This is a genomic window from Epilithonimonas zeae (genome assembly GCF_900141765.1).
Classification (GTDB): domain Bacteria; phylum Bacteroidota; class Bacteroidia; order Flavobacteriales; family Weeksellaceae; genus Epilithonimonas; species Epilithonimonas zeae.
In genome coordinates this window covers 230,376-288,046 of the sequence record NZ_FSRK01000003.1, presented here as the reverse complement: position 1 = coordinate 288,046, position 57,671 = coordinate 230,376, and the positions used below count along the sequence as shown (strand labels likewise).

At 35.3% G+C, this 57,671-nt stretch carries 57 protein-coding genes (2 of these 57 cut by a window edge); 30 read left to right on the top strand and 27 right to left on the bottom strand.

Annotated features, from left to right (window positions below):
* From BUR19_RS17570 to BUR19_RS17560, 3 genes are all read right to left on the bottom strand, one after another.
* Positions 1–53: the 5' end (the start) of a thioredoxin family protein gene (locus tag BUR19_RS17570; RefSeq protein ID WP_139297411.1), read on the bottom strand. It extends 427 nt beyond the left edge of the window; 53 of the gene's 480 nt are visible here — the first part of the coding sequence; the start codon lies at positions 51–53; the stop codon falls past the left edge of the window.
* A gap of 32 nt (positions 54–85) precedes the next feature.
* Positions 86–2,125 (bottom strand): TonB-dependent receptor plug domain-containing protein, encoded by a 2,040-nt coding sequence (locus BUR19_RS17565; protein WP_083600820.1) that lies wholly within the window; start codon positions 2,123–2,125, stop codon positions 86–88.
* A 142-nt stretch (positions 2,126–2,267) separates the two neighbouring features.
* Positions 2,268–2,951, bottom strand: a complete 684-nt coding sequence (locus BUR19_RS17560; RefSeq protein ID WP_083600819.1) for a Bax inhibitor-1/YccA family protein — start codon at positions 2,949–2,951, stop codon at positions 2,268–2,270.
* A 174-nt stretch (positions 2,952–3,125) separates the two neighbouring features.
* Here BUR19_RS17560 and BUR19_RS19015 point away from each other — a divergent pair, with 174 nt between their 5' ends.
* The 9 genes from BUR19_RS19015 to BUR19_RS17515 all read left to right on the top strand — a co-directional run bounded on the left by BUR19_RS19015 (position 3,126) and on the right by BUR19_RS17515 (position 11,594).
* Positions 3,126–3,263, top strand: a complete 138-nt coding sequence (locus BUR19_RS19015) for a hypothetical protein (protein ID WP_175565930.1) — start codon at positions 3,126–3,128, stop codon at positions 3,261–3,263.
* Positions 3,264–3,386: 123 nt separating this feature from the next.
* Positions 3,387–4,538 (top strand): homogentisate 1,2-dioxygenase, encoded by a 1,152-nt coding sequence (locus tag BUR19_RS17555; RefSeq protein WP_074237039.1) that lies wholly within the window; start codon positions 3,387–3,389, stop codon positions 4,536–4,538.
* Positions 4,539–5,071: 533 nt separating this feature from the next.
* On the top strand, positions 5,072–6,343 hold the full coding sequence (locus BUR19_RS17545) for an acetyl-CoA hydrolase/transferase family protein (protein ID WP_074236817.1): 1,272 nt from the start codon (positions 5,072–5,074) through the stop codon (positions 6,341–6,343).
* 71 nt (positions 6,344–6,414) lie between these two features.
* Positions 6,415–7,209, top strand: a complete 795-nt coding sequence (locus BUR19_RS17540; protein ID WP_074236816.1) for a hypothetical protein — start codon at positions 6,415–6,417, stop codon at positions 7,207–7,209.
* A 342-nt stretch (positions 7,210–7,551) separates the two neighbouring features.
* Positions 7,552–8,682, top strand: coding sequence for a 4-hydroxyphenylpyruvate dioxygenase (gene hppD / locus BUR19_RS17535; protein WP_074236815.1), 1,131 nt, complete (start codon positions 7,552–7,554; stop codon positions 8,680–8,682).
* An 83-nt stretch (positions 8,683–8,765) separates the two neighbouring features.
* Positions 8,766–10,013 carry a fumarylacetoacetase gene (gene fahA / locus BUR19_RS17530; RefSeq protein WP_074236814.1) on the top strand — a complete coding sequence of 416 codons (1,248 nt, stop codon included), beginning with the start codon at positions 8,766–8,768 and terminating at the stop codon, positions 10,011–10,013.
* 5 nt (positions 10,014–10,018) lie between these two features.
* Positions 10,019–10,471: a hypothetical protein gene (locus BUR19_RS17525; RefSeq protein ID WP_074236813.1), complete on the top strand. Its 453-nt coding sequence runs from the start codon at positions 10,019–10,021 to the stop codon at positions 10,469–10,471.
* A 6-nt stretch (positions 10,472–10,477) separates the two neighbouring features.
* On the top strand, positions 10,478–11,299 hold the full coding sequence (locus BUR19_RS17520) for a flavin reductase family protein (protein WP_074236812.1): 822 nt from the start codon (positions 10,478–10,480) through the stop codon (positions 11,297–11,299).
* Between the two features lie 49 nt (positions 11,300–11,348).
* Positions 11,349–11,594, top strand: coding sequence for a hypothetical protein (locus BUR19_RS17515; protein ID WP_074236811.1), 246 nt, complete (start codon positions 11,349–11,351; stop codon positions 11,592–11,594).
* Positions 11,595–11,600: 6 nt separating this feature from the next.
* Here BUR19_RS17515 and BUR19_RS17510 read toward each other — a convergent pair whose 3' ends face one another.
* From BUR19_RS17510 to truA, 5 genes are all read right to left on the bottom strand, one after another.
* Positions 11,601–11,894, bottom strand: a complete 294-nt coding sequence (locus BUR19_RS17510; protein WP_074236810.1) for a CPCC family cysteine-rich protein — start codon at positions 11,892–11,894, stop codon at positions 11,601–11,603.
* A gap of 15 nt (positions 11,895–11,909) precedes the next feature.
* Positions 11,910–13,658 (bottom strand): ABC transporter ATP-binding protein, encoded by a 1,749-nt coding sequence (locus BUR19_RS17505; RefSeq protein ID WP_074236809.1) that lies wholly within the window; start codon positions 13,656–13,658, stop codon positions 11,910–11,912.
* 121 nt (positions 13,659–13,779) lie between these two features.
* Positions 13,780–14,547, bottom strand: a complete 768-nt coding sequence (locus tag BUR19_RS17500; RefSeq protein WP_074236808.1) for an alpha/beta hydrolase — start codon at positions 14,545–14,547, stop codon at positions 13,780–13,782.
* Positions 14,548–14,890: 343 nt separating this feature from the next.
* A complete protein-coding gene (locus tag BUR19_RS17495; protein WP_074236807.1) occupies positions 14,891–15,478 on the bottom strand; it encodes a Crp/Fnr family transcriptional regulator in 588 nt (195 codons plus the stop codon).
* A 108-nt stretch (positions 15,479–15,586) separates the two neighbouring features.
* A complete protein-coding gene (gene truA / locus BUR19_RS17490) occupies positions 15,587–16,321 on the bottom strand; it encodes a tRNA pseudouridine(38-40) synthase TruA (protein ID WP_074236806.1) in 735 nt (244 codons plus the stop codon).
* Between the two features lie 209 nt (positions 16,322–16,530).
* Between truA and BUR19_RS17485 the strand changes: the two genes are divergently transcribed.
* From BUR19_RS17485 to BUR19_RS17450, 8 genes are all read left to right on the top strand, one after another.
* Entirely contained in the window at positions 16,531–16,833 is a 303-nt protein-coding gene (locus BUR19_RS17485; protein WP_074236805.1) for a hypothetical protein, read from the top strand.
* Positions 16,834–16,853: 20 nt separating this feature from the next.
* Entirely contained in the window at positions 16,854–17,348 is a 495-nt protein-coding gene (locus BUR19_RS17480) for a metallophosphoesterase family protein (protein WP_074237038.1), read from the top strand.
* Positions 17,349–17,355: 7 nt separating this feature from the next.
* Positions 17,356–17,850, top strand: coding sequence for a Smr/MutS family protein (locus tag BUR19_RS18870; RefSeq protein ID WP_074236804.1), 495 nt, complete (start codon positions 17,356–17,358; stop codon positions 17,848–17,850).
* 9 nt (positions 17,851–17,859) lie between these two features.
* The gene (locus BUR19_RS18865) at positions 17,860–18,699 is read left to right on the top strand and encodes an alpha/beta hydrolase (RefSeq protein WP_074236803.1); all 840 of its coding nucleotides are present in this window, start codon (positions 17,860–17,862) and stop codon (positions 18,697–18,699) included.
* Entirely contained in the window at positions 18,696–19,088 is a 393-nt protein-coding gene (locus BUR19_RS17465) for a DUF1398 domain-containing protein (protein WP_245799103.1), read from the top strand. Before BUR19_RS18865 ends, BUR19_RS17465 begins: the two co-directional genes overlap by 4 nt.
* A gap of 128 nt (positions 19,089–19,216) precedes the next feature.
* Positions 19,217–22,063: a SusC/RagA family TonB-linked outer membrane protein gene (locus tag BUR19_RS17460; RefSeq protein WP_074236801.1), complete on the top strand. Its 2,847-nt coding sequence runs from the start codon at positions 19,217–19,219 to the stop codon at positions 22,061–22,063.
* A complete protein-coding gene (locus BUR19_RS17455) occupies positions 22,064–23,485 on the top strand; it encodes a RagB/SusD family nutrient uptake outer membrane protein (RefSeq protein WP_317041457.1) in 1,422 nt (473 codons plus the stop codon). It abuts the gene before it with no gap.
* 77 nt (positions 23,486–23,562) lie between these two features.
* Positions 23,563–24,240, top strand: a complete 678-nt coding sequence (locus tag BUR19_RS17450) for a hypothetical protein (protein WP_074236800.1) — start codon at positions 23,563–23,565, stop codon at positions 24,238–24,240.
* Positions 24,241–24,266: 26 nt separating this feature from the next.
* On the opposite strand, the gene BUR19_RS17445 is transcribed toward BUR19_RS17450, so the two are convergent.
* Complete coding sequence (locus BUR19_RS17445; RefSeq protein ID WP_074236799.1) at positions 24,267–24,815, bottom strand: YqgE/AlgH family protein; 549 nt, start codon at positions 24,813–24,815, stop codon at positions 24,267–24,269.
* Between the two features lie 323 nt (positions 24,816–25,138).
* On the opposite strand from BUR19_RS17445, the gene pdxH reads away from it, so the two are divergent.
* Both pdxH and BUR19_RS17435 read left to right on the top strand, forming a co-directional pair.
* Positions 25,139–25,789, top strand: coding sequence for a pyridoxamine 5'-phosphate oxidase (gene pdxH, locus BUR19_RS17440; RefSeq protein WP_074237036.1), 651 nt, complete (start codon positions 25,139–25,141; stop codon positions 25,787–25,789).
* A 67-nt stretch (positions 25,790–25,856) separates the two neighbouring features.
* Complete coding sequence (locus tag BUR19_RS17435; RefSeq protein WP_083600818.1) at positions 25,857–26,390, top strand: N-acetylmuramoyl-L-alanine amidase family protein; 534 nt, start codon at positions 25,857–25,859, stop codon at positions 26,388–26,390.
* Between the two features lie 51 nt (positions 26,391–26,441).
* Here BUR19_RS17435 and hisIE read toward each other — a convergent pair whose 3' ends face one another.
* The 15 genes from hisIE to BUR19_RS17360 form a co-directional block, all read right to left on the bottom strand.
* A complete protein-coding gene (gene hisIE / locus BUR19_RS17430; RefSeq protein WP_074236797.1) occupies positions 26,442–27,029 on the bottom strand; it encodes a bifunctional phosphoribosyl-AMP cyclohydrolase/phosphoribosyl-ATP diphosphatase HisIE in 588 nt (195 codons plus the stop codon).
* Positions 27,026–27,778: an imidazole glycerol phosphate synthase subunit HisF gene (hisF, locus tag BUR19_RS17425; protein WP_074236796.1), complete on the bottom strand. Its 753-nt coding sequence runs from the start codon at positions 27,776–27,778 to the stop codon at positions 27,026–27,028. Before hisF ends, hisIE begins: the two co-directional genes overlap by 4 nt.
* Positions 27,778–28,494, bottom strand: coding sequence for a 1-(5-phosphoribosyl)-5-[(5-phosphoribosylamino)methylideneamino]imidazole-4-carboxamide isomerase (gene hisA, locus BUR19_RS17420; RefSeq protein ID WP_074236795.1), 717 nt, complete (start codon positions 28,492–28,494; stop codon positions 27,778–27,780). The genes hisF and hisA overlap by 1 nt, the downstream gene beginning before the upstream one ends.
* A gap of 162 nt (positions 28,495–28,656) precedes the next feature.
* Positions 28,657–29,238, bottom strand: a complete 582-nt coding sequence (gene hisH, locus BUR19_RS17415) for an imidazole glycerol phosphate synthase subunit HisH (RefSeq protein ID WP_074237035.1) — start codon at positions 29,236–29,238, stop codon at positions 28,657–28,659.
* A gap of 29 nt (positions 29,239–29,267) precedes the next feature.
* The gene (gene hisB, locus BUR19_RS17410) at positions 29,268–30,401 is read right to left on the bottom strand and encodes a bifunctional histidinol-phosphatase/imidazoleglycerol-phosphate dehydratase HisB (RefSeq protein WP_074236794.1); all 1,134 of its coding nucleotides are present in this window, start codon (positions 30,399–30,401) and stop codon (positions 29,268–29,270) included.
* Position 30,402: 1 nt separating this feature from the next.
* Positions 30,403–31,434, bottom strand: coding sequence for a histidinol-phosphate transaminase (gene hisC / locus BUR19_RS17405; RefSeq protein ID WP_074236793.1), 1,032 nt, complete (start codon positions 31,432–31,434; stop codon positions 30,403–30,405).
* Entirely contained in the window at positions 31,424–32,716 is a 1,293-nt protein-coding gene (gene hisD, locus BUR19_RS17400; protein WP_074237034.1) for a histidinol dehydrogenase, read from the bottom strand. Before hisD ends, hisC begins: the two co-directional genes overlap by 11 nt.
* On the bottom strand, positions 32,716–33,573 hold the full coding sequence (hisG, locus tag BUR19_RS17395) for an ATP phosphoribosyltransferase (RefSeq protein WP_083600827.1): 858 nt from the start codon (positions 33,571–33,573) through the stop codon (positions 32,716–32,718). Before hisG ends, hisD begins: the two co-directional genes overlap by 1 nt.
* Before the next feature lie 231 nt (positions 33,574–33,804).
* On the bottom strand, positions 33,805–34,611 hold the full coding sequence (locus BUR19_RS17390) for an aminotransferase class IV (RefSeq protein ID WP_074236790.1): 807 nt from the start codon (positions 34,609–34,611) through the stop codon (positions 33,805–33,807).
* 51 nt (positions 34,612–34,662) lie between these two features.
* Positions 34,663–35,049 carry an START-like domain-containing protein gene (locus BUR19_RS17385; protein ID WP_074236789.1) on the bottom strand — a complete coding sequence of 129 codons (387 nt, stop codon included), beginning with the start codon at positions 35,047–35,049 and terminating at the stop codon, positions 34,663–34,665.
* Between the two features lie 412 nt (positions 35,050–35,461).
* A complete protein-coding gene (locus BUR19_RS17380) occupies positions 35,462–36,640 on the bottom strand; it encodes an aspartate aminotransferase family protein (protein ID WP_074236787.1) in 1,179 nt (392 codons plus the stop codon).
* A 260-nt stretch (positions 36,641–36,900) separates the two neighbouring features.
* On the bottom strand, positions 36,901–38,646 hold the full coding sequence (locus BUR19_RS17375) for an OstA-like protein (RefSeq protein ID WP_074236785.1): 1,746 nt from the start codon (positions 38,644–38,646) through the stop codon (positions 36,901–36,903).
* Positions 38,646–39,125 (bottom strand): Fur family transcriptional regulator, encoded by a 480-nt coding sequence (locus tag BUR19_RS17370; RefSeq protein WP_034976696.1) that lies wholly within the window; start codon positions 39,123–39,125, stop codon positions 38,646–38,648. Before BUR19_RS17370 ends, BUR19_RS17375 begins: the two co-directional genes overlap by 1 nt.
* A 28-nt stretch (positions 39,126–39,153) precedes the next feature.
* Positions 39,154–41,133 (bottom strand): KUP/HAK/KT family potassium transporter, encoded by a 1,980-nt coding sequence (locus tag BUR19_RS17365; protein ID WP_074236783.1) that lies wholly within the window; start codon positions 41,131–41,133, stop codon positions 39,154–39,156.
* A gap of 136 nt (positions 41,134–41,269) precedes the next feature.
* Positions 41,270–41,596, bottom strand: coding sequence for a hypothetical protein (locus BUR19_RS17360; protein ID WP_074237033.1), 327 nt, complete (start codon positions 41,594–41,596; stop codon positions 41,270–41,272).
* 41 nt (positions 41,597–41,637) lie between these two features.
* Here BUR19_RS17360 and BUR19_RS19010 point away from each other — a divergent pair, with 41 nt between their 5' ends.
* Together BUR19_RS19010 and BUR19_RS17355 are read left to right on the top strand one after the other, a co-directional pair.
* The gene (locus BUR19_RS19010) at positions 41,638–41,811 is read left to right on the top strand and encodes a DUF5522 domain-containing protein (protein WP_165569350.1); all 174 of its coding nucleotides are present in this window, start codon (positions 41,638–41,640) and stop codon (positions 41,809–41,811) included.
* A gap of 7 nt (positions 41,812–41,818) precedes the next feature.
* Positions 41,819–42,352 carry a DUF4136 domain-containing protein gene (locus BUR19_RS17355; RefSeq protein ID WP_074236782.1) on the top strand — a complete coding sequence of 178 codons (534 nt, stop codon included), beginning with the start codon at positions 41,819–41,821 and terminating at the stop codon, positions 42,350–42,352.
* Between the two features lie 66 nt (positions 42,353–42,418).
* On the opposite strand, the gene BUR19_RS17350 is transcribed toward BUR19_RS17355, so the two are convergent.
* The 3 genes from BUR19_RS17350 to BUR19_RS17340 form a co-directional block, all read right to left on the bottom strand.
* Complete coding sequence (locus BUR19_RS17350; protein WP_074236780.1) at positions 42,419–43,258, bottom strand: restriction endonuclease; 840 nt, start codon at positions 43,256–43,258, stop codon at positions 42,419–42,421.
* Positions 43,259–43,443: 185 nt separating this feature from the next.
* The gene (locus tag BUR19_RS17345; protein WP_074236779.1) at positions 43,444–44,760 is read right to left on the bottom strand and encodes a sensor histidine kinase; all 1,317 of its coding nucleotides are present in this window, start codon (positions 44,758–44,760) and stop codon (positions 43,444–43,446) included.
* A gap of 38 nt (positions 44,761–44,798) precedes the next feature.
* Entirely contained in the window at positions 44,799–46,142 is a 1,344-nt protein-coding gene (locus BUR19_RS17340; protein ID WP_074236778.1) for a sigma-54-dependent transcriptional regulator, read from the bottom strand.
* 318 nt (positions 46,143–46,460) lie between these two features.
* Here BUR19_RS17340 and BUR19_RS17335 point away from each other — a divergent pair, with 318 nt between their 5' ends.
* The 9 genes from BUR19_RS17335 to BUR19_RS17295 form a co-directional block, all read left to right on the top strand.
* The gene (locus tag BUR19_RS17335) at positions 46,461–47,702 is read left to right on the top strand and encodes an efflux RND transporter periplasmic adaptor subunit (protein ID WP_074236776.1); all 1,242 of its coding nucleotides are present in this window, start codon (positions 46,461–46,463) and stop codon (positions 47,700–47,702) included.
* A gap of 19 nt (positions 47,703–47,721) precedes the next feature.
* Entirely contained in the window at positions 47,722–48,498 is a 777-nt protein-coding gene (locus BUR19_RS17330) for a GIN domain-containing protein (RefSeq protein ID WP_074236774.1), read from the top strand.
* Positions 48,499–48,533: 35 nt separating this feature from the next.
* Complete coding sequence (locus tag BUR19_RS17325) at positions 48,534–49,991, top strand: DUF4932 domain-containing protein (protein ID WP_074236773.1); 1,458 nt, start codon at positions 48,534–48,536, stop codon at positions 49,989–49,991.
* Positions 49,992–50,012: 21 nt separating this feature from the next.
* Positions 50,013–50,879, top strand: coding sequence for a pepsin/retropepsin-like aspartic protease family protein (locus tag BUR19_RS17320; protein ID WP_074236772.1), 867 nt, complete (start codon positions 50,013–50,015; stop codon positions 50,877–50,879).
* A gap of 14 nt (positions 50,880–50,893) precedes the next feature.
* Positions 50,894–51,616 (top strand): ABC transporter ATP-binding protein, encoded by a 723-nt coding sequence (locus BUR19_RS17315; RefSeq protein WP_074236770.1) that lies wholly within the window; start codon positions 50,894–50,896, stop codon positions 51,614–51,616.
* Between the two features lie 83 nt (positions 51,617–51,699).
* Positions 51,700–54,114: an ABC transporter permease gene (locus BUR19_RS17310; protein ID WP_074236768.1), complete on the top strand. Its 2,415-nt coding sequence runs from the start codon at positions 51,700–51,702 to the stop codon at positions 54,112–54,114.
* 127 nt (positions 54,115–54,241) lie between these two features.
* Positions 54,242–56,659, top strand: coding sequence for an ABC transporter permease (locus BUR19_RS17305; RefSeq protein ID WP_074236766.1), 2,418 nt, complete (start codon positions 54,242–54,244; stop codon positions 56,657–56,659).
* A gap of 1 nt (position 56,660) precedes the next feature.
* Positions 56,661–57,482 (top strand): GLPGLI family protein, encoded by an 822-nt coding sequence (locus BUR19_RS17300; protein WP_074236764.1) that lies wholly within the window; start codon positions 56,661–56,663, stop codon positions 57,480–57,482.
* Between the two features lie 21 nt (positions 57,483–57,503).
* Positions 57,504–57,671, top strand: partial view of a TolC family protein gene (locus BUR19_RS17295; protein WP_074236762.1) — the start only. 1,122 nt of this gene lie beyond the right edge of the window; the window shows 168 of its 1,290 coding nt (coding positions 1–168); its start codon is at positions 57,504–57,506; its stop codon lies off the right edge, out of view.

Here is a 57,671-nt window from a genome sequence, read left to right as displayed (position 1 = left end):
TGCGAATTAAAAATTCCGGAAATCATTAATAATATGAAAGTCAATATTTTCATTAATCTAACTTCTTAAATCTAATTTCTAACATCTACCTAATCTGATAACGAATCCCCAAAAACGTCCGAATTCCCTGCATCGGCGCATAGCCATAAGTCGTATCGAAAGTATAACTGTACGGATTGCTCGCAATATCATCTACATTATTATCAAAAGGGTCAAACGGTCTCAGAATTGGATTTTTCGGTGTAAAATTTAATAGATTTCTAATGCCTCCATAAATCTCAAACCCATTATCAAATTTCTTGGTCAATTGGATATTCATCAATGTAAACCAAGGCGAATATTCCGGACGGAAGTCATCTGGAACAGTTGGCAGTCGCATTGGTCCATAAAATTGTCCCGTCCAATCCAGCGAAAATTTGTTCGCAAATTGATAACTCAAATTGTAAGTTCCGCTCCATTTAGGCGCGTGCAATTGTTGAATTTTATCACCTTTGTTTTCCTGATAAACATCCATATAAGTTATTCCAAACATCAGTTGAATTGGCAAAGTCCAGTTTGTACTGATTTCTGCAGAAACTCCTCTTGAAATGGCGTGTCCAGATAAATTGTTGTAAATAATCTTGTCTGGCTGAGAATCAAAATCGCCAATAATTTTATTATTGAAATAAGAGTAAAAACCATTAATATCAACATTGATAAAATAATTATTGACAGGGATTTTCATCAGATAACTAAGGTTTGTATTTAAAGATTTTTCAGGTTTCAAATCTTCTTTGATAATGACTTCTCGCGATCCAGTCAGCGCTGCGTGATCTTCTGTAAAAAGATTTACTACACGGAAACCTGTTCCAAAACTTAACCTCAAAGTATTGTATGGATTGGGCTCAAATTTCCAAGCCAGTCTCGGCGAGTGCACAGATTTGTGAATCTTGTGATAATCGTATCTATAACCTAAAAGCAACATATTTTTGTCATTAATTTCCCACTCATCTTCCAAATAAATGCCTGTAATCGGAGATTTCATCGGTTGGTTTTGTCCTGAAGAATTGGCGGTTCCGGGCGTATTGTCATCGTAGAAATTTGATTTATAGCTGATTCCCGATTTCAGGTTATGTTTTCCCAATTGCTTCTCCCAATTAAGTTGCAGAAACAAAACTTTCTGAGTTGCCATATAAGGCGTGTTGCCATAAAACGAATTTTGGTCGTGGTAATTGTAAGAATATTGGAGCAAAAGTTTTTCCTTCGTCGGCAATTGATAGATGCCAAATAATTCAAATCGATTGGTGTAAATACTTTCGCCGTAAACATCATCAGAACCTCGGTTTTCCTTTTTCCATTGCATTTCTCCACCGAATCTGTCTTCATAAAAATATCTCAAAGCAAAACTTGCTAATCGGTTTTCCTTTCTTTTAAAATTCCACTTGTTGAAAACAGAGATTCTGTTTTGCAAGGCAGTGTCTGTAAAATTGTCTTTATTCTGATCAATTCTGTTTCCGAAATAAAAATAATTGATACTCAATAAACTCGAAAAATTCTTATTGTCAATTACTTTTTTCGCAATGTCCAGATTGATTTCACCTTGATTTCCCGTCATTAGATCCGCTGAGAAATTCGGAGCCTGCAAAGCATTTTTTGTAATAATATTAATCACGCCACCCATTGCTTCCGACCCGAAAATAGATGAAGCCGGACCTTTCGTAATCTCGATTCTGTCAACCAAACTATTTGGGATTCCGCTCAAACCATAAACTGTAGAGAGTGAGCTCACAATGGGCATTCCGTCAATCAAAATCATTGTATAAGCACCTTCCAAGCCGTTGATATGAATGTCGCCCGTATTACAAACCGAACAATTGAGTTGAGGTTTCACACCATTTACCATCGCAATCGATTCAAAAATATTAGGTGTCGGATTCTTCCTGAAAAACTGTTGTGAATAAACATCGGTCGAAATCGGACTATTTAATTTCTTCACAGAAAACTGAGTTATCGTGACTTCATCAATATCTTTTTGATTTTTAAAAGAATCGACCAAATTAGTTTTGACAGAATCAATTTTGATAGAATCCGTCTGAGCAAAAAGTAAACTCGATAAAAGTATAAGATAAAGAATAAATAATTTCATTGAAACAAAAATGTTAGACAAAGCTAACAATTTTATTTTAAAATTGAAATTTTGTGATAAAATAAAATTTTGACATAAAAAAACTCACCAAAAAAATTTGATGAGTTTGTATTATTATGTCAATTCTCGAAGACTTTCTATACTAATCTCTTCTGCTCAAAAATATTCTCAAAATATACCAGAACAAAAGCATTATCGATGAGAACATTTGCAAAGCAGCGCCAACATATTGTCCTTTTGTGTAAACATTTTTGATGTTGTAAGTCTCATAAAGAATACTCGCACTTGCCAATCCAACCATCGCCAGAGAGAACCAAAGTCCCAAATTGAAGCCGAAAATTGCACCCACAACAATAACGCCTAATGCTACAAAACCACCAATTACGATAATATTTCTAAGGAAAGAAAAATCTTTATTGGTGAAAAATACTGTTGCTGTCAATCCGGCAAACATAAAAAGGGTTACCAAAGCTGCTTGAGTAATGATTTGTGGCGCATACAAACTTGCAATTCCCAACATTGGTAAGAAAATCACGGCTTCTATCAAAACAAACAGTCCCAATCCCAAATATTGTGTGTTTTTGGACACAGAGAAAGATAATTTTGTGGCTAGCATAGACACCATCCAAAAAATTCCAATCACGGCAAGCCAAATATATTTTCCCGTCACCAAAGACAAAATTGTCTCCAACGGAATCGCCTGTAACAATAAATATTCCACCGCTCCAAAAGCCAAAATAGCGACTGCGACGTGCATATACGTTTTCCTGTAAAATTCTGCTCTTTCTATTTCTGACAACTGAGAAACCATTAACGAATCATTCATCTGTACTAATTTTAATATTCTCAAAGATAACATTTTCTATTAAAAACGCATCTTAAGGTTTTCATAATTCTTTTTTATTACGGAATTTTTAGAAGCCGGGAACCTGCTGTCCGCTATATCTTTTTTGTCATTGCGAACGTAGTAAAGTAATGTGTTCAACATTGTACAATCGCAATGACAAAAAAGGATGCCGCTACCATCAGGGCTAATGACATTCAGCATCCAAACAACATTCAGATAAAAATGCAATATTGTCTTTCAGTAGGAACCAGACTGTTGAGTTTCCTTTGGAATGACAAAGTTTGTATTTAATTCTTTCCTGAGCGAAGCACCTTTATGAACCTTAAAATATTTTCAAAAATCTTTGCAAACTTTGCGTTCAAATCAAAGTATCAGAAAAAAATATTACATTTGAAAAAAGCCAAATCTAATAAAATGAGATACGTTCAGCTAGGGAAAGTTCCTCAAAAAAGACACACGATTTTCAAGTCAGAAGAAGACCAGTTCTATTACGAACAACTCTTTGGGACAGAAGGTTTTCACGGGATTGCGTCGTTGCTTTATCATACTTATCGTCCGACTCAAATCAAATCGATTGGCAATGTAAAAGACGTCACACCAAAAATTGCGGTGGAAAAAAACGTCACGCCTAGAATGATAAAAGGTGCAAAAGTGACCGCCGAAGATGACTTTTTGGAAAGTCGAAAAGTTCTGATGCTAAACAATGATTTGAAAATGGGTTTGGCGAAACCAAGAAAATCGACAAACTATTTCTATAAAAATGCAGAATGCGATGAATTACTTTTCGTTCACGAAGGAAAAGGAATTCTGAAAACCATGCTCGGAAATATCGATTTTTCCGTCGGAGATTATCTCATTATTCCGAGAGGAACAATTTATCAATTGGAAGTAGAATCGGAGAAAAATGTCTTCTTTTTTATAGAAGCGCATTCGCCGATTTACACTCCAAAACGCTACAGGAACGAGTTTGGACAATTGCTTGAACATTCGCCGTTTTGTGAGCGTGATATTGTTCCACCCACTTTTATAGAACCAAAAAATGAGAAAGGCGATTTTCTGATTAAAGTCAAAAAGGAAAACCAAATCACGGATTTCATTTATGCCACGAATCCATTTGATGTGGTTGGTTGGGACGGTTATTTTTATCCTTACAAATTCAATATCAAGAACTTCGAACCGATTACTGGAAGAATTCATCAACCGCCTCCGGTTCATCAGAACTTCGAAGCGCACAATTTTGTGGTTTGCTCATTCTGTGCAAGAATGTATGATTATCATCCGCAAGCCATTCCTGCGCCTTACAATCATTCCAATATTGATTCGGATGAGGTTTTGTTTTACACAGAAGGTGATTTTATGAGCAGAAATCACGTCGACTTGATGGATTTTTCTCTTCATCCGGGCGGAATTGTGCACGGTCCGCATCCAGGTGCGATGGAAAGAAGTATTGGCAAAAAATTTACAGATGAATATGCGGTGATGGTTGACCCATTCCGGCCATTGAAATTGACTGAAGAAGCAATAAGGGTGGAAGACCCAACCTATAAAACGAGTTGGTTGGAATAATCTGAAAAACAACAAAAAAGCTAATAGAAATGTTAGCTTTTTGTTTATAATCCTTTTTAACTCCCAGCAAACGGACTTCCAAAAATCCCAACTGCCAATTCTGCCCAAACCAAAAACTAATAAAGCAAGAGTCGCAACAACTAGAATCAACCTTGATTTTAAAGTTTTAAATTTTTTCAAAACAAAATCGATAGTAAATGTTGTGATGAAAAGCAAAATTCCCATTATCAGAAAATCGGATAAAGTCCAATTCACTTCTTTGGTAAACTGCATCGCAATCAGCGGAATACTTAGAATTACAAATGGAATTGAGTAGAGTAAAGTGCTTCTTTGGTTTTGTGTCATCATAATTTTTGAGTTTTTAATTACTGTAAAGAACTTTGAATTACAAAGTAAATAAATTTTGTTTGAATTATTGAAAATTAATTTCATTAAAATTTAAAATCACCTTTGAAATATGACTTTTAACCAAACTGATAACGCTCATTTTTTTGTTTATCTTTAGAAAGTAAATTTGTAAAAAATAACTTGCTATGGTCAATTACGTTAGTTCAGAAGAAGCGGTTTCAATCATAAAAAGCGGTGACAGGATTTTCGGACACGGCAGTGCGTGTACGCCTAATCTTTTGTATGATGAATTAGCAAAACAATCTTCCCGTTTGAGCAATGTGGAAATGGTTTCTATCACACAACAAGGGAATGTTGAAATTGCAAAACCTCAATATAAAGACAATTTTTATGTCAATTCATTATTCACTTCCACACCGGTTCGTGAAGCTGTGAATGGTGAAAATGGTGACTATGTTCCTATTTTTTTGAGTGAAATCCCCATTCTTTTCAAAAACGGAATTCTGCCAATTGATGTGGCTTTGATAACAGTTTCTCCGCCAGATAACCACGGTTATTGTACATTGGGAACTTCTGTAGATGTTGCGAGAAGTGCGATTGACACCGCTAAAAAAATCATTGCTATTGTTAATCCAAAAATGCCCAGAACACATGGCGATGGAATGATTCATATCAACAGAATCGAGAAATTGGTTTGGAGCGAAGAAGACCTTTTGACGATTGATTACGGTTCTAAAGTTGGTGCTGAAGAAATGCTGATTGGGAAACACGTTGCAGAATTGATTGATGATAAAGCCACTTTGCAAATGGGAATCGGAACTATTCCGGATGCGGTTTTGAAATGTTTGGGAAATCATAAAGACCTTGGTGTTCATACAGAAATGTTAAGTGATGGCGTGATTGATTTGATTAAAAATGATATCATTAACAATAAATATAAAGGAACCCATACCAATAGAACGATTACCAGTTTTTGCTTTGGGACCAGAAGATTGTATGACTTTGTAGATGATAATCCATCGATTGCTTTTATGGATGTTCAGCACGTTAATTTCCCGATTAACATTATGAAAAATAAAAAGATGCACGCTATCAATTCAGCAATCGAGATTGATTTGACTGGTCAGGTTTGTGCAGATTCTATCGGGACTTATCAATTCAGCGGAATTGGCGGGCAAATGGATTTTATGCGTGGTGCTGCTTTAAGTGAAGGTGGAAAACCAATTATGGCTTTATCTTCCAGAACCAAAAAGGGCGTTCCGAGAATTGTTCCTTTCCTGAAGCAAGGCGCAGGCGTTGTAACAACCAGAGGTCATATTCATTACGTTGTTACGGAATTTGGAACGGCTTATCTCTACGGTAAAAATCTCCGTCAAAGAGCAAAAGCTTTAATCGAGATTTCTCATCCGGATGATAGAGAGATGTTGGACAGAGCAGCTTACGAAAGATTTAAATAAAAATAATTTTGTTATTGAAAAGCCTTTGCATAAAGGCTTTTTTGTATATTTGAGATTATAACAATATCTGATTGAAATCGATTTACAACTTAATAAAGGAAGAAGTACGAGAGCATTCTATCGTAAAAAACTCTATTTTGGCGGATTCAAATCCTTGGAAAAGAAGTCATTATGTTATTCTAGCCGAAGTGATTAAAGAAGAGCTGGCCCAAAAAGAAGAACTTCAGAACGAGAAAAAATTTGAGTTAGGAACCAGTATTTCTCATATCACATTGCAGCGTTTTTTTGAGAGCGATTATGATTATAAAACGCATAATGATTTACGCTTTCTCAAAACTTTGGATAAGATTTGTATTTTTCTGGGTTTCAAGGATCTTAATTCCTTTGTAAAAAAAGCAAAAGGCGATAAGGTCTATGGCGAGTCTTGGCTGGAGAAGGATTTTGCTAAAGATATTGTTTATAAGTACTGCCAGAAAAACTTCGAGTTTTTCAAACTTTTTCCAGAATTACGTTTGGATGTTTTCGAAGATTTAATTTTCCTAGAATCACCTTTTATAGAACGAATCAGAAGTTACAGTTCTCAGCTTTGTGATAATGGACTGAAACTTTTTACCAATAACAACCGATCGAATTTTGAAATTTTTGATATCGAGATTGTATCTGAACAAGACGAAATGATTGTGGTAAAAACGCAGGAATTCTGGAATCTTGTTTTTGTGGTGGAAAATACAGATGAAGAATATATTATTAATGAGCTGGATGCGCAGATTTATTTTATAAAGAAAATAGATAATGTCTGGAAAATTTGGGACAACTATAATCCTAATTCCGGATTGCTGAACAATCTTATACAAAAAAAGCCGTAAAGGACGGCTCAATCTTACACTCGTGTTTCTAGAATACTAACTCATAGACAAATTTAATAATTGAATTATATTTTAGTTAAACTTAAGTGTACTTAAAATTACATATTATGTAATTCATAATTTTTATTGGCTTTTGTATTTTTATGAATAATTAAATTTAATTATTTGTAATTATAATATCTCATAATTTTAATATGAAAGATTATTTTGCATTAAAATATTGAGTGTTTTTAAGATGTTTAGCTTAACACTTTTTATAGAACAAACTAAAACTAACAACTGTTAGTTTATTTCAGGAAAATGCTTATCTTGGCATCATTAGATATAAAAGTAAAAAGTAAAATGTCAACACTCACTTTTGCCGAGAAAATCGCACAAGCCGAGAATTTTCTCCCAATCAACGGAACCGATTTTATAGAGTTTTATGTAGGAAATGCCAAGCAAGCCGCTCATTTTTACAAAACAGCGTTTGGATTTCAGTCTGTCGCTTATGCTGGCCCGGAAACTGGAGTCAGAGATAGAGCGTCTTATGTTCTTCAACAAGGAAAAATCAGATTGGTTTTAACGTCTGGTCTTAGGTCAGATTCTCCAATTTGTGAACATCAGAAAAAACACGGTGACGGGGTTAAGATTCTGGCACTTTGGGTAGATGATGCTTACAAAGCTTTTGAAGAAACGACTAAACGTGGCGGAAAACCTTACCTAGAACCAAAAACTTTGACGGATGAATTTGGAGAAGTGAAAATGTCGGGTGTTTATACTTACGGTGAAACCGTGCATATGTTCATAGAACGCAAAAATTATACAGGTGCTTTTATGCCGGGCTACGAAAAATGGGAAAGCGATTATAATCCTTCTGACGTTGGATTATTATATGTTGACCATTGTGTAGGAAATGTCGGTTGGGACAGAATGATTCCGACAGTTGAGTGGTACGAAAAAGTAATGGGATTTGTGAATATTCTTTCATTTGATGATAAACAAATCAATACCGAATATTCTGCGTTGATGTCAAAAGTAATGTCCAACGGAAATGGTTTTGCTAAATTCCCAATCAACGAACCAGCTGAAGGTCAGAAAAAATCTCAGGTAGAAGAATACCTGGATTTCTATGAAGGCGAAGGTGTTCAGCATATTGCAGTTGCTACCAAAGATATTGTAAAAACTGTTACAGAACTTAAAAATAGAGGTGTAGAATTTCTTTCTCCACCACCAGAAGCCTATTACGAGATGATTCCTGAAAGAGTAGGAGCTATTGATGAAGATATCAAAAAACTCCAAAATCTTGGTATTCTGGTGGATTGTGATGAGGAAGGTTACTTGCTTCAGATTTTCACAAAACCCGTCGAAGACAGACCAACTTTGTTCTACGAAATCATCGAGAGACACGGTGCTCAGAGTTTCGGAGCTGGAAATTTCAAGGCACTTTTCGAAGCTTTGGAAAGAGAGCAGGAGAGACGCGGAAATCTTTAAACCCAAATTATTTTCTTATATTTTTACAATTAAAGCATTATTTTTAATGCTTTAATTTTTTAATCTAATTCTAAATTCAAAAAATGAAATCCTTCATCAATTATCCTTCAGATTCTGATTTTTCAATTCATAATATTCCGTTTGGAGTTTGTGTTTTCAACAAAGAATTTATTGCCTGTGCCACAAGAATTGGCGATATCATCATTGATCTGGCAACTTTATTCGACCTTGGCTATTTTGAAGATATCAAAGATTTCGAAGAAAATGTTTTCGAAGGTTACACGATCAACGAATTTATAGAATTAGGAAAACCAGTTACGAATAAAGTTCGCGAAAGAATTCAGCAATTGCTGTTAGAAGATTCTTTGCTGTCGAAAGACGAAAGAGCTTTGGAAGAATGTTTTTATAACTTGGATGAGATTCAGATGATGATGCCTTTGCACATCCCGAATTATACAGATTTTTACAGTAGCATCCAGCACGCAACCAATGTAGGAATGATGTTTCGTGACCCTGCGAATGCGTTGTTGCCCAACTGGAAACATTTGCCGGTTGGTTATCACGGTCGCGCTTCGTCCATTGTTTTATCAGGAATCGATATTACAAGACCTTGTGGACAGATTAAACCTGCTGATTCAGATAAACCAATTTTCAGTGCATCGAAACAACTCGATTTCGAATTAGAAATGGCTTTTGTTGTCAATAAAAATACAGATTTGGGAGAAAGGATTTCTATTTCGGAAGCAGAAGATGCAATTTTCGGAATGATGATTTTTAATGATTGGTCTGCGAGAGATATCCAAAGTTGGGAATATGTTCCGTTGGGACCATTTTTAGGAAAGAATTTTGGTTCGTCTATTTCACCCTGGATTGTGACTTTAGAAGCTTTACAACCATTCAAAACCGAATCTCCGAAACAAGAACCGGAAGTTTTAGATTATTTAAAATTCGAGGGTGATAAAAATTACGATATCAATCTTGAAGTTTATTTGAAGCCGGAAAATTCTGAGGAAAATCTTATTTCTCAGAGCAATTACAAGTTTATGTATTGGAATATGTTCCAGCAATTGGCGCATCACACGGTGAATGGCTGTAATGTTGAAGTTGGCGATGTTTATGCCAGTGGAACTATTTCCGGAGAAAATGAAAAATCTTACGGTTCTATGTTAGAATTGACTTGGAGAGGAACAAAGCCTTTGCAACTCAAAAACGGAATCGAAAGAAAATTCATAGAAGACGGCGATACTGTTATTATGAAAGCTTGGTCGGAAAAAGACGGAATTCGAGTTGGTTTTGGGGAAGTTTCTGGGAAAATATTGCCGGCAATTTAAATTTAATGAAAGTTTCTATTTGTTTATTTGTTGTCATCTTTTTATTCGGTTGTAAAAAAGCTCACGAAGGAATTAGTGATTGTATTTGTGTAGCAAAAGACACGTCGGATTCAATAATTAACATTACCAATCCAGTTTTTGAAATTAGAGATAATCAAGGATTTATAAATTACAATTGTGCTGAGATTGAAATTGCGATTGCTTCTGTAACAGATTCAACAGGAAATGAATCTTGTGAAAATTTAGTGGATGTTAAGTGTATTTCGAATAAAACTTACAGCTTAAAATTGGCGAACAAATTACATTATACATCTACAAAATTCAAAGAAATAAATTCGACGGATGAATCTGATAAACGTTTCCTGATGAATGAATTAAAGGCAAATTCAAAACAAATTTTTGAGTTGAGTATTGATAAGCAAAGAGAAATTGTGTCAATTAAAAAATTTGAAAAATAATACTTAATGAAAACCATCATTCCTTCCGATATTTCCGCTGTTCAGTTACAACAAGTTATGCAAACTGCAATTGCGCCACGTCCAATTGCTCTGGCAAGTACAATCAACGAAAAAGGAGAAATCAATCTTTCGCCTTTTAGTTTTTTCAATATGTTCAGCACAGTTCCGCCGATTGTGATTATTTCGCCTTCCAGAAGAGTTCGTGATAATACGACAAAGCATACGTTGGAAAATCTGAAAGAAGTTCCGGAATTGGTTATTGGAAATGTGAATTTCGATATGGTTCAACAGGTTTCTTTGGCTAGTACAGAATATGAAGATGGCATAAACGAATTCCTCAAATCAGGATTGACGATGAAGCCAGCAGATTTGGTAAAACCACCTTTGATCGCAGAATCACCAGTTAATTTCGAATGTAAAGTTTTAGAAATCAAATCACTTGGAGATCTTGGTGGTTCGGGAAATTTGGTGATTGCAGAAATTGTGAAAATTCATATCAATGAAAAATATCTGGATAAAGCCGGAAATCTTGACCAGAAACAATTGGATTTGGTAGCGAGGCTGGGAAGTAATTTCTATTCCAGAAATAACGAAAATAACATCTTCGAAGTTCCTAAACCTTTGGTCACGAAAGGAATCGGTTACGACCAACTTCCTGACGAAATCAAACAAAGTGATGTTTTTACAGGCAATGACCTTGGGATGTTGGCAAATGTAGAAATTTTACTGCAAGGTCAATTTTCTTCAGAAAAAGATGTACATTTATCTGCACAAAAGTTTTTAAAAAATAATGAAGTCGAAAAGGCGTGGGAAATTTTAAAACTTTAAAAATGCTTTAAAACTAAAACTTGTAAACTAAAAACTAACCAAATAAACTATGAGAAGGACGGTGTATAATACCATCATCAGTGTTCTGATTTTGGTTATTTTGGTATCCGTTTTCGGCGTTATCAATACTCAAGTCAGTTTGAAGTACGAAACCGAAAATCCAAAAGACTGCATTTCTGTCATTACAGGGAGAGACCTTTGTTTATGGATTAAAAGCCTCAAAATTATCATTATTGTTTGTCTGATATTGACTTCAGGATTAATAAGTTTCAGGTATAAAGTTATTAAGGATTAAGGAAAATCATAAAATTCTTACATCATCAATATTTGGTTGCCTAACATTCTTAATCATACTTTCTTCACAAGCACCAAATTTCTCAAAATTTTCTTTTGCTTGATTCAATGAAACTCGATTTGGGCCTCCTTCATAATTCGGATTATGAGATTGAATAATATCGTCTTCCCAAAAACAAATTTCACAGATTTCAAAAGTTCCATTCGGAAATTCAGACAAAGTATTATATCCGCAACATTTACAAAAAAATAATCCTTTTGCCGAAATTAAGTTATCATTCGAATTCTGTTGTAAACTCATAATAAAAATGTTCTGTTAAATCGTCTTCTCTCCATCCTCACTCACAACCTGAGCCTTATAAAGAACAGAATAATAGCCATTCTTAGCCAGAAGTTCCTGATGCGTTCCTTCTTCCACAATCAGTCCGTGGTCCATTACGATGATTTTGTCTGCTTTTTCTATTGTAGAAAGTCTGTGTGCAATGATGATTGAAGTCCTGTTTTTCGTGATTTTTTCAGTCGCTCTTTGTATTAATTTCTCACTTTCGTGGTCGATAGATGAAGTCGCTTCGTCAAGAATCAGGATTTTCGGGTCAGAAAGATAAGCTCTCAAAAATGATAATAATTGTCTTTGTCCAAGAGAAATAGAAGAACCTCTTTCGCTCACCACATAATCATAACCGTTTGGTAATCTTTCTATAAACTCATCAACCTCAATTTCTCTCGCCGCTTTTTTGATATTTTCGAGTGTGATATCTTCATCGCCCAAAGTCAGGTTTTCAAAAATACTGCCGTGGAAAAGGAAAACGTCCTGAAGAACAACACCAATATGACTTCTCAAATTATACAGCTCATAATCTCTGATATCCACATCATCTAACATTATTTTTCCGGAATTGATATCATATAATCTTGTAATTAGGCTGATAATCGTTGATTTTCCTGCTCCGGTTGCACCAACAATGGCAACAGTTTCACCAGGATTCACTTTGAAATCAATGCCTTTCAAAACTTCCTGTTTATCATCGTAAGCAAAATGAACATTCTCAAACTCAATTTTTCCGTCAAAATGGTCTTTGGCAATTGTTCCGTTATTCGGCATCGCTTGGTCTTCGTCCATTACACCAAGAACTCTTTCCGCACCAACAATTCCTCTCTGAATATTATTGAATCTATCCGCAATCTGTCTCAGCGGACGAATCAGCATATTGATGAACTGAATAAAAGCAATAATAACGCCCGGCGTAGATTTAATGAAACCTCCATAAAATAGAATAAATCCAATAAAAAGTGACGAAATCAATTCAACAACCGGAAAGAACAATGAGAAGATAAAAACTGTTCTTAGCAATGCTTTTTTCAGCTCGATATTGATTTTATCGAATTTTGAAAATTCTGCTTCTTCTCTATTAAAAACCTGAATCAATGACATTCCCGCCAAACGCTCCTGAACAAAACTGTTTTGTGTTGATGTCCAGCTTCTTTCCGAACCAAATGCAACCTTCAGTCTTTTTTGGAAAGCTCTTGTAATGATGACCATCAGCGGAAGAATCGCTAACGAAATCATACTCAGATGTGTATCCACCTGAAACATCGCAAATAGAACCATCACAATTCTCAGGATATCCCCGAAAACCATCAAAAATCCATCTGTATAAACTGTCGCAATTGTTTCTACGTCACCAACAGCTCTCGTTACCAAACTCCCAATTGGGGTTTTGTCAAAAAATGCAGTTCGGAAATAGATGAGTTTGTGATAAAGTCTTTCTCTGATGTCTCTAATCACATTCTGTGAAATGAAATTCGAGAAATAAACCAAGAAAAAGTTAAGAATCGTCTCCGCAATTACCAATCCAATCAGCAGATAGATGTGCTTCATCAGCTTTGCTTTATCTTTCAGCTGAACAATGTCTATATCGACTACATTTTTGGTAAGAATCGGTCTGTAAGTGGAAACAATGGCGAGAAAAATTGAAATGATCAGTGTGAAAATAAACCACGACCTAAATTTCATTCCGATTAAAAATAATCGCTTGACAATGTCCCAAGTATTTTGTTGCTTCATTTTTATTCTTAGAATTCCGGAGATTTTTTTCAGTATCGAAAAAATCTTTGCAAAAATAAGACTTTAAAAATTGAAACGCCGACCATTAACTAAATTTATTAATAGACAAAATGAATAAGATTTATTGTTTCTTAATCCAATTCAAAACATATTCGGCAACTTCTTCCCAGCCTTTTTCACCACAGATAAAATGACTTCTCCCTTCAAAGATTTTCAAATCTAGAATACTGTTTTTGTCTTTGTAAGAATTGGCAATTTTTGCAGTAAAGTCAGCCGGAAAAATAGCGTCATTAGCACCTCCGATGAACAATAGCGGATTGTGGGCTTTCTTAAAATCAACATTACCAATCGATTTCAAAAGCGGGTCTCTCGCTAATCTTCTGCTTTCCGGAGCAGCGACTGTTTCGTACAATTTATCGCTTTCTTCTCGGGAATAGTTATTGAAAAACGCACGATGATACCAATCTTTTGTTCCAAGATATGGGTTGTTTCCTTTAAAGAAATTGAAAACCGGCCAAACAATTTTTATCGTTGACAAAGGCGCCATTACATTTTTTGGAGGAGCGCCGTCTATGCTCACTCCGGCAACAGCTTTGTTTAATTCAATTAGTTTTTGAACCAATAATCCACCGAAAGAATGTCCTACAACGATCGGTTTTTCTGGAAGCGTGTCAATGAATCTTACAAGGTTATTCAAAGTTTGTTCGAAGCTTACAGTTCTTAGTTCAGAAGGAATGTTTCTTTTCAATTCGACAGGATTTCCTGCGTGTCCAGGATTGGAAGGTGTGTGAACGGTGTAACCTTGGTTTTCGAAATAAGTTTTCCATTCTTTCCAGCTTGTATTGTTGACGAATAATCCGTGAATCAATACGATAGTTTTTGTTTGCATAATATTTTGATGTTTAAATTATGAGACAAAGTTCAGAAGATTGAATGAGGAAAACTTTAACCCAAGTTAAAATCGCATCATTTTGAAAAATAAATATTTATGAATTGTATTTTCAGAAATTGAAACATAGTATTTGTCATTCCGTAGGAATCTAAACCATTGAGACTGACTTCGTCGAACCACTTCATTAGGTTTCCTATTGAATAACAAACTTGGGTTTTTATGCTGACTTTTGATTTGTATTGAACTCTGCAGCCCGACTTGAACGGAGCTCTTTTTCTTTTTTTCTCAAAAAAGAAAAAAGCGGGAGCGGAAGGCGGATAAAGCTGCCCTAAAAATTAAATTATTTCCCCGAAAGCCTTTTCCTAATCCGGCTAAGAGACGGTCCTTGAATTCCCAAATAAGACGAAATATGATAAAGCGGAACATTGTTAAAAATATCCGGATGTTGCTTAATGAGGTCGAGATAACGTTCTTCGGGAGATTTCAAAAGAAAACCTTCGATTCTTGTCATTGTCACATTGAAAGCTTCCTGAGCTAACAATCGTCCAAATTTTTCCCATTGATGCGACTTTTGATACAACGAAAGCAAATCCGTATAACGAATATAAATAATCGAAGCGTCTGTCATCGCCTGCGTAAAATAATCACAGGGAATCTGATTGATAAAACTCTTGAAAGAAACCACAAATCCGTTCGCAGAATAGAGAAAAACGTTCTTTTCTTCGCCCGCTTTTTCGTCAATCGTATAAGAACGGAAAACGCCGTCAACAATAAATCCGAAATAAGTACAAACCGTTCCTCGAAGATTATAGAATTCACCTTTTTTGTAATCCTTCACAAACCAAAAATCGGAAGATAATTTGAAATCATCTTCGGAAAGTCCGGCAAATTGATTCAATGCAAATGCGAGTTTGTCTATTTCGGTCATTAGTTTAAGATTTTAAAGAGTTAGTTGTTTTAAAGTCAATTAGTTAAAAATATGAAAATAATATCACTTCTCAATAAAAAAACTCTAAAACTCTTTGATTCTCAAACACTAAAAATCATAGCCAACATCTACCAGAAAAAGTCCTTGTGCAGGCGCGGAAACTCCAGCAGAATTCCGGAATTTGTCCTCGATTATTTTTCTCAAATCGCCTGGAACAATTTTTCCAGTTCCGACTTCAACCATTGTTCCGACAATCGCTCTTACCATATTTCTCAGGAATCGGTCTGCAGAAATTGTGAATTTCAATTGGGTTCCATTTTGCTCCCATTCGGCTTTATAGATTTTACAGATATTGGTTTTGTTATCGGTGTGGAGTTTGGCAAAACTTGTAAAATCATCATATTCGAAAAGGATTTTGCAGGCTTCATTCATCAGGTCGAGATTCAACGGTTTTTGACGCCAATATTGCCAGGAAGCATCTTTGGAAAAAGGGTCTTTTTCCAGCGAAATATAATATTCATAAGTTCTATAAGTTGCACTGAATCTCGCGTGCATATCATCAGCAACCTCAAAAATTTGTTTAATAGCGATATTTTCTGACAAAAAAGAATTGAGTTTATGAACTAAGTTTTCATCAAGGTTTTGTTCAGTTTCAAAATGCGCAAACATTTTCTTAGCGTGAACGCCCGTGTCTGTTCTTCCTGCTCCGGTTGTTTTGATGGGTTCACGAAGAATCGTGGACAAAGCTTTTTCCAATTCTTCCTGAACAGAAATCTGTTTAGGCTGAATCTGATAACCAAAATATGCCGAACCGTTGTAAGAAAACTCTATAAAATACCTCATCTCAAGGGCAAATTTCTTCTTTTTTTTTCAATTATTAAAGCAACTTATATTTTAATCGCAAAGACGCAAATGTTTAAGAATAAAAATAAATTCTTTAAGTCGCAAAATTTGCTTTTGCGACTTATAAACATATCGATTTTAGTTTTTTTTGTGCCTTTGCGCTAAACAAATAGTAATTCGTAATTTCGTGATTCGAAAAATCCTGAAAAATGAAACCTATCAAAACAAATAAACTTTCCAATCCTGCCGAATTTATAAAACTGATGGTCATTATATTTGTGTTGGTTTCAGTTTTTCTTTTCAGTCAAGGGTTGTCGCAAACACAAATTTTGGTCAACATTATTGTATTGCTGATTCTTTTCATTGGTTTGCAACTCACATTCGTGATTCTATATAAAAAGGGAATCAGGACTTTTGCGTTTTGGATTCTCATAATTTTACTATTATTGGGAATATCGCTTGCAGGAGCAATTTGGTATTTTTCAAAATATGGAATTTCTTTTCAGCTTTAACTTTTAATTTCAATTTCAAAATGAAACGTATTCTTCTTTTATCAGACACGCATTCTTACATCGATGACAGGATTCTCGATTATGCTAAAGATGCTGATGAAGTTTGGCATTGCGGAGATTTTGGTAATATGAATGTGATTGAGGAACTCGAAAAAATAAAACCAATTCGTGGCGTATATGGTAATATTGATGAAGCTAAAATCAGAACGATTTTTCCAGAAGTTTTGAGTTTCAAATGTGAAGATGTTGATGTTTTGATGATTCATATAGGTGGTTATCCGGAACGATATTCGCCTTTAGCCAAGAAAGAAATTGCTGAAAAAAAACCGAAATTATTCATTTCCGGACATTCTCATATTCTGAAAGCAATGTTTGATAAAAAGAATAATCTTCTTCATCTTAATCCGGGTGCTTGCGGAAAAACGGGCTGGCACAAAGTGAGAACGATGATGCGTTTTACAATCAATAAAGATGAAATCAAAGATTTGGAAATCATAGAATTAGGCGCTAAATAATTTTGAAATGAAAATTGGAGATTTAGTTTCTGTCATTGATGAAAATCTTAGAGGTAAGGTTCTGAAGATTATTGCCAATCAGGTAAAAATTGAAGATGAACACGGCTTTACTTATAATTTCCCGAAAGATAAATTAACAATCATTGATTCAGATTTGTACGAAAACTCTCCAATTATCAGGAAAAAAGAAACTCCAAAAATTACCTCGAAAAAGCATAACAAAACACCTCTGAAACTCGACTTACATTTTGAATTATTAGTCAAAAATCCTTCGGATTATGAAGCTTTTGAAAGATTAATGATTCAGAAAGAAAAGCTTTTGGAAACCATTGATTTCTGTAGAAAAAATCATATCAAAAATCTGTTGATTATCCACGGAATCGGCGACGGTGTTTTACAGAAAATGGTCTACGACGTTTTAGAAGGTCTCACGAATATCGAATACGACAGCGATGGATTTTTCTATCATCAATCCGGAAATGTCGAAGTCAAATTTTTATAAAAAGTAATTATGTTCAGAAAACCAATCAGCCTTATTTTAATTTTAGTTTTTGCACTCAGTTTTGCTCAAACAGAATATGAAACAGAAAACAATATCTCTTATTATCCTGAGAATATTATAAAAAGTGATTTTTACATCAATTCTCAATGCAAACTGAATTTCTATTATCCAACCAATGCCAAGAATTTCCCGACTGTTATTTGGTTCCACGGTGGCGGATTAACTGGTGGAAATAATGAGTTGCCAAAAGAATTACTGAACGAGAATATCGCTGTTGTAAGTGTAGAATATCGTTTGGCTCCCAAAGTAAAAGCGCCAGCTTATATAGAAGATGCCGCTGCAGCAACGGCCTGGGTTTTCGAAAATATCGAAAAATACGGAGGAAATAAAAATCTGATTTTCGAGTCTGGACATTCGGCGGGTGGTTATCTGGCAATGATGATCACGCTGGACAAAAAATATCTTCAGAAATATAAAATTGATGCAGACCAGATTGCAGGACTGATTCCGTTCAGCGGACAAGCTATCACACATTTTCAAATCAGAAAAGAACAAGAAATCCCTGAATTACAACCGACAATTGATCAATATGCACCACTATTCCACGTACGAAAAGATGCGCCGCCCATTGTTTTGATTACAGGCGACAGAGAATTAGAATTGTTCGGACGATATGAAGAAAACGCGTATTTTGCAAGAATGTTGAATCTCGTAAAACATCCTTCCGTAAAATTATTTGAGGAAGATGGATTCGACCACGTGAGTATGTCTCAACCAGCTTTTCATCTATTGATCAAAGAAGTTAGAGAACTAACTAAGAAAATAAAAACACAGAAAAACTTACAATGATGTTCACACTACAACAAATTCAAGAAGCGCATTCCAAAGTGGAGAGTGGAAAAGGATTCCCACAATTTGCAAAAATAATTAGAGAATTGGGCGTTAAAAGCTTAGAAACCTTCGTGGAAGATGGTTCTACTAATTATTTAGGAAGCGATGGTTACAAAGTTTCTGCGCCACAACAATACGCACCATTGTTAATCTATGGAATCCCAAATCCGGAGAAATTCTTATCTGATCTACGAAATCATCAGCAAGGCGCAACAGACTTTTTCCAGTTTTGTAAAGATTGTGCCGACAGCGGAATTTACAAATGGATTGTCGATATCGATGCCAAAACCTGCACCTATTACACAGAAAACGGAACAATCGTTTTTGAAGAACAAATCCCTATCTAATTTTAACATATAATTTAATCTACATTAAATTGAGATTAAAATCTTATTAAAATGTAATTAGAAATGAATTTTCTTAAAATAAAATTAACATTTTTGCCAATAGTTGTTAATTTTAAATAAGAAATTTTATGAATGTTAAACTTAAAATTCTGAGTGCAGGAGTTTTGTTTTTTACAGGACAAGCTTTATTAGCTCAGAAAACTGATACTGTTAACACAGCTAACATAGACGAAGTTGTTATCGTTGGATTCGGTCAGAAAAAAACCGTTCAAGAAGTTACAGGATCAATAAGTACGATGACAGGAAAGTCAATAGAAGACATCCCTGTTGCTTCTGTTGATAAAATGCTTCAAGGAAGAGTTTCAGGTGTCCAGGTTGGAGCAGCATCTGGTCAGCCAGGAGGTTTTGCTAATGTTAGAGTTCGTGGTGTATCTTCTATTAATGGGGTTACCTCACCTATTTATATTGTTGATGGAGTAAGAGTTGCAAGTGGTGATTTAACTACCGCTAACACTACCGCTAACATCTTAGCAAATATGAACCCAGATGATATTGAAAGCGTAACTGTACTTAAAGATGCTGTTTCAACGGCAGTGTATGGTGCAGATGCTGGAGCTGGAGTTATCGTCATTACTACTAAGTCTGGTAAAAGAGGTAAACCAAGATTTAATTTGTCTTACAATACTGGATTCAATCAACAAGCAGTAAGTAATCATAGAGCTTTTACCGGTCAAGAATATAAAGAATATTTAAGAGATCTTCTAAATAATACGCTTAATACAAATCACAGCATAGAAGATATTGCGAATGCAAATGGAACAATAGGAAATGCTACTTTTGCAAATATTATGAAATCTCCTTACAGCACAGATTGGCAAGATGTTGTAAGGAAAGATGGTTATCAGCAAAATGCAGATCTCAGCATGTCAGGAGGTAATGATAAATTTACTTATTATGCGTCTGCCAATATGTTTGATCAGAATAGTATTATTAGAAACTCATTCTTTAAAAGGCTATCATATACAACTAAATTATCTTATCAGGCTACTGAAAAACTAAAAATTAGTTCAGATTTTCAGATTTCACATGGAAAAACTAGAACATTGCCAGAAGGTGGCGGTTTTGCAAATCCAATTTTAGCCCAGTATTTTAATAGACCGACTGATCAGGCAAGAAATCCTGATGGATCTTGGTATTGGAACCCTGCTACTGCAAGATTGAGTAATAATCAATTTAATCCAGGATATTTACTAGAAAAAAATTATGAACAAGCAGGAGCATTAAGAGCTTTTGCCAACTTGAATGCAGAATACAAAATTTTAAATAACCTAACTTATAGATTTGTATTCTCTCCGGAATATATAAGTGTTGAAGAAGATAGATATTGGAATCCAATCCATGGAGATGGGTTTGGGTATGGAGGATATCAGAGAACATCTGTTAATAGGTTTTTTAACTTTAATGTTCAGAATATCTTAGATTATTCTAAAAAAATTGACCGACATAATATCGGAGCATCCTTCATTCAAGAAGCATACAAATCTGATAGGAAATTCTTATCGGCAACAGGTATTACAGTAGGGAATCCTTCTTTAGAAACACTTTCTAACTTTGTTGTACCTTATGGATACGCAGGTAGACAATTTATTAATTCTAGATATGGTTATGCAGTCACAGCACATTATGATTATGATAAATTGGTGTTGATTGATGGATCATACAGAAGAGATGTGTTATCACAGTTTATGCCAGGTAAAAAAGCTGGTGATTTTTGGTCTGTAGGTGTAGGTGTTGATTTGGCAAGAATTAATTTCTTAAAAGAAATTGATGCGATATCAATGTTGAAATTTAGAGGATCTTATGGAAAACTGGGTAACCAGATTACAGCTAATCCATACGCATTGTTTGCTTATAATTTGAATTATAATGATTTTGCTGGTGCGCAGTACTATAACATCGATAATCCAAACTTATCTTGGGAAACTGTAAATCCTTTAAACATCGGTTTTGATTTAGGATTATTCAATGATAGAATTAAGATAAGCGCAGAATATTATAGTAAGAAAACCAATGATTTGATTTATAATGTACCACTTTCTCCTTCTCAAGGTGGTGTAATTTATAATGAAACGACAGGAGTGTATACTTACGGAGTTATGGTTGATAATATTGGTACGTTAGTTAATAGAGGATTTGAATTCTCCATTAATGCTGATATTTTCAAAGGAGATTTTAATTGGAGTATTGGCGGTAACTTGTCAACACTGCATAATGAGATAACCGAATTATACGGAGGAACTGTAAATACGGGAACAACTACTTTGAGAGAAGGAGAGGGCGTTCGTACGTTTTATCTTAGAAAATGGGCTGGTGTAGATGCTGCAAACGGAGATCCATTATGGTATGTCAATGGTGTTGGTGGTGAGACAACAAACGATTACAATAAAGCTCAACAAGCAACACAAGGATCGTTCTTGAGCACACTTTTTGGAGGAGCCAATACAAGTTTGTCTTATAAAGGTTTTGGTTTGGATCTTCAATTCACTTATGGATTTGGTGGAAAAATTTATGACGACTGGGCTTCATATACTTGGAGCGATGGTCAATATACAGCTACTTATCCAGGTTACGGTGATGTTATGGGTGATTATTGGACTCCTACTAATACAAGTGCCAACAATCCTAAACCATTATCTGGTGGTAATAAAAGATCAAATGCAGCTTCAACAAGGTTCTTGTATGATTCAGACTTTATAAGATTAAGTAATGCAAGATTTGGATATACTTTTACTGGCGATATTCTTAATGGAAGTGGTCTTAACTCCGTACAAATATATGTAATGGCGAATAATGCTTGGACTCATAGGTTTGATGATAGACTTAAATTTGATCCTGAGGTTAACGTGTCTGGTTACACAAATCTCGCACTACCAATCCTAAAGTCTTACCTATTTGGTGTTAATCTAAGTTTTTAAATGAATAAATTAAATAAGATGAATAATATAATAAAAACAGGGATTCTTGCGGTTCTTATTGGATCTTTAACTATATCTTGTTCTGATGATTTTGTAGAAAGAGAGTTTTACCAGGAAGTAGAACAAGCTCCTCTAAAAACAACTCAAGAAATGCAATCCTTTGTAAGAGGAGCATATGTTTCTATGCGCAATACGCAATACTATGGAGCTGATTTTTTAGCTTATGCAGAAATTAGATCAGACGAGATGTATAGCACATTGCAAGGTGGATATTATACAAACGTTTATAATTATACGCAGGTGTCAAATGATCTTTACGCAAGGGATACATATAACAGAATCTATGAAGTAGTTGGTAAGTCTAATATTGTTATCAATTCTGACCTTAATGGAATTGAAGGAACATCAGCTGATAAAGCTACAGCAACATTTGCGCAAGGTCAAGCTTACGGATTGAGAGCAATTGCTTTCTTTGATGCTTTCAGACTTTATGGACAAAAATATATCCCAAATGGTACATTGGGAATTGTATTACCATTGAAATATGATCCAAAAGCTTTGATGCCAAGGGCTACCATTGCACAAACAGAAGCGCAAATTGATGCAGATTTTACAAAAGCTCTTCAATTAATGACTGCAGGTACAATGTATTCAAATACTAAATCAGATCTAACCATTAATGCCCTTAAAGGTATGATGTCAAGGTTTTATCTTTATAAAGGTGATTATGCAAAAGTAAGATCTTTAACTAATGATTTGATAGGGAAGTATAGTGTTATTGCAGCTGGATTACATCAGACTTCTTTCCAGTTTTTAATGAATGGAGCAGCTCCTAACTCCGTTTTTGAATTGGCAGTGGGAATTAATTCTTCGCTCTCTACAGGGTCTTATAGACAAAGATTGAACTCTTTGGGTTATGGCAATATTGTTGTTTCGGCCGCAGCATACAACTCATATGCTACAAATGATATTAGAAGAAACTTAATCACAGTCGCTGGTACAGGAGCAAATGCAGTCAGGTATCTTTCAAATAATAACGGTACAGGTAAATATACTAATACTGTAGGAGCTGATAATATTAAAATTTTACGTTATGAAGAAATTCTGTTAAATGGCGTTGAAGCCGAATTAAATGGAGGTGATCCAGCGAAAGCTCTTACATATTATAACCAGATTATTACTAATAGAGGTTTAACTGAAGCAACAACAGTAGATATGGCATTACTTAAGGCAGAAAGAATGAAAGAACTTCTTGGTGAAGGTCTTCGTCAATGGGATCTTAGAAGATGGGGAGATGCAATTCCGAGACCAGCTGCAGCACCTGCTGATCAAAACTTAAATGCATTCCCAATACCAAGAACAGAGACCGATATTGCAGGAACTCCTGTTCTACCTAACCCAGGATATGATAATAGTAATTAATATATCACATCAAATTTTTTCAACAAGAAAGCCACTATTAGTGGCTTTCTAATTTTAAAATTTTAAAAACTAAAACAATGAATAAATTTATTTTAATAGTTTTTTTATTAATAGCAGATACAATATTTGCTCAGGCTGGAAATGAAAATATATCTTTTTCAACGGGTAACTTTTTTATGAGAGGTAACAGGCCTTCTACAAAAGAAAAAATAATAGATGGAACGCCATATATCAATGGCAATGATTTTACTAAAGTAATCATAGAAGGTTATAGCAAAAATGTACAAAACCTGAGATATAATGCCTACGATGATGAAATGGAATTCAAAGAAGGCGAAGACATTTATTTTACCAATAAAGAAGAAGGTTTGAAAATCGATTTTCCTGCGCTCAAAAAAACTTATCAATGCCTTAATTATTCATACGATAACAAAAACAGATTTGGATATTTAGTGCTATTGGTTGATAATCCAAAATATTCATTGTTTAAAAAAGAGAAAGTTGAACTTTTAAAAGGAGAAAAAAGTCCCAATGCATATAGCAAAGACGCCAATGATTATTATGCAAAAGAAAAAGATGTGTACTTGATTAAAAAAGATAATACTTTTTCTAAACTGCCAAAAAATCAGAAGGAATTCATAAATGATTTTTCTCTAAATAAAACCGAATTTGATAAGTTTATAAAAGACAACAAACTTAATTTTTCCAAAGAAGAAGATCTTAAAAAAATTATTACTTACTTCAATAGTTTATAAACGAAACAGGCTCAACAGCCTGTTTTTTAATTCAGACTCACATCCTCCGGCGCATTAGCCCAAAGCAAAAATTCGCCACCCAGATTTTGCATAATATTTTTCCATAGATTCTGGTCATTCGGAAGTGTATAATCCAAATTGTAAACATCTACAATCGTCCACATCTTACGTTGGATTTCGCCTTCCAATTGCAATGGAGACCAACCAGAGTATCCCGAAAAAACTTTGATATCTTCAATATTTGTAGAACCATCAACAATTGACGAAACTACAGAATCAATATCTTCCGTAATGTAGAAGTCATCATTGATTTTCGAAAATTGCGCTGTAATTTTTTGACCTTTCAAGATAAAATAAGCCTTATCATTTTCCACCGGTCCGCCTTCATACAAATCCACTGGAAATCCGAAAATATTCAGCAGACGGGAACTCATATTTTTGTTCTTTTTGTTCAAAATCAGCCCAAAAGCACCATTCTCGTTATGCTCAATAATCAGCACCACAGAACGCGAAAATATATCGCCGGAAATATCAGGCGTTGAGATTAAAATTTTACCTTTGTACGAGTAATTCATCTATCAAATCTATAAAAAAATATTTTTTTGAAAAAGTAATTAGAGCGAAAATTAAGTTAAAATTATGTTGGATTGAATATTTTGGGCGCCTATTTCCGCCTTCCACTCCCTCTATTTTGCCATCGCTTTTCCATCCACAAAAAATGAGCTCCGTTCAAGTCGGGGCGCGCTTCGCAAAAAAGAAAAATTTGTCAAAGAATCCAACGTCAACATTTAATTTAGTTTTTCATTGATGAGCGAAGCGTCTTTGCGGCTCCTAAAATCAAAAATCTTTGCGAACTTTGCGTTTAAAAGATTCAATATTAAAATATCTCAATCATAAAATGAACAACGAAAACCTCCACGATAAAAGAAAAGTTTACGATAAATCCCAACTCATCGAAACCGCGATCAAAGAAAACCCCATCGAACAATTCCGCAACTGGTTTCTGGATGCCGAAGAAAATCCACAAGTTTCCGAAGCTAATGCAATGGCAATTTCCACCGTCGAAGAAGACGGATGCCCCAGAACTAGAATGGTTTTGCTAAAATCGTACAATTGGGAAGGCTTTGTTTTTTACACCAATTACGACAGCCGAAAAGGAAAATCGCTTGAGAGAACACAAAAGGCTTGTCTCAGCTTTTTCTGGCCAAGTCTGGAAAGACAAATCATCATCAAAGCCAATATTGAGCGAATTGCAGAAAATCTTAGCGACGGCTATTTTCATTCGAGACCAAAAGGAAGCCAGTTAGGCGCTGCAGTTTCACCTCAAAGTCAGGAAATTCCCAACCGAAATTTCCTAGAAAATAAATTGAAAGACCTCGAAAAAGAATTTGAAAACAAAGAAGTTCCAAGACCCGAAAACTGGGGTGGCTACATCGCAAAACCTTACGAAATAGAATTTTGGCAAGGTCGTCCAAACCGTCTTCACGATAGGATTATTTACTCGTTGACAAAAGATTTTGATTGGAAAATCTCCAGATTGGCGCCTTAAGTCTTAACATTTTTTATAAAAGCTTTAACTCAAATTTTGGTTAAATTTTTCGTTATTTGTTTTATTAATAACAATCAAAACAATTAATTATGAGGAATCTATTGAGAATTATCAGCGTAGTTGCGCTTGGAGTTTTGCTGTCTTTCAACATTTCAAGAGAAAAAAAGTAGTTGTCCTCAACATTGCCAAGAAAATAAAAGCCTTAAATCAAAATCAAAATCTCGAAATTGTATTGACAAGAGACGATGACAGCTTCCCAAAATTGACCGACAGAACGGGAAAAATCAATGAATTGAAGCCCGATTATGCAATTTCTCTGCACATCAACAATTCGCCAAGAGAAACCACAGATAGTAAAGGAGTGGAAGTTTTTCCTCAAGACAATGAAGTTTCAAAAAAGTTGGCAACCAAGTTTTCCGAAAAGTTTCAAAATTCTAAAATCAGAACTGGAAATCTGCACATTCTGAGAGAATCTAAAACGCCAACAATCCTATTGGAATTAGGTTTTATGAATAATCCAAACGAAAGAAATTATCTCGCCAGCGAAAAAGGACAAACCGAAACAGCAGAAAAAATATTGAAATTTATTGATGAGAATTAATTCAAATCAGAAAATTCAACCTAAAGAAAATCCAGCAACGGCTGGATTTTTTTATTTACTTCTGGATTTTAAAACTTTCTCAACATCTTCAATCGTAAAACCTTTAGCCTTCAGCAAAATCAAATAGTGATAAAGTAAATCCGAAGCTTCATTAAGGAAAAGTTCATCGTTGTTGTCTTTGGCTTCTATGACGAGTTCTACAGCTTCTTCACCCACTTTTTGAGCCACTTTGTTGATGCCTCTTTTGTAAAGTTCATTGGTGTACGATTTCGAATCGTCATTATCTATTTTTTTAGAAATAGTTTGCTGCAGTTCGTACAGAAACCCCTTGTCGGTTTCTTCTGCAAAGCAAGTCGTTGTTCCGTTGTGACAAGTTGGTCCGAAAGGTTTTGCTTTAATCAAAATCGTATCTTGGTCACAATCGATTTTCCAATCAACTAATTCAAGAAAGTTTCCAGAAGTTTCACCTTTTGTCCAAAGTCTGTTTTTGGAACGGGAGAAAAATGTGACTTTCTTTTCCAGCAGAGTTTTGTCGAGAGCTTCCTGATTCATATAACCGAGCATCAGAACTTTCAGATTGAGATAATCCTGAATGATGACGGGAACCAAGCCTGTATTGTTGTCAAATTTTATAGTCATCGTATGGGTAGATTTTTAGATTTTAAATAATTTTTAAGTTCCGGAATTCCGATTTCATTGAAATGAAAAATACTCGCCGCTAGAGCTCCAGTTGCTTTGGTTTCTGTGAAAATGTCTTCAAAATGTTGCATCGTTCCAGCACCACCCGAAGCAATTACAGGAATATTCACCAATTCCGAAAGCTGTTGGGTAATGTCGATAGCGAATCCGGATTTTGTTCCGTCTGTATTCATAGAGGTTAAGAGGATTTCGCCGGCGCCAAGATTTTCCACTTCTTTTGCCCAAGAAAACAATTCTTTATCAGTCCCTATTTTCCCGCCGTTGCTGAAAACTTTGTGTTGATTTTCTACAAATTTGGTGTCGATTGCCAAAACCATACATTGTGAACCAAAGCGTTTGGCAACTTCGGTAATCAAATTTGGATTGGACAACGCTGCCGAATTGATTGTAATTTTGTCCGCACCATTTTTCAAAAGTTCTTCCACATTTTCCAAAGCATTGATTCCGCCTCCAACCGTAAACGGAATATTGATGTGTTTCGCAATATCTCTCACCAACGGAATCAACGTTTTTCGACGTTCTTCGGTTGCAGAAATATCCAAAAAAACCAATTCATCTGCGCCTTGATGAGAATATTTGATGGCCATTTCCACAGGATTTCCGACTTCTTTCAAATCCAAAAAATTAACGCCTTTTACTGTTTCTCCGTTCTTGATGTCAAGACACGGAATGATTCTTTTTGCTAACATTAGAGAAATGGTTTTAAATCGTTGAACGTAATTCTGTTTTCATACAAAGCTTTCCCGATGATTGCGCCTTCGCAACCTAATGATTTTAATTGAACTAAATCATTAGTAGAAGTAATTCCACCCGAAGCAATCAATTTGATTTCAGGGTTTTGAGAAATTATTTTTTGATACAATTCGAAAGAAGGACCTTCCAACATTCCGTCTTTATCGATGTCTGTCGAGATAACATATTGGATTCCAGATTCCATTTTTTCTTTGATGAAATCATAAATATTGGTTTCGCTTTCTTCTAACCAACCAGAAACTGCAATTTTTTCTTTCCTTGCATCTGCTCCCAAAATAATTTTTTCTGCACCATATTTTTCTAAAGATTTTAAAAATAATTCAGGATTTTTGACAGCAATACTTCCCAAGGTCACTTGCTTTGCACCACTTTCAAAAGCGATTTTAATATCTTTTTCAGATTTTAAACCACCACCGAAATCGATGATTAGATTGGTTTCATTGGCAATCTGTTCTAAGATTTTATAATTGATGATTTGATTTTGTTTTGCACCATCCAAATCTACCAAATGCAGAAACTCGATTCCGTTGGCTTCAAAGTTTTTGGCAACGTCCAACACATTGGAACTATAAATCGTTTTCTGACTGTAATCGCCTTTGGAAAGCCGAACGCACTCTCCGTTGATGATGTCTATTGCTGGGATGATTTTCATTTTCTATTTTGATTTTTTATAAAATTCTAACCACAAAAGTCACAAAGATTTTTACTTTTTTAGTCATTCAAAAGTTCAAAAAAGGCATACGTGAAATTTTGTTCTCTTTTGAAAAGCATTATTTTTCAATCTTTCCTTTTGTATCTTTTGTGGTTGAAATAGTCATAATTTTAAAAAGTTATCTAATATTTTGCTTCCTAAAATTCCACTTTTCTCAGGATGAAACTGAACGCCGAAAAAGTTGTCTTCCTGCAAAGCAGTACTGTAAGCTTCGGAATAATCTGTGGTCGCAATCGTGTTTTTGTTTTTCGCAACATAGTAACTGTGAACAAGATACGTATAGGTCTGCTCCTGAATTCCTTTGAACAAATCCGATTTCAAATCGTAAATCTGATTCCAGCCAATCTGCGGAGCCAAAACCGAATCCGGAAATTTTGTAACTGAAACGTCGAAAATTCCCAAAGCTTTCGTATCGCCTTCTTCCGAATCTTTGCAAAGCAATTGCATCCCGAGACAAATTCCTAAAAGTGGTTGTTTCAGTTTCGGAATTAGCAAGTCGAGCTGAGTTTCCCGCAAAGAATTCATCGCAAAAGACGCTTCGCCAACACCCGGAAAAATGACTTTGTCCGCACTGGAAATTTCATCTGGATTACTCGTGAGTTTCGCCGAAAATCCTAATCTTTCAATTGCAAACAGCAGACTTTGCACATTTCCAGCCTTGTAATCTATAATCACTGTTTTCATAATTAATAATTCATCATTATAATTAACAATTAAAGCGTTCCTTTTGTAGATGGTAAAATCATTTTTTCCGAATCTCGTTTTACAGCGAACTTCAGACATTTTGCGAACGCCTTGAAAATCGATTCTATCTTGTGATGCTCATTGTTGCCTTCCGCTTTGATATTGAGGTTTGCTCTGGCCGAATCGGAGAAGGATTTGAAGAAATGAAAGAACATTTCGGTGGGCATTTTCCCAATCATTTCACGTTTGAAATCGGCTTCCCAAACAATCCAATTTCGTCCTCCAAAATCCAATGCAACCTGTGCCAGACAATCGTCCATAGGCAAAACAAAAGCATAACGTTCGATTCCCAATTTGTTTCCTAAAGCTTGATAAAAAGCTTCTCCGAGGGCAATTCCGGTGTCTTCAATCGTGTGATGTTCGTCCACTTCCAAATCGCCATCGACGTTAATTTCCAAATCCATTTGACCGTGTTTCGCAATCTGGTCGAGCATATGATTGAAAAACGGAATTCCTGTTTCGATGTTGGATTTTCCGGTTCCATCGAGGTTTAGGTTGATTTTGATTTTGGTTTCGTTGGTATTTCTGATAATTTCGGAAGTTCTGTTTTCGAGTTTTAGGAATTCGTATATTTCTTTCCAGGAAGTAGTTTTTAAACCAATTACGTTTTCTAAATCATCGTTCTCTAAAATCTCATCGGCACCAAGATTCTCATTAGTATTAATAAAAATTGCTTTTGAATTGAGGTTTTTTGCCAACTTCACATCGGTAATTCTGTCGCCGATGACGAAGGAGTTTTCTAGGTCGTAAATTTCTTTATTAAAATATTTGGTCAAAAGTCCGGTGTTAGGTTTTCTGGTTGACGCATTGTCTTTGGCGAATGTTTTATCAATGAAAATATCTTCGAACTTGATGTCTTGACTTTCAAATGTTTCGATAATGAAATTCTGAATCGTCCAAAAGTTTTCTTCGGGATGAGAATCTGTTCCCAAACCATCCTGATTCGTCACAATTACCAATTCGTAATCCAGTTCTTTGGCAATTTTTGAAAGATAAGTGAAAACTTGCGGATAGAATTTTAGTTTTTGAAAAGAATCAACTTGATAGTCTTCTGGCTCAAGAACCAAAGTGCCGTCTCTATCTATAAATAATAATTTTTTCATTTTAAATAATTGATTTTAAGGTTTCTATTAATTTCAAATTTTCTTCAGGAGAACCAACTGTAACTCTTAGGCAGTTTTTGATAACTGAATTTCGGTTTCTGACAATCACATTCTCTTCGACTAATTTTTGATAAATCAAATCTGCATTTTCAACTTCTATTAAAATGAAATTGGCGTCTGAAGGAAATATTTTCTTAACCAATTTCAATTCTTTTAAACTTTGAATCAGAAGCTTTTTCTCATTTAAAATCAGTTTGATATCATCTTGAACGAGTCTGATATTTTCGTCATTCAAAGCATTTAGAACTTCATTTTGATTGAGTTGGCTGATGTTATAAGGTGGTTTTGTCTTATTGTAAAATTTGATAATTTCTTCCGATGCGTAAGCAATTCCAACCCGCACAGAAGCCATTCCCCAAGCTTTGCTGAAGGTTTGACTGACAATCAGATTCGGATATTTTTTAATTTTATTTTTGAAACTTTCTTCCGGACTGAAATCAATGTAAGCTTCATCGATAAAGATAATTCCGTTAAAATTTTCTAGAATGTATTCTATATTTTGAATGGAATTTCCTGTCGGATTATTTGGCGAACAGATGAAGATAATTTTTAGATTTTCGTCATTTAGATAAGGTTTAAAAGTTTCCAAATTGATTTGAAAATTGTTATTCAAATCAAGATTGATTAATTCTACGTCATTAATATTGGCCGAAACTTCATACATTCCATAAGTTGGCGAAAACGTCAAAACCTTATCTTCTCCAGGCTCACAAAATATTCTGAAAGCTAAGTCAATCACTTCATCGCTTCCGTTTCCTAAGAAAATATTGTCAGCAGAAATCTGATTAATTACACTCAATTTTTGCTTAATTCTCTTTTGATATGGGTCGGGATAACGGTTCAATACTCCGAAAGGATTTTCGTTGGCATCCAGAAAAATGCCGTTCTCACCTTCAAATTCATCTCTTGCGGAAGAATATGGTTTGAGATTCAGAATGTTTTTTCTGACCAATTTTTGAATATCAATTTTCATTTTCTAAATATTTTAATCTGACAGAAACTGCATTTTTGTGAGCCATTAATTCTTCTGCTTCCGCCATTAGTTCGATGGTTTTTCCGATGTTTTTAATTCCGTTCTTCGTGATATTTTGGAATGTGATTTTCTTCACAAAACTATCCAGAGAAACGCCACTATAATTTTTCGCAAAACCGTTTGTTGGCAAAGTGTGATTGGTTCCGGAAGCGTAATCGCCTGCACTTTCCGGACTGTAATTTCCTAGAAAAACTGAACCTGCGTTTATAATTTTATCAGTAAAATTTTCAGCATTTTCGATTGACAAAATCAAATGTTCAGGCGCATAAAAATTAGAAAAATCAATGGCTTCATCAATAGAATTGAGCAAAATTGATTTGCTGTTTTGCAATGCGATTTTAGCAATTTCGTTACGCGGTAATTCTTTTAGTTGTCTTTCGATTTCAATATTAATTTCATTAATTACTCTTTCAGAATTACTCAATAAAATAACTTGGGAATCTATTCCGTGTTCGGCTTGAGAAAGTAAATCCGACGCTACAAACTCAGGAATTGAACTTTCATCTGCAATGACTAAAACTTCACTTGGACCAGCTGGAATGTCTATGGCAATATTATAATTAAGAGCCAATTGTTTCGCAAAAGTCACGTATTGATTTCCTGGTCCGAAAATCTTATCAACTTTCGGAATGGTTTCTGTTCCAAATGTCAGACCTGCAATCGCTTGGCTTCCACCGACTTTGAAAATGTTTTTAATTCCAACCAAGTCAGCGGTGAACAAAATCGCTGGATTGATTTTTCCATCTTTATCTGGAGGCGAACAAAGCGCAATATTTTTACAACCTGCGATGTTTGCGGGAATTCCCAACATCAAAACTGTTGAAAACAAAGGCGCAGTTCCTCCAGGAATGTAAATTCCGATGTTTTCAATCGCCCGATTTTCTCGCCAACAAAAAACACCTTCCGTTGTTTCAATGATTTTTTTTTCTTCTTGTTGAGAAGTATGGAATTTTCGGATATTTTCGGAAGCAGTTTTTATCACTGATTTTAATTCACCGGAAACTAAATTTTTCGCTTCATCGGTTTCTGATTGTGAAACTTTGAAGTCATTTAAAATAACGTCGTCAAATTTTTCTGTGAAGATTTTCAACGCTTTATTGCCATTAATTTTAACTTCATCAAAAATAGATTTCACTTGCTCAGAAAGATTTTCCTGATTTTGCAAAGGCCTTTCGCAAAGTGATTTCCAGTCTTTGATATTTGGACATTTGTACTGCTTCATCATAATATCATTTTTTCGATTTCTAATACTAAAATTCCCTGAGCGCCTTCATTTTTTAATTTCTCTATGACTTCCCAAAATTGGTCTTCTTTAATCACGGAGTGGATGGATGACCAGCCACTTTCTGCCAGTGGAAGAATAGTCGGTGATTTCATTCCTGGTAAAATGTTGATGATTTTTTCTAAATTTTCATTTGGTGCATTCAGAAGAATATATTTGCTTTCAGAAGCTTCTTTTACAGCGTTGATTCGGAACAATAGTTTTTTGAGAATGCCTTTCTTCTCGTCAGACAAATCATTGTTGGAAACCAAAATTGCTTCACTTTCTACAACTGTTTCTACTTCTTTCAAACCGTTGGTGAGTAGAGTAGAACCAGTGCTGATGATGTCGAAAATCGCATCGGAAAGCCCAATTCCAGGCGCAATTTCTACGCTTCCACCAATCTTTTCAATTTGTGCGTTGATATTTTTTTCTTGAAAATAATTCGAAAGAATCTCAGGATAAGACGTCGCAATCTTTTTGCCTTCGAAATATTGAATTCCGTTATAACTTTCTTCTTTCGGAATCGCCAAAGACAATCTGCATTGTGCAAATCCTAATTTCTGAATGGTTTCGATTTGTTTTTTCTGTTCCAGAACTTCATTCAGACCAAGAATTCCAATGTCAGCAACGCCTTGTTCCACGTATTGCGGAATATCATCATCGCGAAGGAAAAGGATTTCCAAAGGAAAATTGGAAGAAACGGCTTTCAGTTTTCGTGTGCCGTTGGAAATTTTGATTCCGCATTCTTCGAGGAGTTTGAGAGACTTTTCGCTCAGTCGTCCGCTTTTTTGTAAGGCTAATTTCAGTTTACTCATTTTAGATTTTGACATAAGTCCGAGTAAACGACAGGAGAATTTTTGGAATAAAAAAAACCGACTGATTACTCAGACGGTTTATATTTTTAGAAGTTATGACATATCACTACCTTCCCGTCTGCGCGAGGAAATGGTGATGATGATGCATAAATTGTGTAGTCATTTTGATATTTTGATGAAGCAAATGTATAGAACTTATTTTAATTAAATCTAACTTTTCATTAAAATTAACTAAATAAAATTCTCGGCCCATTTCTGAACCATCTCAGAAAACCTAGTGTTTTCAAAGGTTTTATTCCTGATTTTGGAAACAGAATGCACGCCTTTTTCGTCAGAAATTCTTAAAATCTCTTCCGCCTTTTGAGATTCGAAAGCAATGATTTCCGCTTCTTCTATCTCAGCCAGTTTATTTTTATGGATGAAAGTGACGAAGTTTTCCATCAAAGGAGAAATATAAGCGCCTTCCGTCTGTTTAGGGATTTTAATCACATTATCCTGCAAAAATAAAAGATTTCCAAAGATACTTCTTGCGATTTTTTTATTTGGATTAAGGAGAATTACATCGTCCAAATCATTTTCCTTAGCGTAAATCTGAGCATAAATATTTTCCGGAGAATGAACTCGAATATTACTCAAAAGATTAGCGTTCACATTGATTTCCTTAATCAAATCCAATTCGATATTGCCTTTAATGTCCAGAATATCTTCAGACTCTTCAATCTCAAAAAAGAAAGCCGTTTCAGATTTTGATAATGGTTTTTCGTCTTGGATTCTGTAAGCCATCAGTTGGACAATCCCGTTCCGGATGCCTTTGTCCAAAACTTCTCTCTGGAAAAGTTCCTGAAAAAATTCCAAAGTATAAGTCAACGGGATATTCAATCTCATTTTTCTCATTGATGCCATCAGGAAAAAATAAGATTCTTCTGCCATTATGAGATTTCCGTTTCGGATGAAAAATGAAACCCAAACCGAATCTCCAAAAAGAAAAGAACGGTTCAGCAATTGTAAATTGTCTTGTGTATAAACTATCTTCTGCATTGTTGTGTACAAAAAAATAATGAACGATAAAAAATCGTTCATCCATTTATTTTAAGCGGCGCCTAATTTTATCTGTAGATTTTCTATCAGGTTTTCCCAATAGAGTTTGTTTTCTTCTTCATCACCATCCTCGCAGAAGTCAGTAATATTAAGAGAAAGGTCATCAGTAATTTCGTCGATAACAATAGAAAGCTCGAAGAAATATTTAGTTCCCTCGTCCTCTTCCCAACGGAATCTCACAAAACTTTCTGGCTTATAACGGATAAGTGTCGCTCTCTCAGCAGGACCACCGCCCCAGCTGAAAAAGAAATCGTCACCACGCTCTACAACGTCGTCTGCAAACCATTCTGATAATCCTTCTGCACTTGCCAAATACTCATACAATATCTCCGAGAGACAATGCATATTGTATTCATACTGCACTTTCGTTTTCGCCATATTCTAATTCTAATTGTGGCGCAATATATAAATTAATTTCTTATTTCCAAATCAAAATGTCTATGGAAATACAAATTTTTTATAGAAATAATGTATGATTTTTATTAGCTGATTGGATACAGTTGATGAACACTAATTTTTACAATTTTTTGACTCCATTTACCTTGAAAATTTGGGCAGCTTAATCCGCCTTCCACTCCCAATCTTTTCACTCCACTACGTTGCGTAAAAAGGATTTCCGCTCAAGTCGGGCTGCATATTCAGCGTAGAAACAACAGTTATCCTAAAAAACAATTTTGTCATTCCGTAGGAAACCTAACGAAGTGGTTCGACGAAGTCAATCTAAACTTCACTGTCGAGATTCCTACGGAATGACAAACGGGATATTAAAGTAGAATGTTGAGAGAAAAATTTACTCCACTTGATTCAAAGCTTCCAGAATAATTTCACAGCCTTTTCTGATTTCATCTTCCGATATAGTCAGTGGAGGAGAGATTCTCATATATTCGTTTCTGTAAAGTTGCCAAAAAACTATCAATCCTTTTTCCATGCATTTGGAAGCAACTCTTAATGTATATTCTGGAGAACCGAGATTCACCGCCAGCATCAAACCTTTTCCGTTCACATTTTTGATTTTCGGATGAACTAATAACTCTCGGAAGAGTTTTTCTTTTTTATCTGTTTCGTTCATCAATCCACTTTCCAAAACTTCTTTCAAAGTAGCGTGCGAAGCGGCTGCAATCAAAGGATTTCCTCCAAAGGTTGTAATATGACCCAATTTTGGCGAATGTGAAAGGCTTGTCATAATTTCTCTAGAACTCATAAAAGCACCAACCGGAACGCCACCGCCCATTCCTTTTCCCATAACAAGAATGTCAGGAACAATCCCAAAATGTTCAAAGGCAAACAACTTTCCGGTTCTTCCAAACCCCGGCTGAATCTCGTCCAGAATCAACAAGGCACCAACTTCTTCACAACGTTTTTTCAGATTGATGAAATAATTATCTTTCGGAGTTATGAATCCTGCGGCTCCTTGAATCGTTTCTACAATTACACAAGCTGTTTTATCGGTGATTTTATCAAAGTCATTTTCATTATTGAATTCGATGAAATTGACCATTGGCAACAACGGACGGAATTCTCTTTTGTGAACCTCATTTCCTGCAACAGAAAGTGCCCCGTGTGTATTTCCGTGATAAGCATCTTTGAAGGCGATGATTTCTTCTCTTCCAGTATAACGTTTAGCCAATTTCAAACTGCCGTCAATCGCCTCTGCTCCAGAATTTACAAGATAAGTCACTTCCAAAGGTTCAGGTGTTGCTTCTGCCAAAAGTCTGCAAAGTTCCACCGGTTTCTCCTGCGCATATTCGCCGTAAACCATTACGTGCAGATATTTATCCGCCTGTTCTTTGATAGCGTTCACCACCTTCGGATGAGAATGTCCCAGTGTGTTGGCAGAAACGCCGGCTACAAAATCCAGATAGGCGATTCCGTTTTTTCCGTAGATGTAACTTCCCTCTGCTTTTTCCACTTCGAAACCTGCGGCGTAAGGTGTTGTCTGGGCTTGGTATTTAAAGAAATCTTGTTTCATTGATGAGATAGATGTTAGAAATTAGATTTTAGAAATTAGATTCTCCAATCGTATTTTGGGGATTTTGAACTTTTAAATTGTTGCAAAGTTCGGGAATTTTGGGTTTCGATTCTATGAAAAGACCAAATTTCTGACTTGGCGAAGCGCGCCCCGACTTGAACGGAGCTCATTTTTTGTAGCTGGAAAAGCGAAGGCAAAAATAGCGGGAGTGGAAGGCGGATTAAGGCGCCCAAATTTCTACTCCAATCATTAACTGATTTTTACTTCTTAACCCGTATTGGCGTCTTTGGTTTATTCTTTTCTTCCTGTTTTTTCCGTTCGGCTTCAGCTAGGTTGAAGAGAGTGTTGTCGGACTCGTAGACTATCTCGGGATAATTTGGTGTTTCAAGGAAAATGTCGCTCCATTTTTGTGGACGGTCTTTGGTATTCCAATTGAAATCTTTGAAAAAACGTTCTTCTTTTGAGATTTGGCTCATCGGATAAGTGTCGTTATTTGCACCAATATTGCAGGAAACAATTTCCAGTCGGCGCTCCAAAAACTCTGCTGTAATCTCGCCACAAGTGGACAACATTACACCAATTCTTTTTATTTGTTTTGTTTTTTTATCCTCGTCATCCGCATAAGTAATAGCTTGCGCATTGCCTACCGCTTTTGCACTGTCTATCGCGTTGTTGTTGAGGTAGACAATCATATTCTTGCTTTTGATTTGATTGAATTCATCTTTCAAATTCAAAGAATCTGCTTTGCTTATAGCGAAGGCATTGCCTAAAACTCTGATGGAATCTGTAATTTCTTTTTCGGGATTGCTGTAAACACGGATTTCGTCTCCGGTAACTTGTTTTACGCCCATCCAAAGAATTGGTTTTCTCATCAGGTGCATTTCGCCATCGGTTTCATTAAAGCTTAATGAATCTCCTCGACCTTGCATATTGGTTTTGAAAATTCTTACTTTTCTATAAGCTCGCAAATAGCTTTTTTTCTTCAGTGCGTTGGCCGAATCCGGTCTTTGAAATGTAATGAATTTCTCTGCAGAAAAATAGGCCGAATCTTTACTAAGAATCTTTACAGCATAAGGTTTGTCCGTAACCATTGCAGAGTCTTTCTTTTCATAGATTTCTCCATAGCCACCTTTGATAAAACGTTTTTGCTGAGGGTCGTCCAACGTTACATTGCCTGTTCCTTTGCCGAAGCCCGTATTTCTGTTAAAGTATAATTTGTCTCCAGTAAGAATTTTTCCATTGTTATGGATTCTGGAATTTTTGTTGAGGAAAGATTCGCCTGTTTTAGAATTATGAGTTCCAAGTTCTGTATAGACATAGTTGGCGTAATTTTCCTTACTTCTAATGGTTGTTGGTCCGGTAAAATCGGAAACGCCTGTATTTTGATTGGTTTTAATATTATCGCTTACGATAGTGTATTTATCAGTTTCGATATTAGAACGACCAATGAAATCTATCATTTTTGAATTGAGATAATAGGTCGCCGATTTGGTATACATCACACTTCCATCATTACTATAAATTGTTCCGCCCGTATTGAAATAGGCCGTGTTTGGGATTTTATCGTAATAAAGCGTTTCTGTTTTGATGGTTTGTTTAGGGTCTGTGAGAACTACATTTTTGCGGGCAATTCCACGTTGGGTATTACCGTCGTATTCCATTTCTGCAGCGGTAATTCGGTTTCCATCGGCAGTTGTAAGAACCACGTTTCCGATGGCTTTCAGAAAATTTTCTTTTTCATACCAAATAACTTCATCTGCAGAAAGTACAGAACCTTGATGTTCAAATACTACGCTTCCGGAGAAGACTTTGTTACCATCATATTTATCCTTGCTCACTCCGAAAGTATCCGAATGTTTGTTGATGACTTTCTTGGAAGGCTCTGTCTGAGAAGTAGGTTTTTTAAAAAAATCATCTTTTACCAAGCCTGTATTTTGAGCAGGTGCAATCTGTCCAAATATCTTGATAATGATAAAAAATAGAACGACAAAAAAGGATTTCTTCATTAATTTTCAGACTTCTTGTGTCCGTAGAAGTACAAAGAGTGCGTATCAATACTTACGCCAAATGCTTTTTCTATTGAGTCTTTGATGCCTTGGATTCTTGGGTCGCAGAACTCTATAATCTCTGCAATTTCTTTATCAGAATCTTCTTTATAAATGACCAAATGGTCGTGCTGCTTATCAAAATAAGACTTCTCATAAGAAGATGTGCTCAATGTTTTTTCTCCGAATTGGTGTTTTCTAATCAAGCCTGCATCCAAGAAAATCTCGATAGTATTATAAATCGTTGCCTTGCTTACGTGGTATTTTTTCTGCATCATCAGCAGATAAAGGTCATCCACGTTGAAGTGGTGCTCCATATTGTAAATCTCCTCAAGAATAGTATATCTCTCAGGCGTATTGCGGAAGCCTTTATCCATAAGATATTGTCTAAGGACGTCTTTTATAGTTGCGATATTCAACTCTTTTTGTTTCGTATCCATAGTACAAAAATAAAGAATTTTTTCGGGATTATTCGAAATGCTTGTGTTCGACTTTTTCTATTCTCTCGATTTTGATTTTCTGGTCAAGAAGCGGCGCCGATTCTACCACAACATTATGACTTGCAACGCCATAAGCTGTGAAGTCGTTACTGCCAAGTTTCTTCACAAAATTATAAATATTAAGAATGATTTTATCTCTAATTGTAAGAAGGAAATCATTGATATAAACATTATCGATAATCACAAACTTCAAATCAGGCGGAATGTTATGTGCTCTCAAAGAGGGATGTGAACTTCGTGAAGGAATCGTTCCTTCTTCCATCATTTCTGCTAAAATCTGCTGGAAATAATCGTTGATTCTTCTGTCTCTTTTGAAACCCAATAAGAAACTGATTTTATAAATTGTGCCCGGCAAAACCTCTTCCACATTGTATTTGAAACTGTATGGGTCTTCCTGATTCACAATATTCAAAATAAAATAATGATCCGCTCTTTTAGGTTGTGCTCTAATTATGGAATAAATGATTTTTGATTCCACTTCATCTTCTCTTTTTGCTCGGCTGATGAATGCAAGGTTTGTAGCGTATTTCGGAATTGTTTCATCCAGTTTCATATCCTTGATGGTGGAAACATATTTGTCCAGTTTCACAAATTTGATAAAAGTTGTTTTAATGATTCTTCCGTTGTACCAAGCGTACATACAGATGCCGATGAAACCAGCCAGAAGAACAGACATCCAACCACCATCAAAGAATTTGATAATGTTGGCGCTGAAAAATCCACCTTCGATGACTAAATAAATTAATGCAAAAAATGCAATAAAAATCTTTTTCGTTCGGGTTTTTAGGAACCAGAAAATCAAAAGTATCGTTGTCATCAGCATCGTGACAGTAATCGAAAGTCCGTATGCCGCCTCCATTTTACTCGATTCTTTGAAGTACATCACGACGATGAAGCAAAGTATTAACAATCCCCAATTGATTTTTGGAATATACATTTGACCTTTGATTCCCGAAGGATACTCGATTTCCTGATTCGGCCAAAAGTTGAGCGACATTGCTTCTGAAAACATTGTGAAAGCACCGGTAATAACAGCCTGACTTGCAATGATTGCAGCCATTGTCGCTAATACTACCGCAGGAATAATGAACAATTCCGGCATAATTCCGAAGAAAGGATTTTTCCCTTGGAACACTTCATTATAATTGTTAAGAAGCCAAGCACCTTGACCTAAGTAATTAAGAATCAACATTGCTTTTACAAAAATCCAACTCACTCGGATGTTTTTAATTCCACAATGTCCAAGGTCAGAGTATAATGCTTCTGCTCCCGTTGTACAAAGGAAAACTGCACCGAGAATTACAATCGCACTTGGAGAATTATAAATTAATTTTACAGCATAATAAGGATTGAATGCGTTTAAAACAGTTGGATGTTCTATCAATTGAACAAAACCAAAACCACCAAGAACCAGAAACCAAAGTACCATAATTGGTCCGAAAAACTTTCCAATAAAACTGGTTCCAAATTGCTGAACAAAGAAAATGATGATTAAAATAACCAAAGTAATTGGAACCACAGGCGGTTTGTGCATCACCAATTCCAAACCTTCGATTGCCGAAATTACAGTCATAGAAGGCGTGATGATACTATCTGCAACCAAAGTTGCTGCACCAATTATCGCAACAGCATAAAGCCATTTTTTCTTGAACCGTTTGACGAGAGAGTAAAGAGAAAGAATCCCTCCTTCGCCTTTATTATCAGCTTTTAGAGCAATGATAACGTATTTTATGGTCGTTTGTAAAGTCAGAGTCCAGATGATACAAGACAATGCACCTTCTATATATTCCTCAGAAATGATTCCGCCGGCTTTTCCTGCATTGATAATGGCTTTCATCACGTACAACGGCGAGGTTCCGATGTCTCCGAAAACAATTCCTAATGAAACCAAAACGCCCACTGCGGACAGTTTTTTGAGGTCAAAATGACCGCTGCTATCTTGCGACATAATAAAGTCTTATTGTAAAAATAATTCTGCAAATTTAGATTATTTTACAGATTGAGAAATTTTTTTGATGAAAATGTAATATTGGAGTAGGGGATTTACATTAATTCGCATCAAGACAGAAGCTTAGATTATAGTTTTAGAGATAATTAATAAAACTCCAAAATTTTCTTTTCTGCAGATAATCAAGGTTTTGATCGTTATCATAGGCTTCTCTTTCGAAACTGATATTACGGTAGGCAAGATGAGGATTTTTGTACTTCAGATATTTGAGATAATATTCTGAAAGATACCAAATGTAAAACGGAATAATTAACAATTCCGTTTGTTGTCGGATATGAATTTTTTCATGATTGATTAAGACTTTGTTTTGCCTGTATTCTTTTTTTCTCAGCAATATAAACGGGAACAATGTAATCCCCGAAATTTTAGTATTTTTGAGTAATCTTTGACAAACAATAATTATCATCAATCAAAGATAAAAATTTTGGTACAGTTTTTTAACTTATGAAACTAAATGACATCAAAGAAAATGAAGACTTTTATTATAACGAACAAGGTTATAAAGTTTTTACAGAAAAGTTCCATTTGAAACGTGGTTATTGCTGTAAAAGCGGATGTAGACACTGCCCGTACGGTTATGATAAAAAGACGGATACTTTTATTAAAAAATCTAAATAATATAATTATGAAAAAATATTTCTTCATATTACTAGCTGCGGTTTCTTTGGGAGTGACTTCTTGTAGTCCTTTCCAAGTAAAATCTGATTATTCTGCCACTGCAAATTTTGCGAATTACAAAACTTACTTGCTTAGAACAGATGATTTGAAACTGAATGACCTTGACAAAGACAGAGTTTTGAACGAGTTATCAAAACAATTGCAAGCTAAAGCTTTAACTTCCGGACAAAATCCAGATTTGATTATCAATGTAAAAGCATCTCACAAAAAAGTTCAGGACATTACCACTTCCTACGGCGGAGGCTGGGGTTGGGGAAGACCTTGGGGCTGGGGCGGCGGTTTCGGTATGGGAAATACCTGGACCAACAACTATAACAGCGGAACGATTGTGATTGACATTATTGATGCTAAAACTCAAAAATTGGTTTGGCAGGGTGCGGGAAGCGGAATTTCTGTAGATTCTCCAAGGTCAAAACAAAAACAAATTCCGCAGGTTGTGGCTGAGATAATGGCCAATTATCCACCGCAAAAAGGGAAATAGTTTTCAGACTAGAAGATTATAGACTGATAGATTATAGAATTTAACCGCAGAATTTCTGCGGTTTTTTTATTCTGATATTTTTGTGTTCATCAATTCTTTAGTTTCTTTCAGAACTTCTGATTTTTTTTCTTGATTGAGTTCTAAAACATTCAACAAATTCTGATTGTTGAATAATTCCTTTACCAAAACACATTTGTTCTCCAGCAATTTCTGTTTTTGTTTTCCGTCCAAAGTCGTAAGACAAGTAATAGGGTACAATGCATTTTGGTCAACCAAACTTTTGATGTTTTTATCTTTTGGATAATCCCAAGACAGCAATCTCAAACCATAATATTCTGAGAAAGCCACAGAATCCTTAGTGAAATAAGTATTCGTGATCAGCCAACCGTCTGTAAATTCAGTTTTGGTTCCGAAAAGATTGTACTGGATATTAGAAATGTCCTTGATTCTTGACAAAACGTACATCGGCGTCGTGACAGAGATTTTCGTGTCTTCCGCATTTCGGAATTTACATTCTACCCAATAAGTTTTGTTATCTTTCTTGGCAATAACGTCCGCTTCGTGCGTCACAGAATGTCCTTTTATCAATTGCCCTGTTTCGGTCTTGTAGCCAATATTTTGAAATACTCGAGAAATCCATTGCTCAAAATAAAATCCCGCAGGACCCAATTCCAACAAAGCTTTTTTCAAACTGTATCTTGCCGCGACAGAATTCGAGATTTTCTTTAATTCTTCAAATGCCATTCTGTACAGTTCGCCGGTTGTGATGCCTTCAAAACATTTTGGTAAGACTGTTTCCAGAACTCTTTTCACAGATTGTTCGCCTGCTCCCGAATTCCGGAGTGAGCTTTCCAATTTCGAGATTTCAAACTCTACCGTTTCCCCAGCGTTATTCTTGATTTTCATAATTTATATTTTGAATTTTATCGCAAAGGCGCAAAATACTTTGAATTTAATAAATATGTTAAAAGTCGCAAAGTTTCCAATATGAATTTTATTGAAGATAAAATCTTTGCGTCTTTTAAACTTAGTATTTAATAAATTTTTGTGCCTTTGCGATAATTTTTTTCGAATCTAAAGTCTTTTTTCTTTTATTCCACAAACCAAATCTCAAACCTACTTCCCTGCTCCAAAGGTTTATAATTCAGATAACCTTTATGGGCTTCGATAATACTTTTGCTGAGTGTCAATCCAATTCCGGAACCGTTGCTTCTCGTTGTAAAAAATGGAAGAAAAATCTTGTCCTGAATTTCCTTTGAGATTCCAATTCCATTGTCTTCTACACTTAAAATAATTCGTTTGTTTTGAGTTTTGATCTCGGTTTTTATTGTTCTTCCAACATTATCAGAAACGGCGTAAATTGCGTTGAGATAAAGATTGATCAAACATCTTTCAATCATTTTTTCATCAGCTGAAATCATATGGTTTTCCAATGAATTGATAATTGTAATATGTTTTTTCTCAAATTCAGGTTTCAGGAAATTAAGTGCGGATTCTACAATATTGGTTAAAGAAATTGTTTTGAAAACAGGCTTCGGAAGTTCTGCGACTTGTCTATAATCATCTACAAAATTCAGTAATTGTTTTGATTTTGAATTGATGATCATCAGACTTTCCTTCATATCCTGTTGATCTTCTTTTTCGATAACATCTTGATTTGCGATATATTCCAGGTTCTGAATTAAGCTATTGACAGGTGTTAATGTATTCAAAAGTTCGTGTGAAATCACTTTCATCAGATTGTTCCAAGCCAGTTTTTCTTTTTGTTCGATAATTTTCTGGACCGATTCTAAGCTGATGATGCAAAACTGATTTTTTACATTCTGAACTTTTTTTGTCCTTAATGAAAACGATTGTTTTGTATTTTCATTAATCGAAATATCAAAGAATTCCTGAGAATTTTCATAATTCGTTTGTTCAATGATTTTATAAAATTCTGTCGTTTTATTTTCATAAAGATTCCAGGAATTATACTTCGGAATTTCTAAAATTTCAAGAAAAACAGGATTCACATAAAACACTTCCCAATCTTCATTTTTCTTTGACAAAATCATCAATCCGATTTCTAATTGATTGAGGATTTCTTCATACAATAGTTTGTAAGAAGAAAGCGAAAGATGTTCCTCTTTGCTTTGATAATATAGTTTTACAGCATTGTCTAACAAACTATTTTCTTCCGTTTTTGGAAACAATGAGAAATCTTTTTTCTGAATCGCCAAAAGCAATTTTTCTGTTTGCTGAATGTACGACAAAGCTGAGGTCTGTGCAAGAACGATACAGACCAAACTCACCAATGAAAATAAGATACAGTTGATCCATTTGTTTTGAGAATAAAAATCAAATGCAAAAATTCCGTTGACAATCGCCAGCAGAATAAAAATCAACCAAACATAACGACTCGAATTCATTAATTAAATATATAAAAATCCATCAACCAACAACCAAACTACAGTTCGAATTTCTCCATTCTTCGATATAATGCCGCTCTAGACAATCCCAAATCTTCCGCAGCCAAAGAAATATTTCCGCGGTGTTTTTTCAAGGCTTTTTTAATCAGAATTTCTTCCATTTCTTCGATGTTGAGGTTTACGATGATGTTTTCGGATTCTTCATCTTGAGGCATCAGCAATTTAAGATTTTTTTCGTTGGAAAGAATGATGCTTCTTTCAATACAATGGTCGAGTTCGCGAATGTTTCCTGGCCAGGAATAATGTGTTAATTCTGAAATTAAAACTTCATTTAAAAACAAATCAGGTTTGTGATATTTCTGTTTATATTTTTCTAAAAAATAATCAGCTAAATTTGAAATATCTTCAATCCGTTCTCTCAAACTTGGAATATTTAATTCAACCGTGTTGATTCTATAATATAGATCTTTTCGGAAACGATTTTCAGCAACAGCTTTTTTAAGATTCTCGTTGGTTGCAAAAATAAACCTTACGTCCAACAATCTTTCTTTACTTTCTCCAATTCTGGATAGTTTTCTATTTTGAATTAAACTCAATAATTTAGTTTGAAGAAGAAGTGGAAGGTTCCCGATTTCGTCGAGGAAAACCGTTCCATTTTCGGCATTCTCAATTTTTCCGGCATAGTCCTGATGTGCATCGGTAAACGCTCCTTTTTTATAGCCGAATAATTCAGATTCAAAAAGATTTTCCGAAAGGCTTCCCAAATCAATATGAACAAAAGGCTGGTTTTTCCGTTCTGATAACTCGTGAATATGTTCCGCCAAAACATATTTTCCGGTTCCATTTTCACCCAAAAGCAAAACATTGGCGTCAGTCGGAGCAACTCTTTCAATTTGGTCCATCACTTCCTGCATCGCTGGAGATTTGGTTTCCAACTGATATTGATTGGTTTTGATGCTGACATTTTCCCATTGATTCAGCTTTTTATTTTTTCGGGAAATATCGACCGCGAGATTCACGGAAGCATATAACTTTTCATTATTCCAAGGTTTAAGGATAAAATCGGAAGCGCCATTTTTCAACGCTTCAACAGCTAATTCAACTTCGCCGTAAGCGGTCATCAGAATAATCGGAAGTTGAGGTTCCAGTGTTTTGATTTCATTCATCCAATACAAACCGTCTTGTCCATTTTCAAAGCCTTTTCGAAAATTCATATCGAGAAGAACCGTGTCAACTTGTTGTTCCGATAAAAATTTAAGAATATTTTTAGGCTGACTAAGACAGCTGACTTCCGTAAAAAACTTCTTGAGCCAGACTCTTGCCGAGAACAGGATATCCTCGTCATCATCCACAATTAAAATATGAGCTTCTTTTTTTCGCATTAAAATTTAAATTTTGGCTAAAGCCTTTTTGTTTTGTCCACTTTTTAAATGGGCTTTAGCCCATTTCTATTGATATTAATATTGTTGCTAATTTTTTTAAGCATTAATTTTATTTGTTTCAACCTAAAATAAAATCATTTATCAATTATAATTCATCATTTATATTTATCTGTCCGTTTTCGTACAAAAAGTGTCCGATAATGAACAGTTTTAAAATTAATAAAATTATATTTAATCACATTTACAAAGAGTTACAAGATTATAAAATTGTGGCACTTGCCTTGTGTAATTATCTGTAAGTAAAACAGTTATCTAAATATGGATACGAAAATAGTAAAAAAGAAATCTAAACTAAAATTTGTTTTGATCATCATCGCGTCTGCAGTGGCAGTTTCGGTTTTTGGATGGTATTTTCTCAATCAGAAAAAAACATATAATGTAAAATCGGAAGATATCACGATTGATGAAGTGACGAATGGAAAATTCGAAGATATGTTGATGGTAACTGCACAGACGCAATCTCTTAATTCTTCTCTTGTGAATGTTTTGGAAGGTGGCGCGGTAAAAGAAATTTTTGCGGAGGACGGACAAATGCTGACAAAAGGACAACCTATTGCAAGAGTTTACAATCCCAATACAGAATTTAATTATCTGAATCAGGAAACGGGAATTATGCAGCAGATCAGCCAGATGAGAAGTTCACTTTTAGAATTAAAAAATCAGGAATTCAGTCAGGATAAGGAATTGTTGCAGTCTCAGAATGATTATAATACGGCGTTACAATCTTTCAATCTTCAGAAAAGATTGTACGATGCGGAAATCGGAAAGAAAACCGATTATGACATCAGTCTTCAGAATTTGAATTATCAAAAACAGAGAAAGCAAATTGTTGAAAATGGCGCTAAAAATGAAAAGGTTTCCAGAAATTCTCAGTTTTCAGCCATCAATAATTCCATTAATCAAATGGAGAAAAGCTTGAATATCCTTCGTTCCAACAAAAATAATTTCCTGATAATGTCGCCTGTCTCTGGAAGATTGTCATCATTCAATATTTCATTAGGACAAAATCTGACAACGGGCGAAAGCATTGGGAAAGTCGATTTGATGGGTGGTTACAAACTTATTGCGAAAGTTGACGAATATTATATCAATAAATTGACTGTCGGAATCAAAGGAAGTCTTGACAATAATGGAAAAGAATACGAAGTCATCATCAGCAAAATTCTTCCGGAAGTGAAAGACGGACAGTTTTCTGTGGAATTGAATTTCATTGATGCAAAAATTTCAACCCTGAAAATCGGAATGACTTTCGGCGTGAAACTGAAATTGTCTGCCGATACGCAAAGTATGATGATTCCGAAAGGGAATTTCTACAAAGACACGAACGGAAAATGGATTTTCGTAGTGAAAAATAACAAAGCTGAAAAGCGAAACATCAGTCTGGGAAGAGAAAATCCTCTTTATTATGAAGTGGTTTCCGGATTGAAGCAAGGTGAATCTGTGATTACTTCAGATTATTCTGAATTGAAAAAATATGAAATCTTAGACATTCAAAAATAAACTCAAAAAATTAAATATAATGCAAAAACTATTATTACTCTTAATAACAATGATTGTCGGACTTTTTGTGTCCTCGGCAACATTGAAAGGAAATGATTTTTCGAATGGGATTCAGAAATCAGAAACAAAGACTTTTAATTTGGGTTCATTCAATGCTGTGAAAACTTCCCAGGCGATTGAAGTGGAAATTGTAAAGTCAGACGAAGAAAAAGCGGTTGCGACAAGCACGCATTTGTCAGAGCTTAAAATCGAAGTGAAAAATAAAACGCTTTATATCCAATACAAACCTAATGTTTCGCTTCAGAATGCCGATACAAAAGTGGTTGTTTACGCAAAAGACCTTGTAAAAGCAGAAGCCGGAAATGCCTCTTCTATAAAAGTAAAAAGTGTTTTTGAAACTGCTGAACAAACTTTTGAAAGCAATGGAAGTGGTAAAATCTACGCCGATTCAAAAGCTTCGGTTGTTAATATCAATACTGGTAGTGCAGGTGGATTTTCGGGAAAAATCAATACAAAAAATCTGAACGTTGATGCTAATTCTGCAAGTTCGGTAAAAATCAGCGGTTCCGCTGATAATGCAAAAATCAATGTGGATAGTGCAAGTTCTGTGGATGCCAAAAATATGAATATTCAAACTGCAAAAGCAACTGCAAGTGCAACATCGTCGATAACTTTGAGTGTTTCAAAAGAATTAACCGCTTCTGCAAGTTCTTTAGCTAAAATCAGATATAAAACATTGTCAGGAATTAAATTTTCTGCGAGCAGAAGTTCCGGAGGAACAATCGATTCAATTTAAAATAATAAACGATAAACCTAGAAAACTCAGATTAAATGAAGACCTTAAAGATGATTAATAAAAGCATTTTGACTTTGATGATGTTTTTATTGGCGGCAAATCTGAAATCTCAATCAAAAGTGGATGTGGAATTCAGTCCCAATATCGCGACTTATTCGATCGTCGAATATCTGGTAGCGAAACATCAGGGAAGGCTTTTCTATATCGACGGAAAAACGGATATCAGTTATCTTCCGTTAGCAGATTTGGCGAACAGGGAAATGGAAAAATATGATAATTCGAAAATCATCAAAGCGATGCAGGATTATCTGCAGGTTGCCGGCCAGCAGCAAGATTTGACTTATCAGGTTTTACTGAAGCACAATATTTTTCCGGCAAAAGGTTATGCTTACCAGATTGAGGAAAATGATAATGCAAAGAAAGAAGCTGTGAAAAAATTCGCAGAACAATTGAGAGAATTTTACGTCGAGAGAAAGCTAGGTGCATTCTTCAAATCCCAAAGTTATTTTATAGAAGGTGCGAAAAACGAAGTCAAAAAAAACATTCCTACTGGCTATATGGCGGAGATGGAAAAATATTATGGACAGAAATTTCTGGCTTACAGATTTTACGTGAATCCATTTGATGTTTTGCCTTACAGCGAGGTTTTCTGGCACGGCAACGGACCAATGTTTAAGTCGGATAAAGGACAAATTGCGAATATGATCAGCAGTGCTTATGTTCCATTAAAAAAGAAAAATAATATCAAAGATTACACAGAATTTGGATTCAATCATCCGGAAACGACCAACTTTTTAATAACACACGAGTTTGGTCATTCGTTTGTCAATCAATATTTGGGGCAATATGAAGACAGTATTAACAAGAGCAATAATCTGATGTCCGAGGCTTTTATCGATAAAATGGATGGACAAGGTTATTCTTATTGGCCGTCTTGTGTCGGCGAACATATCGTTAGATCAGGCGAAATCAGAATTGCTTTGGCGAATGGAAATCCTGAATTGGCAGAGAAATTAAGGCAGCAACATATCAAGGAAAATTATTTTGTTTTGATTCCGGACTTTGAAAAGAAAATGAAAGAATATGAAAACAACAGAGCAAAATATAAAACTTTCAAGGATTTTGTGCCTGAGTTGTTAACTGTTTTAGACAAAACCAGTGTCGAAAAAGTGAGAACAAAATTGGGTTTATCTAATGTAAAATACGAAGTGAATTTAACGGTAAATGTTCCCGAAAACAGTGGTGATGTTTATATTACAGGTAATCAGTCAAGCATCGGGAATTGGAATCCTAACGTCATTAAACTTAATAAAACAGGTGAAACAACCAGACAAATTACATTCAAAACTTATCCTGATTTGAAATTCAAATTAACCAAAGGAAGCTGGGAAACAGAAGGAAAAATCGACGGAATCGAAGAAGGGAAAGACGTTTCTTTGTCACTGGATAAAAATACAAGTGTGAATCACACGGTGAAAAACTGGAAACAATAATTAAACAATCAATAAACTAAAATGCAAAATCGATTATTGTTTTTAATCACAGTCATTATAGGTCTTTTTGTTAAAGGGCAAAGTATTGATTTTAAATGGGAAAAAGATTCTATTAATGGGAAATTAGTTGATAAAATCGCAATGAGCGTGCCTTTCACTATCGAAAACAAAACGTATCGGTTTCAATTTGATTTAGGTGCTAATATGACTTTAATCTATGAAAAATGTTTTGAAAAAACAGAGCTTATTAAGAATAAGAAAGTAGATGAAGCAATGGAAGCAGCTGGACACAAAGTTTTCACTGTTGATCATCAGAATTTCAGTGTTGGAAAATTAAAAATTGAGAATTATAAACTTAACGGGCTTTTGAACTTCGAACAGGAGGAAGCTTGCGGTGTTGTAGGAGCAGATTTGTTTCAAAATAAATATCTGATTATTGATTTTCCTAACCAAAAAATAACTGTAAGTGAACAATTAAAAACCACTAAAAAAATTGATTTTGTTGACATCAAAATTATCAATAAAAAACCGATTCTTCCTTTAGAGATTGATGGTAAAGTCTATCATTTTCAGTATGATACGGGCGCAAGTATTTTTCCGATGGTTTCTTATAAAAAGAATTTTCAAAACTTAATTGATTCATCCAAAATTATTGAAAACTTTAATATCAGAAATTTTAACAATCCTCTGGTTGTAAAAGCAATAGAAACCAATAAAAATGTGATCATCGGAAAATCGGCATTCAGTACCAAAGAGTTTTGGTTTACAGACGAAGATTACTTTTCCTTTGAACAACAGGGGCTCGACGGAGTAATGGGAAATGTTTTTTTCCTCGATAAAACAATAGTCATTGACTTTAAAAATAAAAAATTCGGAATTATAATTTAAAAAAATATACTACAATGATAAACATTCAAAACCTTTCAAAAGTCTATAAAACAGAAGATGTTCAAACCAATGCGCTTAATAATGTAAGCCTGCAAATCAAAGAAGGCGAATTCGTTGCGATAATGGGACCTTCTGGTTGTGGAAAATCCACTTTTCTTAATATTTTGGGACTTTTGGATAGTGCTTCTTCCGGTTCTTATCAATTTGAATCCGTAGAAACCATTGGGACTTCCGAGAAGAAAAAATCGGACATCAGAAAGAAAAATATCGGTTTCATTTTTCAGAATTTTAATTTGATTGATGAACTAACGGTTTACGAAAACATCGAATTGCCTTTGATCTATAACGGTGTTTCTTCCTCAGAAAGAAAAAGAAGAGTGGAAGAGATTATGGAAAAAATCAACATCGCACACAGAGCGAAACATTATCCACAGCAGCTTTCCGGTGGTCAGCAGCAAAGAGCAGCGGTTGCAAGAGCGTTGGTGACAAGACCAAAACTAATCCTCGCCGATGAGCCAACCGGAAATCTAGACAGTTCCAACGGGAATGAAGTGATGAATCTCCTTGCAGAACTTCACAGAGAAGGTTCTACGATTGCAATGGTAACGCACTCTTCCTATGACGCCGGTTACGCTTCCAGAATTGTGAATATGAAAGACGGTGAGATTTTCAGTGAAGAACACTCTTCCCAGAGAAAGGATGTTTTCGAAAAAGCGGATTCTAAAAACTTCGAATAATTGTTAAATAACGGATGTCTGATGATGGATGTGGAAAAAACTAACTGCATCCAGCATCCATCCTACACAACAAAAATAAAATTATGTTACAAAACTGGCTCAAAATTGCCTTCATCAATTATAAAAAAAACTGGTTGTCTACCATCATTAATTTATTTGGATTAACGATTGGATTGACAGGGTTTATGCTCATTCTGATGCATTGGAACGATGAAGAATCCTTCGAAAGATGGAATCCAAAGAAAGAAAACATCTACGCATTCCAAACGCACAATAAAGCTGAAAATACTTACGGGAACAATATTTCTTATCCGATGGCAGAACTTGCTGTGAAGGTGATTCCCGAGGTTAAGGATTATGTTTTGTTTAACGGTTCAGGAATGGGTTATAAAATGACTACGAAAACAAAAACCGTTTATCAGGGCGAAGGAATGTCGGCTTCTGAAAGTTTTTTCAATTTCTTCCCGTTCAAATTGGTTTCTGGAAGTTATAAAGATGCTTTGAAAGGCGATAAAGTAATGGCACTCTCTACAAAAGCGGCCAAAAATCTCTTCGGGAAAACCAATGTGGCAGGAGAGACTGTAAAAATCAATAATAAAAGTTTTGTTGTAACCGCAGTTTATGAGCTGCCGGAAGCGAATAGCCAGATAAAACCGGATTTTATCATTACACCTTTCGAACAGATGAAAGGTGATAAAGACCAATGGGGAAACTTCAATTACGGATGTTTCTTTTTGCTAAAACCCGGAACAGATGTCGAAGCTTTACAACAGAAATTCTACGACAAAATTTTCCTATACAGAGCAAAAATCAGTGCGCAAGGCGCAGGTGTAACTCCTGAAAAATATTTGGAATTGTACGGACCGACAGGAAGTTTGTTTACACCAATTGATGCGATAAAACTGCACGCCAAAGCCTCTTGGTTCGGTGTTGGAGATTTTAAAACGATGATGATTCTGTTCACGCTTTCTGTTTTGATTGTGATTCTATCAGCCATTAATTTCATTAACCTGAAAACTGCTCAAGCTTCGCAAAGAGCTAAGGAAATTGGGGTCAGAAAAGCGATTGGAAGTACAAAATCCAACCTGGTTCTTCAGTTTTTATTAGAAACTTTTTTGATTTGTTTAGCATCTTATCTATTGTCTCTTGCCTTGACTGAGCTTCTCTTACCAAGTTTCAATAAGTTTTATGACAAACAAATTGTGATGAATGACTGGCATATTTACTTTTATTCATTTGCGATGGTTATGGCGGTGACATTCATTTCAGGTTTGATTCCCGCAACTTATCTGGCCAACTTCAAAGCCATTGAAACTTTGAAAGGAAACTTTGCGAGAAGTAAACACGGGATTTGGCTGAGAAACGGAATTTTGACTTTGCAACTCATTATTTCTTCTTTCTTCATCATCGGAGGATTGATTGTGAACAATCAAGTAAAATATATGATGAACAAAGACCTCGGCTTCAGTGGAAAGCAGGTTTTCTTAATCAACTTTAGTGAGAATGATGCAAAACCTTGGCTAAAATATGAGCGCATCAAAAACGAAATGAGAAAAATCGAAGGTGTAGCGGATGTTTCTTATGGAGAAGCGGTTCCTGGAAGCGGGAGATTCAGCAATTCCAATATGGATTATATGGACAAAAGCATCTTCGCTCAGCACGGCTCTATGGATTATAATTACCTCCAGTTTATGGATGTGAAACTGAAAAAAGGACGCTGGCTGAACCCCAATCTTGCTTCTGATACCATCGCCAATGTTATGGTTAATGAGGCATTTGTAAACAAATTCGGTTGGACAGATGACCAGGCCTTGAAGAATGAAGTTCGTCCCGGTTTTGACAATAAACCTTATCACATTGTAGGAATTGTAAAGGATTTCAATATTCTCAACCCAAGAAGAGCAGTTGATCCCATCATCTTTTTCCATTACAGAGAAACAGACTGGAAACGATACAATGTCTATAATATCCAGTTGAAAATCAAGCCTGACGATATCGATGGAACGGTGAAAAGAATAAAAGCTTACTGGCAGAAGAATGTAGAGCCGGGCTATCCTTTCGATTCTTATTTTATTGATAAAAAATTTGCTGAGAGTTTTGTAAAATATCAGAAACAACAGACACTTTTCACCATCCTGAATGCAATGGTTTTGATGGTAGCCTTGTTAGGATTATTCGCTTTGTCATCATTAATGATTGAGCAGAAGCTGAAAGATGTGGCGATCAGAAAAACGCTTGGAGCGTCTGACGGAACATTGGTTTTTGGATTGACGAAACAATTCCTTTGGATTACTTTGACGGCGGTTCTCATTAGTATGCCTATCAGTTATTATCTGATGAATGAGTGGCTGAAGGATTTCGATTACCGAATTGATATGCCGGTTTTCCCATTCATCCTAAGTTTGATTTCATTATTGATTTTGACCTTTGCAGTGGTGAGTATCAAAGCTTACCAGGCTACGAAAGTGAATCTTGTGAAATATCTGAAATACGAATAAGACTAAAAGACTGTCAGAGGTCTAGAGTAGAATGTCAGAAGAGTGAATTAGACTGTTACAGAAGCAAAGTAGACAGTTATAGGTCTTGCTTCGAGAATCCATTTTTAAAATTTATTAATCATCAATTATGTTAAAGAACTGGCTCAAAATAGCATTCATCAACTATAGAAAAAACTGGCTTTCCACGGTTATCAATATCTTGGGATTGAGTGTTGGGCTGTGTGTTTTTCTGTTGATATATATCCATTGGCAGGACGAAAAGTCCTATGAACAATGGGTTCCGAACAAGGAAAATATTTACTTCGTGGAAAATGGCAACGCTTCTTTTGGGATTATGTCGAGTTCCAGTTATCCGGAAATATTTGTTTCGAAAGAAAAATTCTCCGAGATTGAAGATGGTTTGGTTTACAATGAATGGGGCAAGCAGAAACTGACTGTTGGCGGTAATTCCGCCTATGTTTCAGGTTCCGTTTCGATAGATTCATTTTTCAAGTTTTTTCCCTTCGAAAAAGTCGCAGGGAATTATCAAAATGCTTTGTCAGATAACGGAAAAATAGCTTTATCAGAAAAAACTGCTAAAACATTATTCGGTGACGATTACCAGGATGCCATAGGAAAATCAGTAAAAACTGATTCTGATGATAAAATATATGTGGTCAGCGCTATTTATAAACTTCCGGAAAACAATACGGTTTTCAAACCAGATTTCATTCATAGAAATCCTTATATGGAGGAGTCCAAAGACCAATGGACGAACTATAACTATAATGGATTTTTGAGGCTGAAACCTGGGACAGACATCAAGACACTGGAGCAAAAACTGTCTAAACAGATGCAGGAACAGGACGAGATTTCTTCCAAAAAATGGGGCTATGCTTTAGATAAGAAAAATCCGGCGATGGTCTATCTGACGCCATTGAGCAAGATGAAACTGGATTCCAGAAGCAGTGGCATCAACAAAGGGGACAAAAAATCGATTATGATTTTGCTGGGATTATCTGTTTTGATTTTAGCATTGTCGGGCATCAATTTGATTAATCTGAAAACGGCTCAGGCATCACAGCGAGCGAAAGAAGTTGGCGTGAGAAAAGTGGTGGGAAGTACCAAATCTAGTTTGGTTTTGCAGTTTTTGATGGAGACTTTTCTGATTTGCCTGGTGGCTTATATGGTTGCTTTCGCAATGGTCGAATTATTTTTACCGTCTTACAACCAGTTTCTGGACAAAGAAATTAAGTTAAACGACCCAAGATTATTCCTCTATACAGGATTATTATTGATTTTATTTTCATTGATTTCGGGGTTGATACCGGCACTTTATCTGTCGAATTTCAAACCCATCAATACTTTGAAAGGCAATTTCGCAAGAAGCAGGCAAGGCGTTTGGTTACGAAATTCTATCTTGACTTTACAATTGATTATCTCTTCATTCTTCATCATATGTTCATTGATTATCCATACGCAGGTCAGCTATATGATGAACAAGGATTTGGGTTTCCAGGGTGATCAGGCGATTCAGATTTATTTCAAAAAGACGAATTGGGAAAATGGATTTAATTTCAAAAAATACCAAAGACTAAAAGCTGAGATGGCAAGAATCCCGGGTGTGACGGATGTTACGGGCTCTGTCAATTCCTTGGGAAGCGGTACGGCCAATGGCTCAGTCGTCAAATTAGCCACTGACACCACCAAAACGGTACAAACGATGTTAGGTGGAATCGACGAGAATTTTTTAAAATTCTACAAAATCAAATTTCTCTCCGGACGTGACCTGAACTGGAAAAAAGCTTCTGACACCATCAACGGTGCGGTGGTGAATGAAACTTTTGCAGGGAAACTGGGCTACAATCCGAAAACAGCTTTGGGAAAAGAATTTTTCACTGGATGGGATGGTAAGAAAAAGTATCAAATTCTGGGAGTGGTAAAAGATGTCAACTATAGTGGAGTGAATCAGCCTGTGGAACCGATTGTTTACTTCAACTACGACAGAAATTGGGTGAAAAATAATATGAGCAACCTGCAAATCAAAATTTCAGGAAATGATATCAAAGGCACTTTGGAAAACATTAAGGAATTCTGGACCACCAAAGCAGAGCCAGGCTATCCTTACGATTATGAATTCGTGGATAAACAATTCGCCAAAACATTTGAGAAGTTTCAGAAACAGCAGACTTTATTTACAACTTTAAATATCGTGGTTTTGGTCATTGCATTATTGGGATTATTCGCTTTGTCATCATTATTAATAGAACAAAAACTCAAAGACGTTGCCATCAAAAAAACCTTAGGCGCAGACGAAAAAACGATTGTCTGGGATTTGACCAAAAGATTTTTACTGATTTGTGTAATTGCGGTTTTAATCAGTATGCCTTTCGGATATTATGCAATGAATGAATGGCTCAAAGATTTTGCTTATAGAATCGATATGCCAGTTTGGCCTTACGTTCTGAGCTTGTTTTTATTATTGATTTTAACATTCGTGGTTGTGAGTTTCAAAGCTTACCGCGCTACAAAAATCAATCTTGTCAAATATCTGAAATACGAATAAAATGGAAAAACTAATCATCTTAATATTTACATTAATTATCAATCTTTTTTCTGCGCAAACCAACAGATTCATTTACGAAATGGAAATGAAACTCTTGGATAAACCAATGAAAATGAATATGGTTCTGGACATTGATAAAGATTATACCAAATTCTACGATTACGATTTTCTGAAAAATGATTCTATCAGCAAAAAAACCGGGGAAAATTGGCAGACCAATACGCAATCTGACCAATTGATTCTGAGAAGAACTAATTCTAACGAGAACAGAGCGTTTCACGACAATATGTTTGATTATTTTATTATTGATTCTAAAGACGAAATGAAATGGAAAATCGAAAAAGAAACCAAAAAAAACGCTGAATATTCTTTACAAAAGGCGACTACAGATTTTGGTGGGAGAAAATGGACAGCTTGGTTTTGTTCCGCAATTCCTTTTCACGAAGGACCTTACAAATTCCGAGGTTTACCAGGATTGATTTTCGAATTGCACGATGATAAAGGTGATTACAATTACACATTGTCAAAAAGCATCAATCTTCCGGAGACTTTCGTGACCACTAATTTTCTGGAAACCCATTATGGGAATCAGCCTGTGAAAGTCAATTTGAAACAATTCCAAAAAGTAAAGCTCGATTATTACAGTGATCCGGTTGCTGAGATGAGAAATAATCTGAAAACTGGCGGAACAGTGATTATTGGAGGAGAAAAAATCAAAAGTCAAGAACAGCTTGACCAGAAAAGAAAGTTCATTCAGGAAAGTATCAAAAATTATTATAATCCGATAGAATTGGACAAAGCGATTCCTTATCCTAAAAATTAAAATTGTCAACGACAAACTATTATGAAAAAATTACTCTTCATATTACTAACCAATCTTCTTCCCGCTCAGCAGAGTTGGACACTTAAACAATCTCTGGATTATGTCTCCGCCAATCATCCATTGGTAAGGCAATCTGTGGTTAATATTCAGAAAAATGAAAGACAGATTTCTGCCGCAAAAGGAATGCTG

Bases quoted from the DNA above. Each gene is read 5' to 3' on its own strand.
- BUR19_RS17565 (WP_083600820.1), bottom strand. From the start codon at position 2,125: ATGAAATTATTTATTCTTTATCTTATACTTTTATCGAGTTTACTTTTT.
- BUR19_RS17560 (WP_083600819.1), bottom strand. From the start codon at position 2,951: ATGAATGATTCGTTAATGGTTTCTCAGTTGTCAGAAATAGAAAGAGCA.
- BUR19_RS19015 (WP_175565930.1), top strand. From the start codon at position 3,126: ATGACAAAAAAGGATGCCGCTACCATCAGGGCTAATGACATTCAGCAT.
- BUR19_RS17555 (WP_074237039.1), top strand. From the start codon at position 3,387: ATGAGATACGTTCAGCTAGGGAAAGTTCCTCAAAAAAGACACACGATT.
- BUR19_RS17545 (WP_074236817.1), top strand. From the start codon at position 5,072: ATGGTCAATTACGTTAGTTCAGAAGAAGCGGTTTCAATCATAAAAAGC.
- hppD (WP_074236815.1), top strand. From the start codon at position 7,552: ATGTCAACACTCACTTTTGCCGAGAAAATCGCACAAGCCGAGAATTTT.
- fahA (WP_074236814.1), top strand. From the start codon at position 8,766: ATGAAATCCTTCATCAATTATCCTTCAGATTCTGATTTTTCAATTCAT.
- BUR19_RS17525 (WP_074236813.1), top strand. From the start codon at position 10,019: ATGAAAGTTTCTATTTGTTTATTTGTTGTCATCTTTTTATTCGGTTGT.
- BUR19_RS17520 (WP_074236812.1), top strand. From the start codon at position 10,478: ATGAAAACCATCATTCCTTCCGATATTTCCGCTGTTCAGTTACAACAA.
- BUR19_RS17515 (WP_074236811.1), top strand. From the start codon at position 11,349: ATGAGAAGGACGGTGTATAATACCATCATCAGTGTTCTGATTTTGGTT.
- BUR19_RS17510 (WP_074236810.1), bottom strand. From the start codon at position 11,894: ATGAGTTTACAACAGAATTCGAATGATAACTTAATTTCGGCAAAAGGA.
- BUR19_RS17505 (WP_074236809.1), bottom strand. From the start codon at position 13,658: ATGAAGCAACAAAATACTTGGGACATTGTCAAGCGATTATTTTTAATC.
- BUR19_RS17500 (WP_074236808.1), bottom strand. From the start codon at position 14,547: ATGCAAACAAAAACTATCGTATTGATTCACGGATTATTCGTCAACAAT.
- BUR19_RS17495 (WP_074236807.1), bottom strand. From the start codon at position 15,478: ATGACCGAAATAGACAAACTCGCATTTGCATTGAATCAATTTGCCGGA.
- truA (WP_074236806.1), bottom strand. From the start codon at position 16,321: ATGAGGTATTTTATAGAGTTTTCTTACAACGGTTCGGCATATTTTGGT.
- BUR19_RS17485 (WP_074236805.1), top strand. From the start codon at position 16,531: ATGAAACCTATCAAAACAAATAAACTTTCCAATCCTGCCGAATTTATA.
- BUR19_RS17480 (WP_074237038.1), top strand. From the start codon at position 16,854: ATGAAACGTATTCTTCTTTTATCAGACACGCATTCTTACATCGATGAC.
- BUR19_RS18870 (WP_074236804.1), top strand. From the start codon at position 17,356: ATGAAAATTGGAGATTTAGTTTCTGTCATTGATGAAAATCTTAGAGGT.
- BUR19_RS18865 (WP_074236803.1), top strand. From the start codon at position 17,860: ATGTTCAGAAAACCAATCAGCCTTATTTTAATTTTAGTTTTTGCACTC.
- BUR19_RS17465 (WP_245799103.1), top strand. From the start codon at position 18,696: ATGATGTTCACACTACAACAAATTCAAGAAGCGCATTCCAAAGTGGAG.
- BUR19_RS17460 (WP_074236801.1), top strand. From the start codon at position 19,217: ATGAATGTTAAACTTAAAATTCTGAGTGCAGGAGTTTTGTTTTTTACA.
- BUR19_RS17455 (WP_317041457.1), top strand. From the start codon at position 22,064: ATGAATAAATTAAATAAGATGAATAATATAATAAAAACAGGGATTCTT.
- BUR19_RS17450 (WP_074236800.1), top strand. From the start codon at position 23,563: ATGAATAAATTTATTTTAATAGTTTTTTTATTAATAGCAGATACAATA.
- BUR19_RS17445 (WP_074236799.1), bottom strand. From the start codon at position 24,815: ATGAATTACTCGTACAAAGGTAAAATTTTAATCTCAACGCCTGATATT.
- pdxH (WP_074237036.1), top strand. From the start codon at position 25,139: ATGAACAACGAAAACCTCCACGATAAAAGAAAAGTTTACGATAAATCC.
- hisIE (WP_074236797.1), bottom strand. From the start codon at position 27,029: ATGACTATAAAATTTGACAACAATACAGGCTTGGTTCCCGTCATCATT.
- hisF (WP_074236796.1), bottom strand. From the start codon at position 27,778: ATGTTAGCAAAAAGAATCATTCCGTGTCTTGACATCAAGAACGGAGAA.
- hisA (WP_074236795.1), bottom strand. From the start codon at position 28,494: ATGAAAATCATCCCAGCAATAGACATCATCAACGGAGAGTGCGTTCGG.
- hisH (WP_074237035.1), bottom strand. From the start codon at position 29,238: ATGAAAACAGTGATTATAGATTACAAGGCTGGAAATGTGCAAAGTCTG.
- hisB (WP_074236794.1), bottom strand. From the start codon at position 30,401: ATGAAAAAATTATTATTTATAGATAGAGACGGCACTTTGGTTCTTGAG.
- hisC (WP_074236793.1), bottom strand. From the start codon at position 31,434: ATGAAAATTGATATTCAAAAATTGGTCAGAAAAAACATTCTGAATCTC.
- hisD (WP_074237034.1), bottom strand. From the start codon at position 32,716: ATGAAGCAGTACAAATGTCCAAATATCAAAGACTGGAAATCACTTTGC.
- hisG (WP_083600827.1), bottom strand. From the start codon at position 33,573: ATGAGTAAACTGAAATTAGCCTTACAAAAAAGCGGACGACTGAGCGAA.
- BUR19_RS17390 (WP_074236790.1), bottom strand. From the start codon at position 34,611: ATGCAGAAGATAGTTTATACACAAGACAATTTACAATTGCTGAACCGT.
- BUR19_RS17385 (WP_074236789.1), bottom strand. From the start codon at position 35,049: ATGGCGAAAACGAAAGTGCAGTATGAATACAATATGCATTGTCTCTCG.
- BUR19_RS17380 (WP_074236787.1), bottom strand. From the start codon at position 36,640: ATGAAACAAGATTTCTTTAAATACCAAGCCCAGACAACACCTTACGCC.
- BUR19_RS17375 (WP_074236785.1), bottom strand. From the start codon at position 38,646: ATGAAGAAATCCTTTTTTGTCGTTCTATTTTTTATCATTATCAAGATA.
- BUR19_RS17370 (WP_034976696.1), bottom strand. From the start codon at position 39,125: ATGGATACGAAACAAAAAGAGTTGAATATCGCAACTATAAAAGACGTC.
- BUR19_RS17365 (WP_074236783.1), bottom strand. From the start codon at position 41,133: ATGTCGCAAGATAGCAGCGGTCATTTTGACCTCAAAAAACTGTCCGCA.
- BUR19_RS19010 (WP_165569350.1), top strand. From the start codon at position 41,638: ATGAAACTAAATGACATCAAAGAAAATGAAGACTTTTATTATAACGAA.
- BUR19_RS17355 (WP_074236782.1), top strand. From the start codon at position 41,819: ATGAAAAAATATTTCTTCATATTACTAGCTGCGGTTTCTTTGGGAGTG.
- BUR19_RS17350 (WP_074236780.1), bottom strand. From the start codon at position 43,258: ATGAAAATCAAGAATAACGCTGGGGAAACGGTAGAGTTTGAAATCTCG.
- BUR19_RS17345 (WP_074236779.1), bottom strand. From the start codon at position 44,760: ATGAATTCGAGTCGTTATGTTTGGTTGATTTTTATTCTGCTGGCGATT.
- BUR19_RS17340 (WP_074236778.1), bottom strand. From the start codon at position 46,142: ATGCGAAAAAAAGAAGCTCATATTTTAATTGTGGATGATGACGAGGAT.
- BUR19_RS17335 (WP_074236776.1), top strand. From the start codon at position 46,461: ATGGATACGAAAATAGTAAAAAAGAAATCTAAACTAAAATTTGTTTTG.
- BUR19_RS17330 (WP_074236774.1), top strand. From the start codon at position 47,722: ATGCAAAAACTATTATTACTCTTAATAACAATGATTGTCGGACTTTTT.
- BUR19_RS17325 (WP_074236773.1), top strand. From the start codon at position 48,534: ATGAAGACCTTAAAGATGATTAATAAAAGCATTTTGACTTTGATGATG.
- BUR19_RS17320 (WP_074236772.1), top strand. From the start codon at position 50,013: ATGCAAAATCGATTATTGTTTTTAATCACAGTCATTATAGGTCTTTTT.
- BUR19_RS17315 (WP_074236770.1), top strand. From the start codon at position 50,894: ATGATAAACATTCAAAACCTTTCAAAAGTCTATAAAACAGAAGATGTT.
- BUR19_RS17310 (WP_074236768.1), top strand. From the start codon at position 51,700: ATGTTACAAAACTGGCTCAAAATTGCCTTCATCAATTATAAAAAAAAC.
- BUR19_RS17305 (WP_074236766.1), top strand. From the start codon at position 54,242: ATGTTAAAGAACTGGCTCAAAATAGCATTCATCAACTATAGAAAAAAC.
- BUR19_RS17300 (WP_074236764.1), top strand. From the start codon at position 56,661: ATGGAAAAACTAATCATCTTAATATTTACATTAATTATCAATCTTTTT.